Source organism: Desulfosarcina widdelii, assembly GCF_009688965.1.
GTDB classification, from domain to species: domain Bacteria; phylum Desulfobacterota; class Desulfobacteria; order Desulfobacterales; family Desulfosarcinaceae; genus Desulfosarcina; species Desulfosarcina widdelii.
Window position 1 is genome coordinate 2,707,718 of record NZ_AP021875.1, and the last position, 57,671, is coordinate 2,765,388.

Below are 57,671 nucleotides of genomic sequence, written 5' to 3' on the forward strand. Positions count from 1 at the left end.
GCCACATAGGTCACGGCGTAGCCGCTGTAGGCATCGGTCACCAGGGTCACGAAATCGGCGGGCAGCACATCGTCGATGGCACAATCGGTAACGTCTCCGCTGCCGGCATTTTCCACCAGCAGCAGGTATTCCAAAGTGTCTCCCGGAACACCGGTGACGCCGTCGGTGTAGTAATCGTTGGTGTCGCTGTTTACCGTAAATGAAGTTGCGCCAGTGGTGCCGTTGGGGTCGGTCACATTTCTCACGTATTTGGTCAGCGTGGCGCTTCCACTGGTATACGTGGCCTGTACTTCATCGGCGGTGCTCGAGCCGGCGGAGCTGGATGCCGTAGTTTGCGCGGTCACCACGATATCGGTGCCCGTGGTGACGACGGTACCGGAGCTTACGGTCAGGGTGACGGTCGCTTGTTCCAGGATCGAGACACCAGCGGTCGGTGCTGCAGACAGCGCGGCCGACAGGGTGATGGTGGCCGTACCCGTTGCCGGATCGCTGATGGCCGTGACCGTGCGCGTTTCACCATCGACCACCACGGTGTCTCCCACCGCGATGCCGTTCACGGAACTGTCCGTGTCATCACCGTCGGAAGGCACCTGTAGCACTGAATCCGTACTGCCGCTGACCGTGACGGTCGCGCCCAGGTCAACGGTGCTGCTTGCCAAGGTAGCGTTCGCACCGCTGGTGTTGGTCTGGCCAGTCACGCTGCTGGCAATCGTGTAGGTGTCCGGACCGTTGCCGTTGGCCGTGATGATGTAGGTGAAATCCAGCTCGGTACCGGCACCGGCATAGGCGATCGTGCCGTCGGCCGGGGAATCGATGGTGGGAATGCCGGGCACGTGGGACACGGTTACGGTGACCGAAGCGGTCACGGTCTGGGAACCCGAACCATCGTCAAAGGTAAGTGTGGCCTCGCTGACGATCTGCGAGTTGGCCGCTACATCGGCCAGGGCGCGTCCGATGTGGACGCATAAAGTAAACAGAAAAAAGAGGGCAATGATCGAAATAAATTTTCTCATGACGCACCTGTCCATAATGAGTGAACTGCAGGGGCGCCGGGAGGAATCCCGGCGCCGGTTACAGGTTCATTTCAGATGCATCAGTCGATGGTGACTCGAAAAATCCCCACAGTCGTCTGGTCTTCGGCCAGGGTGCCGCCAACGGTGTCGGTGCCGCCGCTTCCGGCACGAATCCGGACGGTGTCGCCATCCAGTTCGCCCGCGTCGTCGCTGGTTGCGTCGGTTAATGTATCGAGCGGGTCCGTTGAATCGTCAATGTCCGGGTCAAGGCTGATGGTGCCTGACAAGAAGGTAGTGAACTGAGGGATAGGATCCTCAATCACCACATTGGTGGCTTCGAGCGCGGCTCCGGTATCGTTGGTGACGACGACGATATACTCCAGCGTGGCTCCTGGTTCCGCGGAAACGCTGGTATAGTAAGTAATACCGTTATAGCTGTACGAGGGGGTCGTACCGCTGTCGTTGGCTATATCCCGAACGTATTTGGCCACGGTGAGCTGGGTCAGACGAACGGTAATCATGGTCACCGGATCCTGGGCCGCAGATGCGCTGCTGTCCGAGTCCGAGGTAATGGTTGCCGTGACTGCATATGTACCGACTGTTGCGCCGGTATCCAGGTAGTCAGTGGTCACCGTGACATTGATTTCCTGCTGTTCGCCGACGATTTCGCCAATAGACACATCAGAAGAAAGCGCCGTCGTTAGGGTGATGGTGGTCAGATTGGTGGAGGAGTTCTCCGAAACGGTATCGACGACATAGGCACTGCCACCGATGATGATCGTATCGTCGTGTTCGATTCCGTTGGTGGCAGCGCTGTCACCGTCCGCATTACTGTCGTAGGGCACAATGATCTGCGTCTCGGTTGCACTGGCGGCGGCTGCCAGGGTGGTGCCGCCGAGGGTGACAGGGACATCCGCAACGGTTACTGCGCCGATGTCCGTATTGACAAGCGCGAAGGTAATCGTATAGCTGTCATCGCCGTTGGCGTTGCCGGTAACCGTATAGATCAGGGTGCTAGCCGTATTCTCGTTGGTCGGGTCGATGTCGGCGGGAGAGGTAATGGTTGGTGCGGCCTCCACCAGGGCAACGGTCACGGTCGCCGTGGCGGTGATGGCCTCCATGGCCGCGCCTTGAGCGTCTTCGTATGTGACGGTCACCGTGTTGGTAATGGTCGTGTTTTCGGCGGTACTGGCCATTGCCTGCTGGGCATTGAGCATCATCAATGCTGCGGCAAACACCCAGGCGAGTTTTTTTATGGGGGAGTTCCAACTCTTCTGCTTGCGGGTCTTCATACTTTCTCCTTTTCCTTGATCAAAGTTAACTTACGTACTGGTTTCGGGGGAATACGTAAGGAGAAACTTGGGCAATTTGTTAACTCCTCTTCTTGGGTCCGGCACGGACCCACTCATTTCTTCTTTTTATTCTTGTTTTCATCTCTTCTCCTTTTGATTCATTGACAATATTTTTATGAGAAAAATGGTTGCAAACGCTGGTCAACACTTCGTGGGAGCCATCCTCACTTAACCGTCGCTCGATACCCCAGTTTCAGACTTTTTCCCGGCAGCACCTCTGCGACGGTCCAGCGGATGTGGGTATACTCTTCGGGGGAGGCGATTCGTTTTCCAACCGAACCGTCGTCTTTCTTCACCTTTACCGTCAGGCGGGGCGGAACGTCGTAGCTTTGGCCGCCGTCGGCCGAAAAGACGATTTTGGCCCCCTCGTCGTACGCGCTGTCGGCGACGTAAGCCGTGCCTTCAGGCACCGGATTGTTGAGCACCACGTTGGCGGCCTTTTCATCTCCCCGGTTGGTGACCGTCAGGGTGTAGAAAAGTGTCTGCCCGCTTTCCACCGTGTCGGCGGCCACCCGCTTGACAACGGTCTTGCCGTTTTCGACGACAGAGATCTCCTTTTCCACCGTCATGTTTACCTTGACCTCGGGTTTGGCCCACGCGTCAAATGGCAGTAACATCAAAACCAGTGCTGCCAGGATCAAAAACGTTCTTGTTCTCATTTCTCTTTCCTCCATGTTATTTGAAGTGCATTGCTCTCATTTCACGATCACCTGATATCGCATGATGAAACCTTCACCGCTTCCGGCGAGGCTGCCGTTGATCGGCAGCCGCCAGTGGGAAACGTTGGCGTCATACCCGGCCGGTGCCCCGCCGCCCTCCGAAACCAGCGGGCCGTAGCCGTAGGTGGCGCCGTCGTCCGAATAAACCGGCGTCCCCAGCGTCAGCCCGGTCGGTCCACTGACCAGGTCGAAGGGCAGCGTTCCGCTGCCGTCATAGGCGATGCGCAGGGCCGTGTACGGGCTCATGGCATCGTCCAGTTCGATGTTGACCGCCTCGCCCGTGCCGGTGTTGACCACCTGAACGGTGTAGGTGATCAGACTGCCGGGGGCGGCGGTGGCGCTGCCGGCGGATTTCAGCACGGTAAGCAGGGGCGCGCCCACGGTCAGGGATGCCGTTTGCTGGTGGGTGATGGTGCCCTCGGTGCCTTCAGCTGCTGTGACCACGGCCGTCCAGGTGCCGTCGCTGCCGATGGTCGGCAGGGTCAGGGCGTACTCGTAAATCTTGGTGGCATCTCCGCTGTCCTCCACCTCGGTCATGGCGTAGCTGCCGGTCGTCGAGGGACCGGTAATTTCGACACCGGCGCCGCTGATGTCGAAACTGCCGAAAGGATCGCTGACAGTGGCGCGAACGTAAACGGTGTCTCCGGGGGACGCCGATACAACCGTTTGGCCGTCGGGATAGGCGGCGTCATAGAACGCAATCATATCCACGTTGATGACAGTGTCCGTCGCAAGGGCCACCTGGGAAATATCGTCGCCGGACAGGGTGTAAACCCGGACGCGGCTGCTGCTCCACCCGCCCCCCGAGGAGGTATTGCTGACGATTAGCTGCAGCGCCGAACCGGCCGCCAGGTCGGTGACGCCCGACGCGGTGAAAGTGAAGGTATACGCCTGCACCGTGCCGTTCAGAAAAAGGGACTGACCATCAAGCGTGCCGATGGTTCCGGTAGTGGTTCCGGAAGACGACAGTTCCAGGTCCAGGGTGACGTTTCCCCAATAGCCGTCGCTTCGCAGCAAAAGGGTCACGGCGATATCCTCACCGTCGTCGATCTGGAAATCCGTTGCCAGGGCCGGCGTCAGGGTCCAGGTATTGTCGTTATTGCGGTTAATTCGTTGATATTCCTGGGTGGACGGTGGAGTCCGGGAAAGATCGGTGTTCGAGGCCAGGTATAGCTGTTTGGTTCCCGAACTGGGCGGGCTGGCCACCGTCATGGTGGCGGCTTGGGGACTGGCTGCGGTATCGCCGTCCAGAGAGACCGTGGCCGTGTTGTCGATGGAAATTCCTGAAGGCGCAGACGCGTCCACGGTAACATCGAAAACCACGGTTGTACTGCCGTAGGCCGATACATCGATGTCGATGACGTCCAGGTAGCCGCTGCCGTTGGCGCCGGTACCGTCGGGCGTGGAGGCATCGACGGCACCGGTGGGAATGCTTACCACCGTGAAGTCGGACAGGTTGGCGGGAATCGTGTCGGTAATGCGCACGCCGGTGGCCGCCACGCCGGCTGATTCGATCAGGGTAATGGTATAGCGCAGGACATCTCCGGGATAGAGGCTCCCGCCGTTTAGGTCCACGACGATTTTCGTCGATGTGGACAGCTCCGCGGCCGCTTCGACGATGGTAAAGGCCTGTTCGTCGATGTTGTAGTAATTGGCCTGGCTTTCTGCGCTTGCCTGCCCCGGAATGTGCACCAGTCCGTCGGTGGCGGAAACGAGGCTGCCCGATTCGTCCAAGGCGTAAAGTACGGTTTTCCACTGGACCCCGAGGGCCGTTGCAACAGGCACGGTCACGGTTGGGCTGGCCGTATCCGAGCCGTCGTTGGTCCACTGGCCGTCATCGGCGGCGGCATCTCCATGTGTGCCGTCATCGTAAAGGACGATACCGGCGGCCACCGCGGCATCGCTGTCGTCGAAAATGTCCGCCACCACCGCAGACGGCTGGGCATCCACCTCTGCGGAAAGAACCAGGGTCGCACCGGCAGCGGCAGCCGTCGGGGCGGTAATGTCGGTGCCGAACGCCTGAGGGCTGCCCAGCGTGGCTGCCGCCACCGACCATTGCACGTCGTCCACATGCACCCAGGAGCGATAATCCTGGTAGTGGCTGCTGGTGATCTCCAGCGTTACGGTCTGCCCGGTAAAAGCGGATAAATCGGCGCTGACCGTGAACCAGGGCTCGCTTCCCGCGGCCAACGTCATCGCCGGCGAATAATGGCGACCACCGCTGGTGTCCGTGTCCCAGCCATTGTATTGTCCGTAGCCGGATTGGCCGCTGGAAACCACGTTGGTCCCGTAATTGGGGGAATACGGCAGCAGGTTGTAATTGCCGGCATCCGGCCCCACCAGTTCCACAGTGCTGCTGCCGACCAGGCGGATACGGACATAATCGTACTGGCTGGCACCGTCGGCGCTGCTGTCCCACCCTTCCAAACGGTAGCGGAGGGTGAGTTCTCCCGGATCGGAGGACGGCACATCGATCTGCCTGGAAATCGTCACGGCCGGGCTGGCGCTGTTCGGTTCGTTCCGGCTGCGAGCCCCCATTAAAAATGCATATTGCCCGTTGTGGGGGGTGCCGTCGGTGGTAACGTAGGCCGTATTGGAACCGGTGGTGTCCGAGTTGACGCTCGGGTTTTCGCTGGGCCTCACCTCGGCATCGAAGCCGCTGTCGGCATCGACGCTCCATCCAGCGACATCCTGGTCCCCGGTTTCCGCGAACTCGAAATTGCCGTTGATGGTATCGGCCGCCGACCAGGCAGACTTGGTTCCGTTCTCGGTAATGTCGAAATAAAGATAGTAGGTCGTGGATCCGCTGTCCTGATGAATGAATCGGACCTCGCCCCGGCCGTTGTTCGTGGCATCGGTGGCATCCATGTAGACGGAATCGGTGAACTGCTGGACGTCTGCCGGTTCGCCGCCGCTGCGCACAACCCGGGGCGAATTCGCGTCGAAGGTGCCGGAAATGCCAAGATCGGACAACAGGGCGTCGAAGTCGACATCGACCACGATGGTGCTGCTGTTAGAAACAGCGGAGGAAACGACGATGGGGACCCGGTAGTGCCAGTCCGGCTGGCTTGCTGTTCCGTTGGAATCAAACCAATTCGGAGTCGTATGCAGATCGGCCAGGACGGGAACTGCAGTCAAAACGAACAGAATGGCCAGCAGGCCCCGGGGCCAGCAGACTTTCCTCGGGTATTTTCTTTGCTGGGGATACATTTTAAGGGTGGGCGGCTTCCAGCATCGATTGCCGGGAGGGGAGACGGTCGATCTGGCATCCCATCATCTTTTCTACCACCGACACCAAGGGGGCGACACCGGCATCGTCGAAGGTAATAAATCGCGGCGTCAGCGCGTGGGCCTTGGATAAGGTTCGAGGGTCCCTGTCGGCCAGAACGAGAACCAGCCGCATATCGGCGAGCAAATCCCGGACGGTCAGCAATCGATCCAACTCCGCTGCACTGCCGATGGAAAATACGGCGATCTTGATGTTCAGGCGCGGTTTGTGAAGCCGCTGGAAAAGCTCTTCCAGATTTGAGTAGTTTTCCAAACAGGCTCCCGACACCCTGCTGTCGATAATCTGGATGAGCTGTTGAAAAATGTCGCTCCGGGCCTTTGCGTATAGCAGCAGCATTCGTTGATCTCCTTTACGTTTCCTTGGCATGGGACAACGACAAGGAGATTGGCAACAACTGTGCCTGATTGGAAAATCAGAATTTTTATGCTTTTTTTACGGAGTCTTATAGAACTTTAAAGGCGGGATGGGACATAAAAACAATACGCCGACGGCCGCAGGAACGTCCGGTTTTTCGGACAAGATCCGGGAAATCGGATAGGGAAAGGAATCAGCCGGTCTGTTGGTTTTCGTCTTCTTCTTCGGATTCGCCGATCTGATGTTTGGTGAGCAGTTCGTACAGGCGGGAACGAGAAATCCCGGAGATCTTGCAGGCCTGGGCAATGTTGCGACCGGTGCCGTCCATAAGGTTTTCGAGGTAGCGTTTTTCAGCGTTCAGGCGATACTCCTTGAAGCTTATCAACGAATCGGCGTCCGAGGAAGATGTGCTGTCCTCGTGATCGTCGCTGGATTCCTTGGTCTGTGCCTTCTCCTTAAAGGCGTTGCAGACGATTTTCACCCGGATGTGAAGGGGAAGGTGTTTGGGAAAAAGGGTGGCATCCTGGCCGGCTACGGCAAGCATGCCGTCGATGGTATTGACCAGTTCGCGGACATTTCCCGGCCACTCGTATGCCATCAGGGCCTCGAGGAGATCCGGGTCGAACCCTTTGGAATCCATCTTGTAGCTGCGGCACAGCCTTGCGGTGTGATGGCGGACCAGTTCCTTGATGTCCTCCCGGCGTTCCCGCAGCGGCGGCAGATCGATGGTCAGCGCCCGCAGGCGGTAGAGCAGATCCTGACGAAACTTCCCGTCCTGCTGCAATTGTTCCAGGTTCCGGTGGGTGGCCGCCACCAGCCGGAAGTTGCTTTCTCTCTCCCGCTTGGAGCCCACGGGACGATAGCGCTTTTCCTGAAGCACGCGCAGAAAGTTTTTCTGGACCGCCAACGGCAATTCCCCGACCTCGTCCAGAAACAAGGTCCCTCCGTCGGCCTGGGCCACGAGCCCCTGCTGGGTTTGGTCCGCACCTGTGAAGGCCCCTTTCTCGTGGCCGAAAAGAACGCTTTCCACAAGGGTTTCCGGAAGGGCGGCACAGTCCACCACCACAAAATTCTTCTCTGCGCGGGGGTTGCGCTTCAAGGGCACCACCGATTCGGTGCCATGGGCGGCCCGGGGGCTGTTGCTGTGGATGGCCCGGGCAAAAAGCTCTTTCCCCGTTCCGGTCTCCCCGGTAATCAGCACATTGACTTCGCTGACCGCGGCCTGGGCCAGTAAATCGAAACAGGGTCGCATCTTGGGGCTGCTGCCGATGATCCGTTCCCGTTTGACCGGGGCCAGGGGCTGGCTGCCCTGCTTTTCTTTCTGATATTGCAGGGCGCGGTTGATGGAAAGGAGTAGGTCCTCCACCGAAGCTTTTTTCTCAAGGTAGTCCCAGGCACCGTTTTTCAGGGCGAATTCCGCACCGCTGGCCGTTCCGTATCCGGTGACGATGATCACCTCCGGATCGTTGGCCTGGGATTTCAGCTTCGGCAGCAGATCCAGGCCGTTGCCGTCGGGCATTTTTACGTCCAGCAGGATCACGTCGTAGGCGTTGGAAGAAGCTTTCTCCATGCCCGAATCGCGGCGCATGGCCGTATCCACCGCATGCCCCATGTGGGTGAGAAGTTCGGACAGCGCATCGCAAACCGCCGCATCGTCGTCGATGACCAGTACGTTCCCCATGAGATTTCCTTTTCCGTTCCGGAGCGCAACCCAGGATGTGTATTTACCCGCGAGAGGCCTGTCACCTGTTTATTAACCAGTTATTTTTACAAGAAAAGATATTGAGTGTCAACCTCTGTTGTGCCCCGGAAAGCTGAACCGCAAACCGGGGCTTGAACAGGCTGCTCAAGTCCCGGAACCAGATGCCGATATCTTCCTTCAAGAACGGATCACCCAATATTGGCACAACTGATTTTCAAGGAAAGGTTCCGCCGGATCGACACCGCCCATCGCTCTTTGCGGCTGAATATCCGTGCGACAGCCCCGCAAGCGGAAAAATAAGAGGAACCATGCAGGCAAATCGGATCATAACGGGATTGATGGTGGCCATTCTCCTGCTGGCCGGCGGCCGGCCGGTAGCGGCCGGCACACCCGATGCGCGCCCCTTTGTGGACGGCGAGGTGCTGGTGAAATACCGGGAGAGCACGGCGGCACAGCAGGCCCTGCACTACCGATCCATGTGGCGGATGAACCACGTGCGGACCTTAAAAAGAAGTGGTATCCGCAAGGTCCGGCTGCCCGAGGAGATGACGGTCGCCCAGGCCGTGGCCCTTTACCGCTCGGATCCGGATGTGGTTTTTGCCGAGCCCAATTACCGCTACCGGCTCCAGGCGGTCCCCAACGACAGCATGATGGACCAGCTATGGGGTTTGGTAAACATGGATGCCGATCTCGCCTGGGATCTGGAGACGGGCAGCTCCGACATCGTGGTGGCCGTAGTGGACAGCGGCATCGACCCGGCCCATCCCGATCTGGCGGCCAACATATGGACCAACCTGGGTGAAATCGCGGACAACGGCGTCGATGATGACAACAACGGGTATGTGGACGATGTCAACGGATGGGATTTTGCCGATGACGACAACCACCCCAACGATCCCACCGACAACTACGGCCACGGCACCCATGTGGCCGGCATCATCGGAGCCGTGGGAGACAACGCCACCGGCATTGTCGGGGTCAACTGGCAGGTCAGCATCATGCCCCTGCGCTTTATCTCCGCCGCCGACTACGGTACCACCGCCGATGCCATCGCGGCCATCGAATACGCCATGGATAACGGCGCCGACATCATCAACCTGAGCTGGGGCGGTCCCGGCGAAAGCGTGGGGCTGAAAAACATCATCGACGACGCCGGTGCAGCCGGAGCCCTGGTGGTGTGCGCCGCCGGCAACGCCGGCAGCGATCTCGACGATGTTCCCACATACCCGGCCAGCTTCACCAGCGCCAACATCCTTTCGGTTGCCGCCTCCAACGCCGGTGACGACCCGGCATGGTGGACCAATTACAGCGACAGCCAGGTTGACGTGGCCGCGCCGGGCACCAATGTCTACAGCACCGTTCCCGACCGCCAGATCCTGTCCTCGGAAAATTTCGATGACCTTGGTGCCTGGACCTTCGGCGGCGTCGGCAGCGCCTGGGGCCACGAAAGCATTCCCGGCGTCACGGTGATCACCGAAAGCCCCGGTGCAGACTACACCGACGACATGAACGCCTGGGCCCGGATGGAACCGTTCGACTTGACCGGACGCACCGGCGCCCGCCTGGATTTTACGATCACCGGCACCACCAGCGGCAGCGGTGACCGCCTCTATGTCGAGGTCTCCACCGACGGTTCCACCTGGGATACCCTCTGGATCGGGTTGGATGATGGCCCCGTGGCCGCCGTGACCGGCACCATCGGCAGCTCGCAGTTGGCCGTCATCGACCTGAAGGCCTATGACGGCAAAGGCTCGGTTTACATGCGCTTTCGTTTTGTCAGCGACGACTCCGGGACGGCCGACGGCTATCTCATCGATAACCTGGCCGTCACCTGTGCCGACACCACCCATGGAGCCGATGCCTATCAGTATTATTCGGGCACTTCCATGTCCGCCGCCTACGCTTCGGGTGCGGCCGCCCTGATCATGGCCCAGAAGCCCACCCTGACGCCGACGGAGGTTCGGCTGGTGATCGAATCCACGGTGGATCGAAAGGCGGCCCTGACCGGGTACGTAGCCACGGGCGGACGAATAAATCTATACAGCGCCCTGGTTTCCATGGCGAACGTGGACCTTGACTCCCGGTCGGCAGCCAACCGGATCGACCTGGATTGGACGGCCTCCGAACCCGTGGACACGGGATTCGAGATTCAGCGCAGGCCAAACTCGGGAAGCGAATACGAAACCATCGCCATTGTCGGCGCCGACGAAACGGCGTACAGCGACAGCGGCCTGGCTGACGGTGCAACCTATGTCTACCGGCTGCTCACCTTAAGTGGTGGGGAACGGACGGGCTACTCCAACGAAACGGCCGCCACCACCCCGAGGACGGTCTCTTCGACGGCCGGCAGCAGTTCTGGGGATGGCGGTGGAGGGGGGGGATGTTTCATCGCCGCGGATTTCGGCGGCTGGGATGTCGGACGCCTGGTCTGGATCCGGCCCATCGCTGCGGCAATGGCCATCCTGATGCTCGTTTTGATCGTTGCGATCTCCTTGCGGCGAAAAATCGAACGGCCGGTGATTGTCGGGCCGGCCGGCCGCCGGAATGGAGAACCTCGGTTCTATTCGCCAGGCGGCCGTTTTAAGAGTTAAACAGCCTCGTAATCTCATCCACCGCAAAAGCAGGCCACATCGCCGGCGAACCGTTTTCAAAAGCTTCGACGCAAGGAGGACCATCGGTCACCTCTCCGATATCGGCAACGGCGATCCCGCTTTGGGTGAGTTCGGCAACCAGCCGTTCCACATGGTCCGGCCGGCAGCAGATCAGCAGGCTGCCCGACCCGATCAATCCCAACGGATCGATTTCCAGCAGACTCCCCATCCGGCGGGTTTCGGCAAAGACCGGCACGGCCTCCTTGCGGATGCGCAGGCCCTTGCCGCCGGCCTGGCTCAACTCCACCGCGGCTGTGGCGATCCCGCCTTCGGTCACGTCGTGGAGGGCGGAAACGCCGCCGACACGCCAGGCAATGCGGGCCTCGGGAAGGATACTGATCATGGATGCCAGACGGCGGCAGCTTTCGATCTCCTCGACAGCCATGCCTCTTTCCAGCAGCAGATCCGAAAACTCGGCGGCAATGATGGCCGTGCCTTCCACGGCAATGCCTTTGGTCACCAGCAGCCGGTCGCCGGCGGCCATGCGGTTCTTGCGGATCAGGTCATCCCGGGCAATGGTTCCGGTCATCATACCGGTCACCACCGGCCGGCAGACCGCATCGGTGATCTCTGTGTGCCCGCCGCACAGGGTGATGTCCTCGTCGGTGCAGGCCGCGTTGAGATCGGCGAATATCTGCCGCACCTGGGACCGGGAAAAGCCGCAGGGCAGCAGCAGGGTGGCCAGCATCCAGCGGGCGTCGACGCCGGCGGTGGCCATATCGTTGGCATTGATCAGTACGGCATACCGTCCGATAGCTTCGGTGGCGAAGGTGATGGGATCGGATTTGAGCACCAGCACCTGTTGACCGTCGATGTCCACGGCGGCGGTGTCCTCTCCCACCGACGGCCCTACGATCACCGAGGGATCTTCGATGGGGTAACGGGCCAACAGCTCTTCGAGAAAGGCGTTGGGCAGTTTGCCGGCGGCAAGACAGGCGCCTTCTGCCAGGATGGGCTCCAGGTCCGGCAGGGCATCGATGACGAAATCGCAGACCAAGCCTTCGGGCAACGGATTGCCGTTGGCCAGATAGGCGGTCAAAGCACCGGCGTCGTGTCCGGCATCCATGTCGAACGAAAAATCGCCCACCACCAGTACGTAGGCCGGGTCCACCTTCATCTTGCGGGCCGCCAGCAGCACCCCTTGCCCGGAGGGCTTTATTTTCACCGGGTCTTCCCGGGTGACGATCACGTCGATGTCCGATGTGCTGACATCGTCAAAGTTCTCCAGCGCCCTGAGCGTCGAGGCTCGGCTGTTGCGGGTAAGAATTCCCACCGGCAGCCCGGCTTTCTTTATAGTCTTGATCAGCCGCTGGGCACCCACATTGGGTCGCGACGACAGGGCCCCCTGGATTTCGAATTCGTCCAGCCGGCGGGTGATCTCCCGCCGTCGGCCTTCGTCCTCCAACCCGGCCATGAACTCCAGGACGGGGGTTCCCTGCGGGCAGCCGATGTCCCGCTTGAGCGCCGGGAAGTCGAGCGCTCCAGGCTGCGTCAGGGTGCCGTCTAGGTCGAAAAGGACGGCGTCGATGCGGTAGGGTTTATTTTGCATTGGCTGCGGGAAAGAGATCGACAGACTGCTCCTGGAGCTTGTACTTCTGCACCTTGCCGCTGGCGGTCAGCGGGAAGCTGTCCACGAAGGCCACGTACTTGGGGATCTTGTAACGGGCGATCTGTCCGCGGCAGAAATCCTTGACGTCGCCTTCGTTGATGTCGGTACCTTCTTTGCGGATAATGAAGGCCCCCACCTCCTCGCCGTACTTCTTGCTGGGCACGCCCACCACCTGGACATCCATGATGCCCTCCATGCCGAAGAGAAATTCCTCGATTTCCCGGGGGTAGATATTCTCGCCGCCGCGGATGATCATGTCCTTGTGGCGTCCGGTGATGGCAAGGTAGCCGTCTTCGTCCAGCACACCCAGGTCCCCGGAGTGCAGCCATCCTTCGTCATCGATGGCTTTTTGTGTGGCCTCGGGCATCTTGTAATAGCCCTTCATAACGCTGTAACCCCGGCAGCAGACCTCGCCCTGCTGTCCTGCCGGCAACTTCTCACCGGTTTCGGGGTCCACGATCTTGACCTCGATCCGGGGCATGGCCCGACCCACGGTTTCCGTGCGGCGGCGCAGGTCGTCGTCGGGCAGGGTCTGGGTCATCACCGGAGAATTCTCGGTCAGGCCGTAGCAAATGGTGATTTCGTTCATGTGCATGCGTTCGATCACCTGGCGCATCACAGGCACTGGACAGGGCGATCCGGCCATGATCCCGGTGCGCAGCGAGGAGAAGTCGAACTTGTCGAAAAGGCGATGCTCCAGTACGGCGATGAACATGGTGGGGACCCCGTACAGCGCCGTGCAGCGCTCCTGCTCCACCGACGCCATCACCTGCACCGGGTCGAATTTTTCCAGGATCACCATGGCGGTGCCGTGGGTCACGGCGGCCAGCACCCCCAGCACGCACCCGAAGCAGTGGAACAGGGGCACCGGCAGGCACATGCGGTCCTTTTCGGAAAAGCGCTGATTTTCACCGATCCACCAGCCGTTGTTGCCGATGTTGTAATGGGTCAGCATGACCCCCTTGGGAAATCCGGTGGTGCCGGACGTATACTGCATGTTGACCACGTCGTGCACGTCCAGCTCGGCCTGCCGGGCGGCGTACTGGTCGTCGGTCGTCATCGGCGCCAGGGCCAGGATCTCCGGCATGCTGTACATGCCCCGGTGTTTTTCCTGCCCGAGGAAACAGACCCGCTTCAGATGCGGGAACCGCCCGCTGATCATTTTTCCCCGCTCTTCGGTTTTCAGTTCGGGAATCAGCTCATATACGGTCTGGATGTAGTCGGTATCCTGGTAGCCGTCGATGATGAAAAGCGTTTCGGTGTCGGACTGTTCCAGCAGATAAGCCAGTTCGGCGGTTTTGTAATTCGTATTGACCGTGAGTAGAACGGCCCCGATCTTGGCCGTGGCAAACTGCAGCGCCACCCAGTATGGGATATTGGTGGCCCACACGGCAACCTTTTCGCCCTTCTTCACACCCATGGCCATCAGACCCTTGGCCAGCCGGTCCACCACTTCGGCGAATTCACCGTAGGTCAGCCGGAAGTCCCGATCCACGTAAACCAGCGCATCCCGGTCTCCGTAGGCGGCCACGGTGCGGTCCAGAATCTGCCCCAGGGTCAGGGCCTGCAATGACTCGTTGCCCATGAAGACCTCCTAACGGGGAATGTACAACACGGCGTAGATGGCGGCCGGCTGCGCCCCCTTGCAGCTCACGTAGTGGGGGACGATGGAGTTGTAGTAAATGCTGTCGCCGGCATCGAGTTCGTAAACCTCGGTGCCGTAAGTGACTTCCACCCGGCCGGAGTAGACCACGATAAACTCCTCGCCTTCGTGGCTGGAAAGATCCTTGGATTTCTCCGATTCAGGCAGCAGTTCCACATAAAAGGGGTCCATATGCCGGTCGCTTTTGCCGCTGCCAAGGGAGTAGAATTTCAGGGCCACGGGCCGGTCCTTGCCGCGCAGCATGCTCAGCTCCTGTTTGCGGTCCTGTCGCCGGACCACCAGCGGGTCCTTGCCGATCTGATCGTCGAGGAAGGTGCCCAGCCGCACGTCCAGCGCCCGGGCAATTTTAAGCAGCGGCCCCAAAGAGGGGTAGACGTCATCTTCGACAATGGTTGTCAGAACACTGGATTCCAGGCCCGTCTGCTGTGCGAGCGCTTCCAGGGAAAGCTCCTTTTCAGCCATGAATTTGCGGATACGCTGACCTACTTTTTCCGTTTTCATAAAATCGATATTCTCCATTTTCCAACAGCTGTTTTTTTCACGGGGGATATGATAGCCTGCCCCTGATCGCCAACCGCAACCGGCCACGCACCGGGGCGGCAGCAAAATGGGTCTTATACCCCCAAAACCCTTTGGCAGGCAAAACATTTTTTTGAACAGGCAATGAATCCTAAACGGCATTCAACGACAGGTGTGGCGGAGCGCCTTGAGAAAATTTTTCATTGGCTGGCGGGAGCGATCTGCCGGCGGTGGCCCCGCCCGGCGCCCCCGGGTGCGCTTCTGGAGCGCTGCCGGATCGTTTCCCACCGCGGCGAGCAAGACAACCGCGGCCGTCTGGAAAACACCCTGGCGGCCTTTGACGCGGCGGCCGAAGCCGGTGTCTGGGGCCTTGAAATGGATATCCGCTGGACGGCAGACCGGATTCCGGTGGTGTTTCACGACCCGGACACCCACCGTCTGTACCCTTCGAAAATCACCCTTGCCAGCACCCCCCTCGATCAGTTAAAAGACCGCTTTCCCCTGATCCCCACCCTTTCCGAAGTGGTCGAACGGTTCGGGGGTAAACGACACCTGATGCTGGAAATCAAGGCCGAACCCTGGTCCGATTCGTCGGTGCGGGCCCGTCGATTCAAACGGGCGCTTTCGAATCTGGTCCCCGGAAAAGATTTCCACCTGATGGGCCTGCACCCGGAGCTGTTCGACCGGTTCGATTTTTTTCCGGCAAGGACCTTTGTGCCCATCGCCCGCGTCCGTATGGACCGCTTCAGCCGTCTTGCGGCGGCCAGGGGGTACGCCGGCGTGTCCGGGCACTACCTGCTGGCGGGCAGTAGTGTGGTGGACCGCCATCACCGCATCGGGCAAAAGGTCGGCACGGGCTTCGCCGATTCCCGGCGCTGCCTTTACCGGGAAGCGGCCCGCGGGGTGGATTGGATTTTTTCCAATCGAGCGGTCGACATGCAGGCCATCTGCACTGGAAAAAACACGGATCTTTTTTAGGGGCACGGCGCGCCGTGCCGACGAAACCCTGCCGGTATTACAAAAAAAGACAATCCAAATGAAACCCAGCCAAAGCCCCAACCTGAAAATCCTGTTCGCTCTGACCCTGATCCATTTCACCGGAGACTTTTACAGCGCCTTCACCACGCCCCTGTTCCCCGCGTTCATGGACACACTGAACCTGACCCTGGCCCAGGTGGGCCTCATCGCCGGCATCAACCGGTTCCTATCGTTCATCGTTCAACCGGTGGCCGGATACCTGGCCGACCGGCATCAGGGCAGGACCATTATTCTGGGCGGTATGGCCATGGCTGTCGTCTTCATCCCCCTTTCCGGCATTGCCGGCGGCTTCTGGCCGCTACTGCTGGTCATCTCCCTGGGATCGGTCGGATCGTCGCTTTTCCATCCCTCGGTGGCCGGGATGATCCCGCTGTATGCCGGCAATCGCAAAGGGTTTTCCATGTCCATATTCAACACGGGCGGAACCCTGGCCTTTGCCGTCGGCCCCTTTTTCATCACCACCTTTGTGGCGACATGGGGGCTTCGGGCCATGCCGGCCACCATGGTCATCGGTCTGACCGCGCTGGTCTACTTATGGTTCGTGGTTCCCTCTCCGCGCAGCGAAGGCATGGCGTCGTCCGGATTGGTGGGCACCTTGAAAAAACAGTTCGGTGCCGTGTGGAAATCGATTTTCCTCATCTGGCTGGTCATGGTTCTGAGGGCGGTGGTCGGCCAGTCCTTCATGACTTTCATGCCCGTCCTGCTGGTCAGCCGCGGATATTCCCTGGTCTCCGGCGGCGTCATGATCACCCTGTTTACCCTGGCCGGCACTGTCAGCGGCCTCTTGTCCGGGTACACGGCGGACCGGGCCGGTGCCCGTCCGGTCTTTCTGACCGCGCACCTGTTGATGACCCCGGCCCTGCTGATCATGCTGTCCCTGCCGGGCGCGTGGATCTATGCCGGGGTTGCCGCGGCCGGTTTTTTCGTGCTGGCCACGATGCCGCTGGGGGTTACCCTGGCCCAGGAACTTGCGCCGGGGGGCCGGTCCATGGTCTCCAGTTTGATGATGGGACTGGCCTACGGCCTGGGTGGTGCCGTGGCACCGCTGGTGGGAAAACTGGCCGACATCTACTCCGTTGCCGACGTCCTGTGGGGTGTAGCGTTCATTCCGTTGATCACGGTTCCTTTGATTTTGCTATTTCCGGGAAAAAAGACGATGGGCGAGGGATGAGGGCAGAGAACTGAGGGCAGAGGTCGGAAGACGGATGAGGGAGGATGGACGATGGACGATGGACGAGGTCGGAAATAGAATTCTGGGATTGAGGAATTCTGGGATTAGGGAATTGTCGGTACCGCTTTCAGCTGCGACCAATTCTTAGGAAGACAAAAACATCGGCTCCACGGTCAGCATGATTCCCCCAGTTTCACAACTTCTCGTCACCAATTCCTGAATCCCGTAATCCCCTAACCCCCTAATTTCATTTTTCATAATCAAAGGGACTGCATTTGCGTAGTAACGCGCCCGGCCGCCTTCTTGGGGCCGTCGAGGCGGTAGCCCAGCTCGTTGACCAGCTTGAGGCAGGCCGCGACCACATCGGCATCGTATAGGCGGCCGCTGTTCTCGGCCAGCTCGTTGATCGCTTTCTGGATGCCCAGGGAAGGCCGATAGGGACGATGGGAGCCGATGGTTTCGAAAACATCGGCCACGGAAAGGATTCGAGCCTCCAGGAGAATTTCGTCGCCGGACAGGCCCTGGGGATATCCGGAGCCGTCTATCCGCTCGTGATGCTGGATGACGATATCGGCCAGGGGCCAGGGGAAATCGATCTTCTTGAGGATGTCATATCCCGACTGCACGTGGGTTCTGATCATAGCGTATTCGGGGCCGCTGAGCCGGCCCGGCTTGCAGAGGATTTCTCCGGGAATGGTGAGTTTTCCCAGGTCGTGGATCACACTGGCCATTTTCAGGCCGTAAATCCGGTCTTCGGAAAGATCCATGCTGCGGGCAATGGCGCAGGCCAGGTCGGCCACCCGGCTCTGGTGGCCGGCGGTATAGGGATCGCGCATTTCCACGGCCAGGGCGATGGCCTGCACCGATCCTTCCATGGCCTTCTGGAAACGCTGTCCGTTCTGGCGCAGTTCCTCGGCGGTCCGTCTGAGTTTCTGGCGCGTCTGGCGCTCCATCAGCACCCGTTTCAGACGGGCCACGATTTCGGCCAGGCGAATGGGCTTCTCGATGAAATCGCTGGCGCCCCGCGCGATGATCTCCTCGTAGGCAAAATTGTTTACCAGGCCGGTGATGATGATCACGTCCGCATCGAAATCCTCCTTGACGTGACGGCACAACTCCAGGCCGCCCATGCCCTCCATCTGAACATCGGAGATGACCACTTCAACGGGCTGGGATGCCAGGACTTTCAATGCCGATTCCGCGCTGTCCGCCGTGAGGCAGCGACAGCCGGAAGAGGAAATGCCGCAGGAAAGGATCTCACGGATGTCGTCATCGTCATCCACGACCAGAACGGTGGAAAAGGCATCGTCATCGCTGGGTACGGGTTCCATGAACGCCTCCTTCGGCGTATGATTGGCTTGCGCTCCGCAAAAACGGGTTGCCGGGGGATGGTCTGCGGGTATCGGTCGGAAAAAAAATGAAGCGGAACACAGATGTCGGATATTTTATGAACCTAAATTAGGCGATTGTCGAGCTTGCTGCAGATTCAAGGCAGCCGCTGCGGCGCTATAGTCGGCTATGCGCCGCGGTGGCTAACGCCGAAGATGCAGTGAGATCGGCAATCCCATGGGGTTTCGTCTTTTGAGTTGTGAAACAGTTCGCAACCTAATGTGATCATAGTCTTTCTCTATTTCTCGAGAAAGGTGAAACGCCTATTTTAGGTTGAAGTCGTCAATCCTTAACAATGAGAAAAATCACATAGGCCACATAACAGCCTAGTAGGATCAGACCTTTTCCGCGGGTGATTGTCAAGTCCTGTTTCATCAGCAACAGGGGCAGGGCGCTGATGGCCATCATCACCAGGTAATCCACCACCAGGCCGCTGCCGATGAATCCGCCGTCAATAACGATGGGCCGCACCATGGCCGTGGCACCGACGACGCTGAGAAGATTGAACACATTGCTGCCCACCAGGTTGCCCAGGGAGATGTCCATCTCTTTTTTCATGGCGGCCACAACCGAGGTAGCCAGTTCGGGCACCGAGGTGCCGAAAGCCACAACGGTCAGGCCGACGAATTTTTCGTCGACCCCCAGGGCGGTCATGATGCTGACCGCCGCGTCCACCAACAGATCCGCGCCCAGCACCACCGCGCCGGTTCCGCCGGCAATCATCAGGCACTGACCCCAGCGCTTGTCCGCCAGCCCGATTTTTCCGGCCGGCAAGCGGGCCTCCAGGACGGCTTTTCCCGGCATGGTGCGGTCCACCCGCAGGGCCACTTTGTAATTGAACCAGGTGTAGGCCAGGATGCCGACGAAAAGGCTCAAGCCTTCGACCCGACCGATGGTGGAGTTGAAGGAGAGCAGCAGCAGGTAGGCGGAAACGACCAGCATCAGGGGGATGTCCCGAGTGATCACGACGCGTCCGGTGGTCACCGGATGAAACACGGCGGTGAGCCCCAGGACCAGGGCGATGTTGCAGATGTTGCTGCCCACCACATTGCCCAGGGCGATCATGCTCTTGCCTTTGAATGCGCTGACCATGCTGACCACCAGTTCGGGTGTCGAGGTGCCGAAGGCCACCACGGTCAGCCCGACCACCATGGGCGTCAGTCCCAGGCTGCGGGCCAGGGTGGAAGACCCCCGGACCAGCCAGCCGGCGCCGTAATAAAGCAGCAGAAGGCCTGCCGTAAATGCGATCAGATGGGCAAAACTCAAAAATCCGCCTTTCGTTGCCCGTTTGAGAGGGCGGGCGTTCCCTTTCCATTTAAAAAACCGGAATCACTATGCCATCCCTATCGGACGAATGCAACGCCACCTGAAGATACGTTTTCTGGGATCCATAGGGATCGTAGGGGCGAAAAATTTTTCGCCCCTACACGGCCCTGCATGGTGACGAAGCCAATGTGCCAGATTCGACTTATAGTTGATGAAACCTTAAAAAGTCGCATTTTGGACGGGCTTGTAAAAAGGACGAGATCAAGGCTTGCGAGTCCTGAAGAAGGATGCGTACCTATACGTACTCCGCACTGACGAGGGACGAAGCGTAACGAAGATATCTGCCTTTTTACGAGCCCGTCACAGTTAGGCATACCGAATCATCACCGACTTCCTCCCCGCCACCTGTTGATAAACTTCGTCGGGCCAGCCGACGGCCATCACGGTGCAGGGAATTTCACTGTCGGGAATGCCCAGAGAGCGGGTGATGGAATTGTCCCGCCGCATGGCCTCGATCACGAAACCGATCAGGCAGGTTCCCAGTCCCAGGCTGTGGGCGCCCAGCAGCATATTACCGGTGGCCAGCAGGGCGTCTTCGGCGGGACAGGAGGCATCCTTGTCCGCGGCGACCACAATCGCGGCAGGGGCTCCATGAAACAGCAGGTCGCGCTCCCCCTGCTCCCATTGTTCCAGTCCCCGTTCGACGGTGGCATAATGATCCCGGTAATAGGATTCCAGTTCCGGACGGCCCAGCCATTTCAGACCACGCCGCAGCCAGGTTTTTTCCGCCAGCCGATTGGTCTTCCGAAAAAAATTGCCGACCGATCGCGCCAGCGCGACCACCGCCTGGCGATTCGGCAGAATCGTGAAGGTCCACGGCTGACAGTTGGAGCCCGACGGGGCGGTGACCCCGATTTTCACCAGATCCTCCAGGAATGTCCCATCCACCGGCTGATCGGTAAAGTTGCGGCAGGAGCGACGTGATCCCATGAGATTGACCAGCGCGGCGGTGTCGAAGCGACCGTGGGGCAGCCAGCGATTGTCTGCGGAAAAGTTGGCAAATCTAACCAGCTCGGGATCCAGCGCCGCCACCTGGACGGCCTCGGTGGGGCACACCGCGGCACAGTGCCCGCAGTTCATGGACTCGCTGCCGGTCACGACCGCCTTGTCCGCTTCCATCGTGATGGTTTCCTTGGGACAGACCGCCACACACTGCCCGCAGCCGATGCAGAGGTCGGCATCGATTGTCGTGGTTACGGATCGGCTGGAGGATTGGATCGGTTTATCGCTCATTAATTTATCCTTGCAGCTTGCTTGACTTGAATTGAGTCCGTATTAAAATTGACGACTTCGTAAAAAGCCCGATATCGGCGTTACGCTTCATCCCTCGTCACTGCGGAGTACGCTAAGTACACCTCATTCCTCGGGATTCGCAAGCCTCGATCTCTGCCTTTTTACGAAGCCGTTTTAAAAAATTGACTTTTTATCGGTCCGTTAGAAGTCTATTGAGGAAACGATCCATGAAAGAACGCCCCCACTACAACCGGTTTATCTCTTCCGTAATGTGGAACCTGCTTTTGATTTCGGCGGGTTCCGCGGTTTTCGGCATCGGGTTGAAATCCATCGCCATCCCCCACGGCTTCATCACCGGAGGGATTTCGGGCCTGACCCTGCTCATTTACTATGTCAGCGGCCTGCTGTCACCGGGTTTGTGGTACCTGCTGCTCAACATCCCCATCTTTCTGATCGGCTGGATTCATATCAGCCGGCGGTTTTTCTTCTACAGCCTTTACGGCATGGCCGCGCTTTCGGCGGCCATCGATCTGATCGGTTTTCCCCTGCCCATCCATGAACCGATCCTGGCGGTTCTGGCCGGCGGCGTACTCATGGGCGCAGGTTCCGGCATCATCCTGCATTCGCTGGGATCGGCAGGCGGCCTGGACATTGTGGGGATCATCCTGCACCAGAAATTGAACGTACGCGTGGGGACGTTCTTCTTTACGTTCAACCTGGTCCTGTTTGCCTTCAGTTTCGGATTTCTGGAGGCCGATCTCGTCCTGTACTCCCTTTTCATGAGCTTCATCTCTTCGCAAACCATGGATTACGTGCTCACGATTTTCAACCAGCGCAAGATGGTTATCGTCATATCCGATCTCAACGACAAAATTGCGGGGGAAATCCACTCCCGGCTCAATCGGGGCGTCACCTTTCTCAACGGAAGCGGCGCCTACACAGGCAAAATCAAGAAGGTCATCCTCACCGTGATTCACAACTACCAGCTCAAACGGCTGGAAGAGGCGGTTTTATCCATCGATCCGGAAGCCTTCATTATTACGGAAAACACCTTCAATGTTTTGGGCAGGGGGTTTTCCAAACGCAAGGAGTATTGATGGCCCATGGTACGGAACGGTATCGGATCGATTTCGATAGCGATTTCGGCAGGAAATACCCTTCGTTAATGAAAGGATAGACTTTCTTCCGTATAAAGAAAACGCGCCGCGGATATCCGCAAAAATAGTGGATACCCGCAGCGCGATGTTTGAGTTGCTTAGGCCACTATTTCGGGCTGGGATCCTCCGTGGCCTCTTTCTCTTCAGTCTGTTTCGATGATTCCCCGTAAACGACAACACCGCCCCGATCACCAGAGAAAAGTCCAGGCCCCGGTTTCTCATCCCTGTCGTCGTGGTACTCGAAGGGCTGCGGCGATGCGGCACAGCCGGCAATCAGGGCTGCAATCGCCAACGCTGCGATCCATTGGCGGTCCATCAGAATTTCACCCGCATACCGGTCATGAACGCATTGATATTGTCGTAATCGGCGCCGTTCCTGTCCAGTTTGTGGAGCCGGTAGCCCAGATAGGCTTCGGTGCCCCACTCCTGGATATCCTGGACCATCTGAAAACCGATGGTGTCAGCATCGTCTCCATCGGCGGCGATGTCCGAATAGCGTCCGTAGTCGGCCGAAAGGGAAGTCACCCCCAACGGACACCAGCGACCCCGGTAGCCGAACTTGGTATAGAAAAACCCGCCGTCGTCCCGGCCGCTTTTGTGATCGCGCGTACCCATGGCGAAGGTGCCGTTGAAGCCGCTGTCATGGAGAACGGAAACCGACCCGGACATCTGGTCGTCTATCGTGTCCGAGGTGCTGCCGGGATTGGCGTAGGCCGCCCCGGCCGCCAGTTTGAAGGCGTCCACCCGTGCGCTGTAGCGCACGGCGAAGTCACCGCCGCCGTCGGACACATAGGAGGTCGATCCCGTAAACCCGTTGAACGAGGGGCTGTCATAGCGAATGCGTTCGTCGCGGCCCAGACCATCCATATTGCTGAAAGCATTGCCGATGGCGGTTGCGGACAGGCCGCCCGTACTCGAATCATAGAACCGCTGGCCGCCGGCCATGTCCCCAACGCTTGAGTACCCCACCACGCCGGTTCCGGAAAGATCCACCTCCGCGATACCATCCGAGGCCGTCGACCCCCAGCCCAGGGAGAACTTTCCGAGGGTATTGGCATCCACCCACAGATCCAGATGGCGCTTTTCGAATCTGTCATTCGGGGTGTAGCGTTTGTCTTCCTGCCAGACCGCATTGCTGGGATTGGTCTGATACTCCACCTCGATTTTGGTCCCGATCTCATAGCGCTCGTTGGGGTTGATGGATCCCAGCAGCCCGATACGGGTGGAGGAATTGTCGTTGTCCACCAGGTAGAGGTCCTCGTTGTGGCCATCGTCACTGTAGAGTACCGCCTTGTTCACCTGGCCGTATACCTTGATGCTGGCCTTGGGGTTGCCGGTCTTGACCGCTGCCGGGCTGTCCGTAGCTGCCTTGACCGTGGCCTTGGCCGTCTGGCCTTTGAGGGCCTCCACCTGCTGCTGCAAGTCGTTCAGGGCCTTTTGCTGGGCTTCGATCTGCGTTTGCTGCTGCCGGATGATCTTCTCAAGCCGGTCCAGGGTTTCCTGATCGGCCCCGAGGACCGGCGATGAGACCATGAAGCCGGAAACGAGTAGTACCGAAGCCGCACACAGAACAAGCCGCCATTTTCTCATTACCATATCCACCTCCTGCTTGGTTTGCGATTGAATGCTGTCAACACCCGCCCATAGCCGCTTACGGACGGGCACCATTTGAAAAAATCGTCTGGGGGTCGCCGGGCACCGGATTCACGCCGATGGTCGTGTCAAGGTAAATAGAGGATGCGAGATGTTTCAGTTCGGGGTCCGGTTGAAAGCTTTTCATAGCATTTTAAGCAAATATGTGCAAACAAAGTGTACGCATAAACGGGAAATCGGATTTAAACCCCATGCAAAGGTAGAGTGAATGAGAATTCTGGTTGTCAACTGCGGCTCCTCATCGTTGAAGTACCAATTGCTGGACATGGATGGCGAACGAATCATGGCTTCCGGACTGATGGAACGTATCGGCGAACCCATCGGCAGGGTGTCCCACCGGACACAAACGGCTTCGGGTCCGATTCACCAGGTTACATTCGAACGAACGATGACCAATCACCGCGCAGCTTTTCGTGAGGCGATCCGTCAACTCACCGCCTCCGCCACGGGGGCCATTGCCGGCCCGGAAGAAATTGACGCCGTGGGCCACCGGGTGGTTCACGGCGGCGAAGCATTTCGGGAACCCACCCTGGTGGACCCGGCTGTGCTGGACGCCATCGAAAAGACGATTCCCCTGGCCCCCCTGCACAATCCGGCCAACCTGATGGTGATCAACATCGCCCGGGAACTGTTTCCCTATATTCCCCAAGTTGTGGTTTTCGACACGGCCTTTCACCATACCATTCCACCGCATGCCCGCCATTACGCCCTGCCCTGGTCCTATTACGAAGAACTGGGCGTCCGCCGATACGGATTCCACGGCATCTCCCACCGGTATGTGGCCCGGGAGGCGGCCCGGCGCCTGGACCTTCCCCTGAAGAGCGTCAACCTGATCACCGCCCATCTGGGAAACGGTGCCAGCATCTGCGCCATCAGGGATGGTGCCAGTGTGGACACCTCCATGGGCATGACGCCGCTGCAAGGCCTGATCATGGGAACCCGGGCCGGCGATCTCGACCCCGGCGTGATGATGTATATTGCCAGGCGCCTGAACATGTCCGTGGACCAACTGGAGGAGGTGCTGCAGAATGAAAGCGGTTTGAAAGGCATCTGCGGAATGAACGACATGCGGGACATTCAGAAGGCGGCCGAATCCGGCAACGAGCGCGCCCGTCTGGCCCTGGACATGTTCGCCCATCGCTGCCGGCACTATATCGGCGCCTACGCATTTGAACTCGGCCGGGTGGACGCCCTGATTTTCACGGCCGGTATCGGTGAAAACGATGCGCATATCCGTGCGGCCTGCTGCGGGGGCTTGGCACCCCTCGGATTGGAGTTGGACCCGTTTAAAAACCAGGCGCCGGAGGACCACCATGGCGAGATATCGGCGGCCGGCAGCCGGATCAAGGCGTATGTCATCCCCACCAACGAGGAGTTGGAGATCGCCCGCCAGACGGTAAAGGTGGTTGGATCGTTGGGGTAAGGGAAACGGAGTTAGGAAACCGAGCCAGGACACCCATGAACGTCGAACATCGAACGTCCAACTTCGAACTTCGAATAAAAAAAGTAAAATTTCCGGCCCGGGCAAACGGTCATTGAAAGCCATTCCCAAGGAGCGTATATAATTCCAACATTGAGGACCGGTACCATGGGAACGAGCGGGTGCTGCTCGATCCCATGGCGCCCGGGATATTTGCAACGCATGGTTAGAACTAAATTAGGCGAAAAACAAAACGGAGAACCCCATGTCGGAAGATCGTATTCGCTATAAATCGCTCCTGGACAAAGTCACCGATCCGGACGCGGCGTGTCAGCATATTCAAAATGGTACCAATGTATTCATTTCCGGCTTCACCGCCGGCTACCCCAAACTGATTCCCCAGGCCCTTGTCCGCCGGGCCAAGGCCGGAGAACGGTTGAAGATCAATCTGTTCGCCGGCGCATCGACCGGCGATGCCGTGGACGGCGTGCTGGCCGAGGCCGATCTGGTCGATTGGCGGCGGCCCTACATGAGCAATCGCATCATGCGGCAGAAAATCAACCAGGGGAAGATTCACTTCAAGGACGATCACCTTTCGCGCCTCTCCGCCCAAGTCCGTGACGGGAACTGGGGCAAGGCCGATTTGGCTGTCGTGGAGGCCGTGGCCATCACGAAAAAAGGGCACCTGATCCCCACCATGTCCGTGGGCAACACGCCGACCTACGTTCGGGAAGCCGAGAAAATCATCATCGAAATATCCGCAGAGCCCCTGGACCTGGAAGGCGTCCATGACATCTTCATTCCCGAGGATCCCCCTTACCGCATGCCCATTCCCATCTACCGCGCGAGCGACCGTATCGGCAAGCCGTTCATCGACATGGACCCCAACAAGGTGGTGGCCATTCTTTACAGCCGGGAAGAAGACAGCTGCGCAGTGTTCAACGAGCCGGATACCGTATCGCAAAAAATCGCCGAACACATCCTGGACTTCGTGGCCCACGAAATCGACCATGACCGCATGCCCCCTTCCCTGCCCTGGCAGTCCGGTGTGGGCGACGTGGCCAACGCGGTCCTGAATGGATTCATCGAAAACAAGTTCTTCAAAACCATCGATCTCTATTCCGAGGTCCTGCAGGATGCCGTGCTGGATCTGATCGACCTGGGAAAAGTGCGCGCCGCCTCCGGTTCCGCCATGACGCTTTCCCACAAAGCCCGCGAACGGTTCTACAAAGAACTGTACCGCTACCGGGACAAAATTATCCTCAGGCCGGTGGAGATCTCCAACGCACCGGAAGTCATCCGGCGTCTGGGAGTAATCGCCATCAACACGGCCATCGAGGTCGATATTTACGGCCATGTCAACTCCACCCATGTCATGGGGTCCCAAATGATGAACGGCATCGGCGGCTCCGGCGATTTCATCCGCAACGGGGGCCTGTCCTTCATCGTCACACCCAGCACGGCCAAGGGCGGAAAAATTTCGGCCATCGTGCCCATGGTCTCCCACGTGGATCACAGCGAGCACTCGGTGGACGTGGTGGTTACCGAATACGGCCTGGTGGACACCCGCCCCCTGACCCCGCGCCAGGTGGCCGAACAGGTGATCAAAAAGTGCGCCCATCCCGATTTTCGCGATCTTTTGTGGGATTATTACCAGCAGGCCATCCGAACCACGGGCGGACACGAGCCGCATATCCTGAGCGATGCTTTCGCCTTTCACGAACGCTTCATGGCCACCGGCGACATGCACGAGGGATAATGACTGAAATTAAAAAATACGGTTCTCTGGTAAGCTCAAGCTCCCTTTTTTTAACGGGTCTCCAGTTTTGTCATTCCGGACGGAGCGAAGCGGAGATCCGGAATCCAGGAAGGTTCATGGGATTTCTGGATAGCGCATTAATGAAAAGCAAGGGCAATAGGAATCTTCAATGAAAGCATATCTGGAACTTTGCCAACGGGTCATCGACGAGGGGGTGTGGATCGAGAACGCCCGCACCGGAAAGCGTTGTCTGACGGTCATCAATGTGGATCTCGAATATGACGTCAGCGATGGCACCTTGCCGGTATTGACCACGAAGAAACTGTTCTGGAAACCGGCGATCGCCGAAATGCTGGGCTACCTGCGCGGCTACCAGAGCGCGAAGCAGTTTCGGGACCTGGGTTGCAACACGTGGAACGCCAATGCCAATGAGAATGCCGACTGGCTGGCCAATCCGTTTCGCGAAGGCGAGGACGACATGGGGCGCTGCTACGGCGTTCAGGGCCGGGGGTGGCGCAATCCCGAGGGCAGGGAAATCGACCAGCTGCGAAAAATCGTCGATGATCTGTCCAGGGGTTTCGACGACCGGCGGGAAATCATGACTTTTTACAATCCGGGAGAGCTGGACCGCGCCTGCCTGGCCCCCTGCATGCACACCCACACCTTCAGCCTGGTGGGTGAGCATTTGTATCTGACCAGCTATCAACGCTCGGACGATCTGCCCTTAGGGCACGGGTTCAACCAGGTTCAGGTGGGCTGGCTGTTGATGATTATGGCCCAAATCACCGGCAACAAGCCGGCCAAGGCCTTCCACAAAATCGTCAACGCACACATCTATGAGGACCAGTTGGAGCAGGTGAGAAATATTCAGCTCAAGCGGGAGCCGTATGCCCTGCCGAAGCTGAAAATCAATCCGGATATCCAGTCATTGGAAGATCTGGAAACGTGGGTCACCATAGACGATTTCGAACTGGAAGGGTACCGGCATCATCCCCCCATTCAATATGCCTTTTCGGTTTAAGGTGAAGCGCCTTGCCAAATAAGTCTTGAAATCCATTGTCTTACTGGATATCTCAAAGATATTAGGCAATAACCGCGCAACCCGGGAATTTTATCCATCCCGAATTCGGTTCTAAGTATCATTTTTTACGAACGGTAGCGGCAACCATGCCAATCACCACTTTCCAGGGGTTTCTGGCCACGGCAAACCTGCACCACGGTCTGCTGGTGGACCTGTGCGCCGAGGCCGGGGTAATCGGCCGGGCCAAGCTTTTAGCCTACATGGAGCGGCACGGCGTCGCCCCGATGGATAAGGAAGCCCTGATCCAACGGTATCGACGCGCGGCCATCCTTTATGAGGAAACAGAGGATACCTATACGGTCAACCCTGTGGTGGCGGGGCTGGTCAACTTCTATGAACGTCGCGGGCGGCTGACCCACGCCGAATTTCTCAAGGACCAGATCGTCGATATCGGCAACCTTACCGACGCGCTGCAACAGGCCCTGTTCGCCGACCCACCGGAACCGGAACGAATCGCAGACACCGTGGATAAGCTCTACCTGGTGGTGCGGCAGGTACGTGAAAGCGGGTATCAGCACTACCAGGCCTGCATGCGCGCATTCGGGGACATGAAGCGCAACAGCGAAGGCAAACGCATCGACCAGCGCATCGAGGATCTCAAGACCGTCAACCGCCGCTATATCGAGCCCTTGAGCGAGTTGATCGACCCCCATGCCGAGCCGGTGCGCAAAATGGCCCGCCTGAGAAGATGCATGGCCGACCTGGCCGACCGTACCGGCCTGTTGGCGGATTCCGTGGAACTCAGCGACCGGCGGCAGCGCCTGTTGATCGACATTCAATACATCGATTACACGCTCATCCACCATTTCGAAACCCTGATCGACACCAGCCGGTCCCTGCTCAACTCGCTGATCGAGGAAAAGACCATCAAGGAAGCCCTGGCCAAATGCCTGGGCGATCTGGATGCGGTTTGGCCCCTGCTCTCGGGCGAGACCGTCGTGGTTGCCGGGACATTGGCCAGCCAGGCACCGGGCATGGAGCGCCTGGGCCTGTTCTTCAACGATGTGGTCCACCGCCGGTATGTGGCACGGCCACGGCCGCTCTCCACAAGCCTCCCGCAGGAAGCCCGGGCCGAAAGTCTGCTGTTGTTCGAAGAGCAGTTGCTGAAACAAATCCGCGAGGCCCGTGAAATTGCGGACTGGCCGGCATTCGTAAACCGTGAATTCTCCACCTACCCGCCCGCCGAACGGCTCAAGGCCATTGCTCTGCCCTTGGTCATGGCCAGCCCGCCTTTCCGGGTCACCCCCACCGGAAGGACCTTTCACGGGGATCTCAACGAATTTACCATCGAGATGGAGGATTTCGGCATCGTCTGGGAGGAAAGCCATGCCGGTTAAATCGCCCGAGGAAACCCAGCGCATCATCCAGACCTTGCTGCGCGGATACCAGTTCAGCGACTCGGACCTCATGCGGCCCGATTACGAGCGCTGGTATGCGACCCTGGATCGCCATTTCGACTGGTTCCAGGACCACCTGTCTTTGAGCGGCTTTTCCCTGGTGCGCGACAAGCAGGTGATCTTTCTGGAAAAGGAGAACAAAATCCTCAGCCAGGAGGAAAAACAGGCCGTGGTGGTACTTTATCTTTTGACCGACTTGTGGCTGGAAAAGGGCAAAACCTATGGCGACCTGTTTCAGGCCAGCGTGGCCTGGACGGAACTGGATTGGTTTCGGGATGGCTACGGCCGTGAGTACCTGTCCCAGGTGGGCATCGAGGATGGCAACGACGCGGCCCTGGAGCAGCTTTTCCGCCGCCTTGCCGGCAAGGGACTCCTGGAGGTCAATTTAGAAGCGCGTACTTTGACCCTGCGCCGGCCGGCCGAACGGCTGATCAACCTGGCCCGGCGCATTCACCAGCAGCTTGACCGGCAAGAGATAACCGAGGCAGAGGAAGGCGATGCCGATGAGTGAGTACACCGCCAGCATCCGCAGAATCGGACTGATCAACAGCGGCATGTTCGATACCTTGGCCCTGAACTTCGATGTGCGCGCCGTGCACCTGGTGGGCGCCAACAACGTGGGCAAAACCAGCCTGATCGCCCTGATCCAGTTTCTTTTTTTTCCAAAAATGCGTGAAATGACCTTTGTCAAATCCGCTGCCGAATCTCTGGGCTTCTACTTTCGCCCAGAGGGCTCCTACCTGCTCTTCGAGGTGCGCACCCTCACCGGCAGTATTCGCACGGTGGGTATTTTCGGCACCGGCGAAGCCGATTCGCGGGTCAATTTCGTTTTCAACGGCTCCTTCGACGTAAACACCTTTCTCACTGAAGAGCGGACACCACTACCTTTCAAGGACCTCCAGGCAAATCTGTTCGACCGGGACTTCGCCCGTTTCGACCGATTCGAACGCTATGAAGAAGCCCTCTTGGGCCTGCACACCCGCGGCGAGTACAACGTGCCGCTATTCGATCTGTCCAAAACCAATTTTCGACTGCTGCGCCGCCTCATGCAGGGGTTACTGCGCCTGGACCGTATCGACGCCACCGATGTGCAACAATTTCTCATCCGCATCGTGGAGAAAGGCGCCGTGCGCACCCGTTTCAACCTGCTCCAGGATTTCGAGCAAAAGTACCGCCATATCAACAGCCTGCGTATCGAACTGCGCGAACTGGAAGCCCTCAAGCCGGTGGTGGCCCGCTACCATGACCTGCTGGCCAAAATCGAAGAGACTGCCGAAAAACGCGACCAGCATGCCGCCTATTTCTTTCACCTCTCCGCGGCGGTAAGTATGCTTCTCTCCGAGAAAAAGAAGCAGCTGGCCCGGGTTTACGACGACGAGGAAGCGCGCCTTGAAAAACTGGGAGGATCCGTCAAGCGCCTTTCCGAGCAGGCCAGCGATGCCCGAACGCGCCTTGGCGAGGTTCGCCGGCAAAAAGAGCGCTTCGAGGCGCTTACCAAAACCGCCCAATCCCATAGCGAAGCCCTGGTGCGCCAGGAACGCGACCGGCTTACCCACGCCAGGGTGGAACTGGCAACGGCCCTTGCCGCGACCCAGCCCCAGGACGCCGAAAGGCTGAAACGGCAGCTTGCAGCCCTGACCCGCGAGATCGACAACGTCACGCGTCAATTGACGCATAAAACCTTGCAAACAGTCTGGGACCAGGCCGGATTCGACGAGAACCGGCGCGCCTTGCTGCGCTTTCTGGTGTCCGGCGACCTTGCCAGCCGGGAAGCCGAGGCGGTGTTGGCCGATGAGAAATCATTTCTTCAAGCCTCGTCCAAGGCTGCGGAATATCTGGATGACGAGGGGCGCTTTCGCGGCTTTGGCCTGGATCTGCCCAGGGAGGTGTGGTTCGTTCCCGAAACCGACCGGGAGCCCCTCGATGAACGACAAAAGCGCCTGGAGCGGGAAATGCAATCGGTTCGCACCGCCATCGAAATCGCGGAAAACACCAAGCGCAAACAAGCGGAACTGGCCGAAATGGACGCGGCCATTGCCGCCAAGGAGGCCATCCTGGCCGAATTGGCCGAACTGCGCCAGCTTACCGTAACCTGGAAGGATCTGGAATCCATAACCAGGGAGGAGAGCCGCCTGGACCGGGAGTTAGCCCGCCTTAGCCGTGTAATTCGTGAGCGCGAGGAGGAGAGCCGCTTGCTGCGCCGCCAGCAGCAGGTCACCTACACGGCCCTTAAAACGGCCGAGGAAAAATGGGAACAGGTACATCAGGTCCACGCGAGCCTTTCCCCCGACGACGGTGAGCCTCCCGAGGGGTTAATGGCACGCCGCCTGGAGACCTTGCAAGCCGAGTACACCCAGATGAGGCAATCGATTGCCACCCTGGAGAGCCAATTAAAGCAACTGGACAGTCAATTGGCCGAACCCAAGTCCGAGCTGGAGGCCCGTTACGAACGCTCTGCATCGGATGTCTCCTTCGAGCGCTGGCTGGAGAACAAGGCCGATCTGGCCGGCGCTATCCACGACCTCGAAGCCCAATTACAGCGTGAGTACGACGGTATTTTCACCGTGGTGCGGGCCAAGCTTTCCAAGATCACCCAGGCCTTCGGATTCGTGGAATCCCAGGTGGCGGCGCTAAACAAGGCCATCCACAACGTACGCATTTCCAACATCACCCACATCGGCATCGCCCTTGAGAAAACCGCCCTGCTGGATGCCATCGATCAAAGCATCCCCGGCCAGTTGGATCTCTTCGCCGCCCCGGACACCTCCGCCAGCCTGGAAGACGCCCACGCCCAGGTGGAGGAGTACTTCAACCAGATCCGCAACTACGGCACGGAAATCAATCTCAAGGACATGTTCCGTCTCAAATTCTCGGTTCAGTTCAGCCACCAGCCCGATCCGGTGGAACGCTACGAGATTCACCGCTTCGAATCCAACGGCACCGAAACCGGGGTCAAAATCGTGATTTACCTGGGGCTGATCGGCCTGTTGCAGGAACGCAAGAATGTGACCGGTACGCGCATCCCCTTTTTCCTGGACGAGGTGGGCAGCATCGACGCCGACAACCTGAACCAGTTGATCGCCTACTGCACCGAGAACAACTTCCTGCCAATTTTCGCCAGCCCCGAGATCCGAAAGGATATCTCCCACAACTACCTGTTCCGGCGCGACGGCAACCGCAGCTATCTGGCCTCGGTTGTAAAGATCACGCCCAAACCCATGGAGATCGCGCAAGATGACGCCTCCGATTTGGCTGGCCACCCTGCTTGAAAAGGGAACGGTGGGCCATTCCGCCGTCAACCGCAAAATACTTGACGAACTGCTCACCCTTGAACTGGTCGGCATCCAGAGCCATGGCACCCGACGCACGGTGGTTGCTATCGATCCTGTACCACTGGCCCGCTGGGCGGCGGCCCGATATCCGGATCACGGCCTGGACCCGGAGCGAATGGCCACCCGTCAGGGCAATATCGTGCGCGGCGGTCACAGCAAGGCCGGACGCTCGGGCCATTCTGTGCTTTCCTTATCTTTCAAATGGTTTGGCGCGCCGAATGACCCGTTATCGCAATTGACGCAAAAATTCGGCTTGGCCGCCGCAATGAGCGACCGGCTTATAAATCTCTCCCTGCCAGCCTGTTGGCACCTGCTCACCATCGAAAACTGGGAGCCCTTCTACCGCGCCGATTACTCGGGCCAGACGGAGCCTGTCATGGTGGCCTACCTCGGCGGCAACGCACCGGAAATCGTCATCGAGGCGTTGAAGACCTTAACGCCCTCGCCTTCACGGGTGCTGCATTTCGGGGATTACGATTGGGACGGGCTGTATATTTTTCAACGCCTGCAATCCGCTCTGCCGACAGCCAGACTCTATGTGCCGGAGGATATCGCCCTGCTGTTCAAACGCTTCGGCGACCGTCAACTGCTCGCCCGGCAAACCCCAAAGACCGCTTTTGATCGTCGCAGCCGGGACTGCCGGCCGATCATTCAACTCATGGCGCAGCACAATGCCGGGTTGGAACAGGAAATTGTGGAATTGCCGGTTTCGGTTTGAAAGGCAATTCGTATTCAAATAAGGCGGAAAGATACCCTGCGCCCGGCGATATCGGCCTGCCCCCATTGTTTCCTGATTCTGCGGAAAGCTCGGCAATCGCCCGCTTTAGGTTGCTATTATTCGTCAAAAATTACGATTTAATTGCTATAAGCGATTTAATTCGCCGTATTTTACGACTTGAAAACTTATGATCGATAAGAAAAGAAGTATTCGTCAACTCACCGTATTAATTGGACCTTTGTAAGCGGGCACCTATTTTGTCATATTTGGTCACCTGGTTTGTCATATTTCTTGTGGTGCCAAAATCGTAATAATTAGGAATTTTCCGGAATATTGGCAAATTTTGAGGGGGATTTAAAGCTTTTTTTGCCACTTGGATGGAGCTGCCCCTCTATTAGGTCAAGCCTTTTTCTGATGGCTTTCAGTTCGTTTAAGACCGCATATCGGGTTTTGGGAACGTATGTGTTTGCAAGCCTGGATATGGTACTTTTCGGGATGCCTGTTATCTCGTTTATGGTGGATAGTTTTACGCCATTATCACGCATTCTCTTTAGTATTTTTGCCTGCTTTGTTTTAAACGGATAATCCCTTTTTAATATCTTTTTTTCTTCATCTGAAAGGGCTTTTAAAACGTCTTCAGCGGATTTTGAATAGCCATTCATAACTCTAAACTATTGTGTAATTTTTCTAATAGAAATGACAGAGAGGTTATGTTTTCGAGCAAGTTCTTTATATCCAACGCCGCTATCATGCTCTGAACGGATCAACCTGTCCCTGGCCGCCTTCTGAACCGTTTTTACCGAAGGGATATAGAGCTGTTCGCCGCCACGCTTATCTACTATATCAAGCGCTAATTCAAGGCCTATATCTTCGGCCAATTCACGAAATTCAGGCGTCAGGTCCTCTATTTGCACATTGTATTTCTCGCCCATATGATATCTCCAAAAAACTTTATTTTAAGCTTTTTCTATCTGTTTCAGATGCGTTAAATTGTCGAAACATACATTCAGAGCAGCTGAAATAATCCCAATCTTGGTACGCCGCCTTGTTCAAGCAGTGAGAATAAAAAGGACAGCTAAAATTCCTGTAACCTGTTTGATTGACAGGCGTTTTTATTTCGTTTCGCTTAAGACCTTTGGACAATTTTTCTAATCCACACAGTCGTTGCCCCAAATTTGCGGGCAAGCTCTCCATGGTTAGAACCGCTAAATTCTTGCCTGATTTTTTGATCCCTGTGCATACGAAAAACCGTTTTTTTTGAAGGAATGTAAATGCTCTCTCCACCCCTCTCGTTTACTAATTTCAGGAGGTTTTTCAGGCCAATAATATCTGCAATCTCTCTGAGTCCCGGAGAAAGTTCATCCATCCTGATTTCACATTCCATCAAAACCGCTCCAATTCACTTTTTCCTGAATAGACCGCTTTCTATTTTTTCAACCTCGTAATATTCGCGGTCCCAAATTTTGTTTCCGGCCCTTTTAGGGTTGAGTTTAAAATAGTTATTGCGGTCCCTGAAGTGTTGGCTAATAGCCGATTTCATCTCGTACACACATCCATAGTCACTGTTATGAATAACGGCCCTTTTAAGGCCGCTAAAGACGGATTCGACGATATTTAAATACTGAGATCGAGGAGGCAACGGATAGATGGTAATCGATGGGCCTGCGGTCATGCCATTCAGAAGCTGAACACAGGTTTGAACGCCGGATGAGTTGTGCCAGGACGCACAATCCCAAGTAAAATAGAGGCCAGAATGGTCATGATACCGATAATACAGGGTTTTAATCAAGCAGACGACAGCAGCGGTATCCTTGGTATCTGTGAAAGCCCATATTACTTGGTTCTCAACAGCATCCAAGGCCCCAATAAATGTTACTCGGCCTTTTGATTTTTGAAACTGAGGATATTTCTTCGTTTTCCCTTTGGCGGTATAGCTCTTTCCTCCATATTTTTTAACTCTCCATGGACCGGCTTCATCTATGAAGAAAAAGGCTTCATCTTCTTTCAGGCTTCTCAAAGCATCGAGTACCCGCTTCGTTTTTTCGATATACTTTGGATCATTGCTGGTAAGGACACGTTTAGCGCGCCTCCAGGTATAATTGGTTTTTTTCAGCGCTCTACGAATTGTACTGGCAGATAGAACGAAATTATAATCATTTTTATAAGCATGCGAGATTGCCTGCAGCGTCCAGGCTGAACGGTTGATCCCATAGTCTTTAGGGGATCGATGCAAGATTTTAACGATATTATCCAGTCTTTTAGCACGTTCGGCATTGCCTTTAGTGTAGTCGTAGGTGGTTTCAACAAAGCCAATCCCTTCCTCATTAAACCGCCGAATCCATCTCAGCACAGTGCCGGGAGATCTGTGAGCTTCAAGTGCGATTTCAATCAAAGAAGAATTCCGGTTCGCCAGAAGGAGAGCCCGGGCTCTGGCTCTATGGTTTTTATGGCTTCCTTCTAAATAGCGATGTAGCAAGCCGATCTCTTTTTGGTTCAGCCGCCGACAGAGCGCTACCGGTCGGTATTTAAAAGGATTTCCCCTAAAATATTTCAAGATGTAATTTAGCGCTGTAATAGAGGTTTGTTTGGTGGTCGCATCGATTATAGAAGCGCTCTTTATGATAGTTACGAAATTGCTAAGGAATGATAACGGGTCCTTCGGATCTATTTCGATGCGCCTGCTGATTTTTCTGCCGGTTTTTTTTACAGGTCGCGTGTGCCACCCAAGGAGCGGAACCAGCGCTTTAATGCCGCCCTGCCTATATGCCATTAGACTACGATAATAGGTTGAAATGCTGATCCCTTGGCTACGGCAGAATTGTTGGAGAGCTGCCTTTTTGCGGAACTTCGCACCAAGGCGGACTGATTCCCTTTTGAGGAATTTTTCGGACTCCTTAATGAAGAAAAAGCGCATTTCGGCTCGAATACGTAATTTGTAAGGAAGGTGGGCAATCAACTTCAAATCGTTTTCGTAGCGCAAGCGTTCCGCCTTTATTAAAGGTAAAAACTCTTGCTGTTTCGATTCAGTTGATTTTTTCATGGAACCATTTGCCCAATATTGATTTTTAGCGCCGCCGGGAAGTTTAAAATGAGAGGACGCCACCGCCACCCTCATCCGGCCAGGCCCGGCGGCGCCCAGGACAATACCTGTTCAAGAGGCCCTGGCCAAATCGTTTAATCGATTATGGGTTCAGTGCTGATTCCACAAAATTAAGGATATTGGCCCGAATAGTCCCGATTGGGAAAATGCGTGTTTGAACCGGTATCGTGCCGCCGGTATACTCGAAGACATCGACCGCCTTCGCGCCGGCCTCTACGATCAGATTATTGCAGATCGCAGTTATGGATGCATAGTATTGATTGTCGGTCGCTATCATTTCATCCAGCGCTTTTGCCATCGTTTTTTTGCCGTTGGCGGAATAGGCGTCTACTGCAGTTGTAAGGGTATCGGCAAAAGTTTTGCGCAATTCTTCGAGTTGGATTTCTTTGGCCTTTATAGCGGCATTCGTTCTTTCGATAAGCTCGGAGATCGACCTTTCTTTCCGTTCAACCCTTTCCCTTTCATGGACAATTTCTGTGTGAGCGTTGATATCGACATTGATAAGGTCTTTTTCGTTCATCCATTTCTCTTTAGGTTTGCATTTACTGAGTTCCGTATCAAGCTCTGTCCGTTTCATTTTAAGCTGATCAAGCTCTTTCAGGCTGGATTGGATATGTTTAAGGAATGGCTCGACAGCGCTTTTCACAAAAGGCTCTGCGCCATCTACGGTGAAGTCTTCAACCGAGATCGGAAATTCAAGCTCAGCCAACTGCAGTTTCAAGTCCGAAAGCTCTTTTTTCAGATTGTTGTTTTTCTTTGTCTCAACGATAGCATCTTTTTGTTTCGCTTCATAATCGTTTACGAGTTGAGCGTACTCGCGTTTTTCGTTTTCAGAAAGCCGGAATTCATCTCCTCTATGCCGCTGCAAATAATTTTCCTTACGTGTCCTGGCAGCAGTAGCCTGAAGCCTTTTTTGGTTATGGGCGTTTGTAATTTGGCAAGCCAACAACTGAATTTTTTCCTCAAGTTTGCTTTTTTTCTGCATCCAATCTGTAACCGATTGTGTTTTACTCATCTTCTTTCCTTTCAATGCTTTCTTGATGGTTTAACGCTGACCAGTCATGATATTGCCGGTGTCCACGTCGATATCCATGCCCTGTGCGGACATTCTATCAACAGCTACCGGCGCATCGCTTTTTATTGAAATTTTCAGTTCGCCAGTATTCCAATTCCGTTGTCCGGAAAACACTTCAATTATTTTGCCGACAGCTATGTCAAAATCTTTGAAGCTTTGCTTAATTTGACCTACATCCATGCCGAGCGGTTTCATTCCTTCATTGATGAAATAGGTCATCAATCCGGCCTGGCCCCATTTCCACGCACCGGAAAGCAAGCCAAGGTTTTTGACGTTGGTAGACCTTGGAAGTTTATTGTTTTTCGAATTGTTAAAGCCGGTTCCATCGTTGAGAAGGGAAAGGTGCTTGTTCACCACGTATACCGGTACCACGCCGCCGAATCCACCAACGCCGGGAACTCCGCCCATGGCACCACCTCCCTTTGCTCCCTTGCCGAACATTCTCATTATACCGCGTCCACCCTGGTACAGCTTGCGCCCCACAAAGGCCCCGCCGCCGACGATGCCGATCCACTTGGCAATCTCCATCCAGCGCTGCACCGTGCCCGGCTCCAGGCTGTTGAGATATTCGGCCATCTGCTTAATGGGTTTGCTTAGCTCACGGTCGGAGAACTGCCGGAAGGCCGTGTTGAACAATTGAAGGGCCGCGTTGAAGTCCCGGGCCGCCCGGGCGCTGTCGGCCAGCACGGTGCTGCCGTCGGCCTGGACGTTGTAGAACTTCTCCAAACTTTCAATGACGCCCAACCTGTTGAATTCTGTAATTGCGGTATTAAACGCTTTAACCGCATCGCCATCGCCAAGGACTCTTTGAATGATAGTTCGGTTCCCTTTAGCTCGCTTGACGATGTCCTCCATTATTTTGTTAATCGGTCGCCACACGTTGGCGCTCTCTTTAACTTTTATCCCGCCTCTTTCGAGGATTTTTATTTTTTTATCGTCGCTTAACGCTCGCAATAGAGCCTCATATGACGTGACCGCTTGTTCCGGTCCACCCGTTCCCTGGCGGATCATTTGAATTACAGCGCCCATTTCCCGGATGGCCGGCAGGCCGGTGCGCCCCAGGGCCGTGTAGGCCGTGAACAAACGTGGCCCCAAACCGGCGAGATTCTGGAATGTAAAAGCCCCCTGTTTGCCCTGGACGGTCAAAATGTCCAACGCCTGGAGCACGTCGCCAGGTTTGGTAAGGCCCATCTTTTGGAATTCGGCCGTGATACCTCCAATATACAAGCCGCCGGCGCCGGCAGCCTGAATGGCCGTAGCCATATTTTTTAAATTCTCCACGGCGTATGGCAGGTCGCCGGTCTTTTCCACGAGTTCGGCAACAGCATTGGTAAGCTGGGACGGATCGATGCGGATTTCCGGCAGGTTGGAGATCTCGAAGATCTGCTTTTTCAGCCGTTCCATGTAGTCTGCGCTTTTGTTGGCATTGATGCCCAGCCGGGTGAAGCGGGCCTCCAGGTTGGCCACCATGCGGATGGTGCCGATGCCGCCGGCGCCGAAGAGAAAACCGGTGTAGCGGTTGCCCAGGCGGTCCAGCCCGCGGCCCATGGCGGCCAGGCCGCGGTTCATCATGGCCACGGCCCGGCTGCCCCGGTTGCCCATGCGCTCCAGGCTGCGGCCGTACTGCCGGCTTTTGGCGTCCAGGTTGCCGGTCAGATCGAGAATGATGGATGTGCGGATGTCGTCGCTCACGATTCCTCCGAGTAAAGCAAATTATAGATTTGGAGTAGTTGGCGGCAGCTCAGGGAGGCGACCTCCATGCGGGTCCATCCGACGCGCACGGAAACGGCCACCAGCATGGTTTCAGTCGGTTTCCTGGCTGCCTGCCACTCGCCCCCGCTGGTCGGCCGCCTGGTCCGCACCGGAATCGAGAGCCTCGGCAGCTCCCTGCAGCGCGGCCAGATCGCGGCCGGAGAGATTGCGCATCTCGGCAAGGGCAAGCGGCCCCTTGTGGTCGCCGATGCGGACGATCTGGCGGCAGAGCAGCTCCATGTCGGTCATCGTGGGGCTGGCCACCAGGGCCGGCCCGGCCGGGGTAGCCACCACCTTCTCGGCCGCCGCGCAGGCGTCGATCATGTCGCCGGCGGTGTATTCGCGCAGCTCGGCGTCTTTGTGGACCGCGTTGCCGATCTTCAGGCCGTCTTTTAGGGGAACAGAGATGGTTGCCATCAGCGCACCTCCTGTGCCAAAGGTCCCTCCGGAGATCGGGAATTCACACCCTCCATGCCATACCGCCGGATGTCCTCAGCGCTTTTGCCGAACATATCGGCAATGTTCCGTTGTTCGGCGTTTAAACCTGTGTTCAGATCCGTATCGCCGCCGCCGTACTTTCTAATATCCTCGGCCGTCACGCCCAGCATATCCGCGATCTTCTGCTGTTCCGAATTCAAGTCATTGTTTAGATCCATTTTCTTCTCCTTTAAAAAAAGAGGGGGCAACCGGCCACACGGCCAAGCAACCCCCTCAAGATTATCCTCATATGTTAAGCCCTGGCAGGGCGGTGAGGCGCCGCCTTTTCGGTGATCAGCCTATCCAGGGCAGTTGCGTTCTTTCTATGTCAATCCTTGCAGAAGCCTGTTGAGTTCCAACATCGCGTCAACAACAATCCTGAGTCTGAACGCGGAATCGGCGGCCTCTTTGCAGGTCGATTTTGACAACAATTCCTCTATATTTTTAAGTTCGTCTCTGATATTCCAAAATTTCCCACAAGTTGAGTGGATAACAGCCTGTTTATCCTTACCCTCAATTGATAATTGTTCTGGAAACAATGTTGTGCTATATCCTCGCCAGTAAGAGCGTCTTTCACGCTCACTCCCTGAAGCCTCTGCATGGTTTGCCGCCGCCGCAGGGGCTTCATCAATTAGAGATGCAATCTCATTAATACACTCTCTCTGCGCATCAAATAAACGGCTAAGGAGTGTTCCAAGTCCGCAAAGAATACTATTTGGTAGCGGGCCGACGGGTTGATCATTAATCATCAATTCCGCTACCGCTGCCATTTCATTTTGCAACTCAATAGTTGATCCAAGAGTGTCAGCGACCTTAATTTCATCAATGCATTTCATTTAGCATTTTTCCTTTTTGAATTTTGAATCTTCACTTTCTTCTGTCTGGCCAGCAGTGCAGCAATCACGCCTTGCAACTGATACGGGTAACAAAACCGGACGAAATCAACCCCGTACATTCTTTTGGCAATGGCGTCCGCGTATCGCCAGGGATAGCACAGGTCCGCCAGTATGGCCCCAATCTTGGAAAGTTGAGGCCCGCGCTCCCAAGACGGCGGCTTGTGCATCCCGGACGCCATGGCCGACTTGTGAACCGGACGAAAGCCCATCTTTTTAAAAATACGGATCAGGGCTTGACGGCCTGCCGCGTCCAGATCGGCGGCGCTGTCACAATCATCTTTGCTGGCATAGAGCACCAGCCCTCGATAGACATTCTCTTTGATGTTGAGCTGCTTTGCGGCGATATGGATCAGCGCCAATTCGCGCCGCCGTCGCTCTTTCCTTGCCTGTGCATTCATCATCGGGCATCTCCTTTCGTTAAAAGTTCAATAATCGCTGAGAGCCTCATAACCGAACGATCTCAGCCTGACGCATATCTATGGTCGTTTGAAAAACCGTTAAACAAATCTGAAACGATTTAAATGATGTTTTAATACGGTTCCATGAAACGCCATGGCCCATTTTGGTCTTTAAAGAAAAAATCACCCGGTAGCCTCCCCGGAAAGATCGAGCCACGCCGCCTTGATGAACGTTTCATCAATATCCTTCCCTGCACCTGCCGCCAGCACCCCGGCAATGCGCAAGGTTTTGACGACACCTCGCAACCCGCCCGGCTTCCTGCCGATCTCCCATGCCGCTTGTTGCGCCTTGCTACCCTCTACGCCGAAAGCCTTGGCAACGCCCAACACATCGGCTTTCAATGGCCGGACGATTCGCAACCGCTTGCCGATTCGCGAGAAAAGCTGTGCAAACGTTGCGGTGCGGGCTCCACCGGTTAATCGGGCATAGACGCTTTCGTTTCCAACAAGAACAACCCCAATCCCGCCGGCATCATGGATGGAGCGGATCACCTCAAGCGCGGCAGGGAAAAGATGCTGTGCTTCATCGACAACCAGAAGTCCAGCGGTATCCCGCACCCGGCTATAGATGTCTCGAAGCAGCCGGGCGGATCTGCCTGGAGCGCCTCGCATGTCAAGGGCCAGCGCGATCTCTTCAAGGCAGGCGGAAACTCCGGCATGGGCGGCGGTCATGGTGGCCAGCCAGACATTGGGATTGCTGTCCGCGTAATGCCGGATGGTGTATGTTTTACCGGTACCGGCGGCACCGTAGACCACCCCGATGTCCACGGCATATTGCGCATATTCGCAAGTCTGCTCTATCTTTTTAGACGTGGAGAGGGCTATATATGATGGCACGGCGGAAATGGATCTGAATTTTTCGGACCTCCGCTGTTCGGCCGTGAGCCACTTTTCAATCTTGATCTCGACGGCCTTCACGTCTCCCGTGTAAGTGCCCTTGAGATAACCGGACAATGCGGCAGCAGATATGCCGATCAGGTTGGCCGCCTGACTTTGCGAAATGCCTTGTTCCTCCAGTAGAGACTTTACTCTATTTTTGATTGACATCGATTCCGCCATATGATAGCCTCCTTTTCCGTTGAGATATTCCAATTTTGCCCCGCTTCGGCAGTAGAAGGTTGACGGCCCCTCTACTGCCGAAGTGCATTTTTGAGCGTCTTATCCCAGCCTCTTTCCCAAAGTTCGTCACGTTCCTCCGGTGAAATATCCGACCCAACAGCCTGCTTGAACATCGGTTCAATGACCGTTGAAACGGGTGTCTCGGGTGGATCGATATCCGGCAGCAGGTTGGCGGCTTCGATGGCGTTCATTGAACGCTGCGCCTCAAGCTGCTTTTTCACGGCCTTCTTGTACTGGTTGCGCTTTCGGTTGTATTCTCTGGCCGCTTGGGTGTCATTGAATCCAGCCGCCTGAATGCAATCGGCTTCCCCGATGAAGCGACCATCAAGGGTTTCTACGTGGATCGGATCATGAAGGTTGTCGGGATCGAACCGGGCCACCAGTTTAGCGCCCATATGTTCTGAGAGTGCGTCACAGTGATAGCGATTATTCAAAAAGGTGATACTCCCATCCGTTCGAGAAGCGGTCACACCTTCGGCAGCCAGCAGCCACAAACGACGCTGTTGGGTCGTAGCCTTCCTTATAGGTGACTGTGAATAGGATTCGGCAAAGACTTCATCGAAACTACCGCCATCGCATACCTTTGAACGGCGGCCTCTCCTTGCGTTGTGTTCAATAATCCCTTGGTGGAGAACTTTCATAAACACATCCAAGGGCACAGCCTTTGAACCGTAATTCTCAGGCTTCGCGTGTGGGGAATTGCCGGTATAGGCTCCGGAACATATCGGATGCTTGGCAATATCGTTGCGCCCATCCAGAAAATATCGTTCAATCGGTTTTGATTGGCCGTGTCCTGGGATACACCAATGAACAACGGTGCCGACCTGGGGCATAATTCCGGCAGGATCTTCCGATTTTATCTTGAATCGGTATCGGTTTGGAAGTCCGCCAGTCATCCATTTTGAAGCGAATCCCCGGCCATTGTCCAAATAGGCATGCTCAGGAATGCCATAGCGTTCCAGGATATCGCCGAAAGCCAAACGAATGGTATCTGCGTTTTCTGTTTTGGCCACGCGATAGCTCAAAATTTTGCCGGAATACAGATCCTGAAAAGCCACTATTACCGGGCGGCAAACCTCACCATCCGGGAACCTGACAAACACATCGAATTTATGACCATCAGCGTTCACGGCTTCGAGGGCATGAAAAACGCCTCTGTCACGCTCCTGAGCGGGATAAGACCGGCTGAGAGCTTCTACACCTTCCCTGGCCAAGATCAAAACCCGCCGGGGGATTTCTCGCCTAAGCTTGCGTTTGAACGTAGAAAGTGACGGCAGGGTATCCTTTTCCGGCTTTCGCTCGTATTGGCTCCATAGCGCGTCTATCTCTGCCTGCTTTCGATTTTCAGATTCGGCAACAGCCTTCTCAACGGGATTGATAACGCGGCCTTCAACGGGTGTTGAACGCGCTTTCAAGAAAATATAATTTTGGGTTTTTTCTGGAAGAGAACTGAAATGGACTTCACGACCACCGCCACGGCCACAGTGAGGCCGAGTTGTCCAATTTTCTCTGTTGCACCTCAGTCTTACCGCCCTGGACGTTTTCGGCATTCCCGGCTTGCCGGCGAGTTCAGAGGGTTTAAAATACTCTCTCGCCAATTCCATAACAAACGGCCTTGTTGAAATATTCCGTTGACAGCCCGCAAAAACTTTTATTATTTACAATCAGCCCTCATGCTCTGGCCAAAGGTGACAAACATCCTTGTCAAGAACCAATGAAATCCGCTCTCTGAGCTTTGGGCTCTTGAATCTACCACCCAACACATTGCTTACATGAGGTTCCGTCCTGTCTAATATTTTGCTTAGCTTACGAACGGTTAAATCCTTCTCAGCCATTGCGATGCGTTGGTTTTTGTTCACAACAACCTCCTATTGACGTAAATTACGACAACAATATGTCGTAATTTACGTCATGAGTCAAGGAAAAATGGTCAATATAAGGGAAAAGCTCGTTGGCATCCGATCTGAAGCTGGCCTGACACAGGAAAAATTTGCTGAATCTCTGGGCTATTCAAGGGGATATTTGGCAGACATCGAAAAGGGCCGGACAAAACCGTCAAGAAAGTTCCTTGAAAAGGTTCGCCAGCAATATGGAGTCTCTATTGATTGGCTGGTTTCAGATGGAGTTATTCTTGATATTATTGAATGGAATAAAAAAAATATCGGGCCAACAATTATATATATTTTTGCATTCACTAAAGAGGGAATTGATAGAGCAGAAAAAGATTTATACGAATACCTGTCAAATTTTAATATTCTTAAGATTGATGCCGCTGGAATAAAAACTGCAAATATGTTTTTTAAACAGCTTGTTAAATGCGAAGGAACCTCATTAAAGCTAAAGGAAAAATTAATCAATTTATTGTTCAAGAAAGAAACTCTTTTAGTGATAAAAAATTTGTCACTTTCAAAAATATCACATAGCAGTGAAATAGCTCTTGGTATACATAAAAGCCTATTCGTAGAAAAATTGATAAATAAAAACGGAAAACCATTTATACAACGTGCGCCTTCACCATCATCTATAATCCTGATAGACTACCCAAGTTATCTTGAAAAAAACATGGAAAGGATTGGTTATTATTGCACACCTATACAAGCTTCCTATGGTAGCAATGAGGCTTTCTATAGTGGTGAATATTTCGTAAGGGGACCTGATTAAAAACAAGCAATTCAAAGAAAACAAGAGTAAATCTTAGAAAAATTGAGATACATGGTATATAGTTGTTGCATTGACTTCCGAGTTAGCCGGTTAAAATATTAGATACTGAAAAATTATATTTCATCAACATCTCAGACATATACGCCTAACTCGGAAATGGATATATTAAAGGTGGAAATGAGTTCCGGGTTTGGTCGCCGAACTCGGAACTCAAATTTAACACTGAGACGAGGCAAACTGTAAGAATTGTCAATGTTGAACAGGGATTGAATGGTTCTTGAACGGTTTGGAACGAAAAATCGAAATTGACAAATCAGCTGCACGAAAAGCCCGATTTCCGGATTTTGTGACATTTTAGCTGCCGCACCCAACCGACAATCGATGACGATCAGACAGCAAAAGAGGCGACCAGATGGACCGCCCCTTTTAAAAACGTTTCAAGCACTGTATATCGTGTTTTTATCGCATCTTAACACCTCTATTAACGATCAACGAATACCCCACGATCTCGCAACCCTCCCACCATTTCCCACCATTCCCCGCCAATTCCCGCCTATTCCCGCCTTGTGACAAACCAGGTGCTCGCGCACAACCTTTAAATTCCATTCCGATTTTCACGGAAAATTCAAGTGAAAAGATCCCCTTTATAATAGAACGACCCAGCAAAAAGCAGCACCCCTGCCAGAAACGCAAAACCGGGCAGGAATGTCAGGGCCTTGTCCAGCCCGTAGGCATCCGAAAGCCTGCCGATCACCACCGGTGCCAGGCTGGAACCCAACAGATGCTGAATGATGATATTCAGGCTCAAGGAAATTGCGCGAAGCCCCGGATGCACAACGTCCTGGGTCACAGCCACACAGGAGGGGACAAACGCCACGGCACTGATTCCGATGAGAAACAGGACGCCATATTGGGCGTTCCCACGCAGGAAGGTAAAGGCCACCCAAAGCAGAATGCCGGTAACCACGGAGGACACGGCCGGGAACAACAGGCGGGCATTTTCTCTCTTTTTCATCCAGGCATCGGACAGGTACCCTCCCAGGGGAGCCCCGATAATGGCAAGAATCATGATGGAACTGGCCTTCATGCCGGCTGCATCCATGGCCAGACCGTCAAAGCGGTGAAAATAGGTGGGCAGCCAGGTCAGAAGGGAGGTTGTGACAAACACATTCAGGGCGAAGGCCAGATTGTTGCAAACCAGGGTTCTGTTATGGGTGAACTGCCTTGTCAGGTCGCTGAACCGCAGTTTTGTCTCTTCGCCGGACAGCGCTTTCTTCGTGAGTCGCACGGTTGGGTAATCGCGGACGAAATAAAACAGGATAGCCAGGACCAGACCAGGAAGGGCCACCAACCCGAATGCGTGGCGCCAGCCAAAGTGGTGGGCGACAAAGCCGCCCAAGCCAATGCCGAGTGCGCTGCCAAGGGGGATGGACGCATTCCAGAGGCCAAGAATCCGGGCCCTTTTCTCCTGTGGGAAGTAGTTGGAAAGCATGGCCGTCCCGCCCGGGGCATATCCGGCTTCACCCACACCGATAACCGCCCTGGCGGTAAAGAGATGGGAAAATGTCCGGGTGAATGCACAGGCCAGCGTCGCCATGCTCCAGATAGCGGCCATAATGGAAATGCTCCTGGTCCGGCTCCAGCGGTCAACAAGGACGGACGCGGGAAAAGAGACAATCAGAATCGACCAGTAAACGGCGGACACCAGGAGGCCGCACTGGGCATCGGTTATGCCCATATCCTGTTTTAAAAAGGGAAAGAGGGACACCACAACCATCCGATCCATGTAGTCGAACATATAGAGCAGAAACAGCAGCCAGAATACTTTCCAGGATTGGGATTGGGTCATCTTTGGTAACGCCCGTGTTTTCGTGCAGCCTTGAACATGGCCATGCAGTTCTCGGGGTTCACGCCCGGATGCAATGAATTCGAAGAGCAGAGAATCAACCCGCCGCCTTCGGCGCCGTCTTCGATGGTTTGGATGACCGCCTGCTCGACCTGCTCCGGGGTGCCCGAGGGCAGCAGATCGACACAGTCGATATTGCCCAGCAGACACAGTTTGTCCCCGCAGTAGTCTTTCACCTTTTTCATGTGCATGCCTGCCTGGGGCTCCAGGGGATTGATGCCGTCATATCCGGTTTCAATCAGGATGTCCATGATGGGCCAAAGGTTGCCGTCGGAGTGGCGGACCACTTTGAGGCCCTTTGCATGCGCTTTCTCCACGATCTGCCGGTTGTACTGATTGACAAAAGATTTAAAATGCTCCGGGGATATCAGCGGCATATTCGTCGTGGCGATATCGTCTTCAACCACCAGCACATCGAGGCCCGCCTCCACCAGCAGATCAAGCTGGGCAAGATTGAAATCCAGGGTCATTCGGGCAACGGCGTGAACGAAATCCGGATTGCTGATCATGTTCATCATCAGATTGGTCAGGCCCGTCAAGCGCCACGAACGGACAAAGGTCCCTCGCATCAGCCAGAAGGTCGCTTTCTGTTCTTTGAATCTCTCTTTGGCCAGGTAGAGAAGTCCAAGATCCTCTATTTTGGGTTCAGGCGGCTCGAACGCTTCCAGTTGTTCCGGGGTGGTTACCGGGTGCCCGACGGGTACGGGAATGCCATGGCTCGACAGTTTATAGACCACACCGAATCCATCTTTGACGTGAAGGTCATCGACCCGGCTTTCATGGCCGATCTCAAACGTCGTTATGCCGTCGATGTCAAAGGTCTCATGGATCATGAAAAGGGTATCGACCAACTTGAGTTTTTCCTCGTCATCCATGAGCCTGAAATCCCGGGGTTCGGGAAGGCCGTCGGTGAGATGTTTGCCGATTCCGATAATGGGCGCCTCGTTGATGCCGTGGATATAGAGGGGGACGCAGTCAGGTTCTTTGATTTCAAGGGCCGTCAGGATTCTCTGTTTTCCATTCACCGGTTTTGGCTCCCATGCGACTGAGATTATCGACTTTTTCTTGATGTTCTATTGGTACAATTTCCCGCCATGATTCAACCAGCCGCCTTCATGTTGGCCGTTGGGATCATGATGGGTCCAGTGGACAACACCGCCTTTTGAATTCCACTCGTATACACCGTAAAAATTAACATGATCACCGTTCTTCAGGTTGTTGACTCTTTGAGCGAGATCGATGTTGTGAGCGATCAGAAGAGTCTGACCAGAACTCAGCTTTATAATGAACCTTTGATGTCTGCGGCCTTCATTATCGTCTGATAGAATTTTGATGACCTTGCCGGAGCCGCCAACTTGAAAATTGCTAATTTTATTGTCAAATGCATTTTTTAAAGCTGTATCACTTGTCGAAAGCTCATGATTAAGAAACGGAACAAGGGATTTTATTGAGCTTATCGTCAGGTTGCCGGGATAATGGTATAAAGCGGCATATGCACCGAGGCAAATTACAATGATGATGAGAAATTTTTTCATTTCAAATTCCGACTCGTATTGTCTAACATTGAGTCTCCGCATGCCAAGTTAAAAACTCATCTATGTACTCGTTGTTCTTGTGATCCTTGTCCGTTAACTCAAGATCTAGTAAGGGAGCATAACCTATTCTTCGGCCTTCTTTACATTTGAGGATTAAACCGTATGTATCATCCAGATCCTCAACTGAGACTGCTTTAAAAACATGACCTATTCCAAAAGGTTCATTTTTAGTTGATTTCCCATATAAAGCATACTCGTCATCATCATCCACTCTTTCCACCTCAAAGGGAAATTCAAGCTTTTCCGATAACCATTGAACCCAATCTCTGTCTTTCCACTCTTTTTTCATGACGACGCGAATTGAAGTTTTTCCCTCTAACAAACCTTGTTCAGGGCACCTTGGGTGTTATTTCCAAACATTTTCAAATGTCTGAAACACTTTCATGGCCGAATAATTAATAATTAAGATCTGACCCTATGGTCCCCAATAACGAGGGCTTCAATTTGCCCCGAGATTAGGAAAACCGACAAATACGGATCAATACGAACAGAAAAAAAGAGGGCAGGACTTTTTGAGAGTTTACCCTAAACGATTTCATCTACGAAATCAAGGGGATAAATGACGTGTCGGGGGCTATGCGGGGATAAAGGTATTGCGCCGGCTGGATCCCAAGCTCCGCGGCGTGATGACTGCTGACGATATTTCTCATGAATTTACCGGTACTGGGATCTTTGTCCTGCAGCTCGACGGTTTTACCGGAAACGAAACCGCCGCTGCCGTCGGGCTTCAGCAAAAGGGCGCAGGGGCGGCGGGCATCTCCCTGGGAGTTGCCTTTTGCGACCAGGGCGATTTCCCCCGTGTCGATTTTCAACAGCGTGCCTACCGGGTAAACGCCCACCATGTTAACAAACCACTTCAGAAGGGTGGGATCGAAATCCTTGCCCGAATTTTCCATCATGATCCCCAGGGCGCGGTCCGGACTGATGGCAACCGGCCGATAGACACGCGGGGCGGTCAGGGCATCGTAAACATCGCAGATGGCGATGATCCGCCCGAACAGGCTGATCGGCCGGGACCATTTTACACTCGGATAACCGGAAAGGTCATATTTCAAATGGTGTTCGAAGGGCGGGAGAATCAGCCTGCTGATCAGATCCCGAAAGGCATCCAGATGAATAATCCTGCGGACGCTGTTCAGCGAATGTTTTTGAATATGTTTGAATTCCGTTTCGGTCAGTTTTCCGGGCTTGTTCAGAATATCTACATTGACGTCGATCTTCCCCAAATCGTGGAACAACGCACACATCCCGAGCAGCATCAGTGAAACACGGGACAGCCCGATGGCATTTCCCAGGCTCATGGCCAGGATGCTCACATTCACGGAGTGCGTGTAGGTATAATCGTCGAAATCCTTGATGGTGCTGAGACCCAGCACGATGCTCACGTCCTCGCGGATGATATCCACCAGGCTCTGGAGGGACCGCATGGCCTTGCGCGTCCCGAAACTCCTCTCTTCGGCCAGCTGTTTTCCAACCTCAATGATGGAGTTGTACGCATACGAGTATACACGAATCGCTTCATTTTTATTGGATTTGCCGTCGTTTTCTCCCTCGAGCTGTGTTTCGAACAGGGTTTGGATCCAGGAAAACCGGCCGGCCTCCATAACCGTCAGCAGCTCTTTTTTCGGATCGGAAGCGGAAAGGGCCTCGTTGACCGCGTGCGCAAACCGGTAAAGTTCTTTTTCCTCGGCAGCCAGAAGCTTTGTATTTATCGAGAAGCCGTAGACACCCAATGTTTCGAAAAGCTCGAGGAGGCTGAATGTCACCGCTGACGTTTCCGGCCGGTGCAGCAATTTCTCGCCCTGGATAAACAGCCGGCTGTGCTTGGCCTCGATGCTGAGCTCCCCGTATTCACGCAACAGGGGTTCGGCTTCTTTTTTGAACTGGCGGCACACGCTTACGCACAGGGCGTTGGTTTCCTCGTGGATTTTGGCCGTGTGGAGAAGCTTGTTGAACAAGACCAGGATGCTTTCCCCAAGAAGCCTCTTTTTGCGGATTTCCTCGTCGTTTGTGGAGTTATCGGGCTGAAGGGGCAATGCTCATCTCCCTTGCCTGGTTGTACGCTTTTCTTACACGGAAACGAAGGCTTTTCGACGCCTTGGCCAGAAGCTTGCGCGACGGTTGGTTGTTCAGCCGAAACAGCGCGACGGCCGCGCCGATCCGATGTTTCCATTCGCTCGAACTCGGAATCAGCTTTACCCTGAACAGTCGTTTCTTTAGCAAAGTGACGGATTGCTCCGATCCGCAGCAGCCAAGGGCATCATACAGGTCAAGCAGCAAGTCGCCGCACTGTTTGCAATATTTGCGGGATAGCAGCCGGTCCGAGATCAGCCGCTCAGCCTCGTTGTTTTTCTGCCCGCCGAGGTGTTTCAGACCCAGTTTGACAATGTCCGGATTCGGATCGTCCAGGATGTCCCTCAAGTCCGCCATTTTTACAAGCGGGTGGCGAACCATTGCCTTTGCAGCGGCAATGCGGCTTCTCTCCTTTTCCGATCGGGTCAGGCGCTTTAAGAGCTTTAAGGCTTCCGGTTTCCGGATGTAGACCAGCAATCCAATCACGGGCACCGCGATGGCCGGGTCTTCGTTTCCGGCAAGCGATGCCAGCGGACCGAAGTTTTTCGTTGCCTGCATGCCGATGGCCTTCAGGATGCTTTTGCGAAAATGGGGCTGATCGATTTCGGGAAGCAGCCTGCCCAGCGAGTGGATGCATTGCGGCGGCAAAAGGGAAACCAGTTGCAGGATGGTGCGCAGCTGCTCCTGAGTCGCCTTTTTGTTTTTGTGCATAAATTCCTGCAGCCCGGCATAAAGATGCTGACCGGCGATGAGGATATAAAAATCGTCGAGATGGGCCTGGGCCCAGAATTTGTCCACCTCATATTTCTGGTAGATAATGTTCAGTTTTTTTAAAAAGACCAGCGCCTCTTTGAATTCGCCCCGGGCAAGGGTGTGTTCAAAACAATCGCGAACCAGATCCAATACGGCTGCGTAATCTTCTTTCTCATTCTGTTCCAGCAGGATGACCAGCAGAATGTCGAATACATCCTGGTTTTCGTTGCGATGCTCCTGCTCAGAAATCATATCACGGGTCAGCTCTTTTTCCCGTTGCGTCAATTTCCACAGGATTTCGGATTTATCTGCCGCTGCCAGGCTCTCTGCCTGCTGCTGTTCATCGGTTACAGGAATGGATGCGGATGAATCGGTGCTGGACACCTTCAGGGCGGCGATGTCCAGAATGGGTTCGTCGTTCCAAAGCCGGCCATCGGTTCCGTGTTTGATATGAGAAAAATTGGCCTGCCACAATGCGGTGACCATATCTCCGCCGTCGTACTCTTCCTGGACACGGTAACGGTTGAAAACGTCCAGCAATTGGTTGAGCTCATCCTCAGCCAGGCCTTCTTCGAAGGATATCCATTGGACACCGTCGCGGTGCAGCAGAAAAGCGATGTTTTCCTTGTTTTTGGCGCCTTCATGAAGAATTTTTCCGTCGGAAACCAGGCGATTTTTCTCAACGCCGATTACCAGACGGCTGCATTGCTCCAGATAGGCCTGAAGTTCCTGGTATAAATCCGCGACACAGGTGGTCAGGATGTTGTGTCCCCGGGGATAGAGGTTGCTGTTTTTTATCGCCAGCAACAGTTTTCGGATGATGCGGGAAGTGTCCAACGAGGGTTTGAGGTCCGCCATTGTCTGTCAGCTCTTGGTTCTTTGTTCCTTCTCCCAAATAGAAAGCCTCTCCTCCCGGCACATGTCTCCATCTTGCCGGTGCAGGGCTTAAGTACCGTATATAAGTATCGGCGTATTCAGAGAGTACTGAAGCGTTTAAGCATGAGGCGTTTCGTTTTTCAAGTGTTGCCGTTTTTTTTCTGTCGAACCGGATCTCTCGGCGTTCCTATCGGGTGCAGCATCCCTTTTCCCCAACAACCAGAAAATGTTTTGCCATACCATTGTCGTCACGGACATTATCGAATCCGGCCTGTATCAGTTGCGCCTTTACATCCCGGGAAAGCCACCGGATCTTCACGGGCGGCCCCTCGGCCATCTCCTTTTTCAACCAGTCGACGATGAATATTTTTCCGCCGGACTTCAACAGCCGATGCGCTTCTTCGAGCATACGTGCGGGATCTTCCAACTCATGGTGCAGGTTGATCATAAACACCAGGTCTGCCAGGCTGTCGTCCAGGGGTATGAAAGATTCGGTGCTCTTTACAGGAACGATATCGGGATGTTTCGGCACTACATGCGCCTCCATCCAACGGATCATGATTTCGGACATATCGCAGGCATAAACGGTTCCCGCCGCGAACGTCTCGAGAAAAACCTTGCTGAAAAAGGCCGTTCCCGCGCCAATTTCGACCAGCACTTCCGCTTTGTCCAGGTTCAGCTTGCCATGGATGATGTCAGGCGGAATATCCTTGAGCCTGTCCGGGTCGTTCAGGCGCTGTAATTTTTTGGGATCGAATTTGTTGCCGTGCATGATGATCTCCTTGACTAAAATCATACCGTGCAGTATGTTTTTTGCAAGATAGGGATGTCGGGAAATTTTGTCAACCAAAAAGCCGCCCTATTATGTTTGATTCAAATATTGATGGTTTCGTAAAAAGTACCAGATTCGTCATGCCGGACTTGCTCCGGCATCCAGACCCATTGAGATTACTGGATTCCGACCTACGCCGGAATGACGATAAGGTGAAAATTTCGATTTTTTACGTTGGACTGGAAAATTGACATCGCGGATGAAAAAAATAGAGCAGAAAAAAAAGCAGAAGCGGGACAGCATCCTCGAAGCCGCGCAGGCACTGTTTCAATCCAGCGGCTTCATCGGCACCAGCATGGATAAAATCGCAGCGAAAGCCGGCGTCACCAAACAAACAGTGTACCGATATTTCGATTCAAAAGAGACGCTCTTCAAGGCGACCCTGGAAACACAGCGGCTGCAGGCAAGCAGCGACTTCCTGGAGGCACTGAATCTGGAAAACCCGGCAGAAGCCCTGGAAGGCTTCGCGATCGGATTCCTCGCAAGGCATTTGTCCAAGGCACATCTGGCCAATATCCGCTTGCTGGTGTCCGAAGGCCCCAGGGTACCGGAGATCACGCGCACCTTTTACGCGATGGGCCCCAGCCGGACGAAAAGCCGCCTGAACCGTTTTTTCAAGGAACGGTTCAGGATCGATGACGCCGAATTCGAAATCGATGTCTTTCTTGCCGTTCTGCTTTCCCTGCGCATGCCCGTGCTGACCGGCTTGAATGCGCCTCCGTCGCCGGAAAGGATCCGCCGGCATGCCGCAAAGGCCGTCAAGACCCTGTTGAAATTACTGGAACGCTAAAAAAGATGAGGTGAACCATGAAATGCGACCGATGTGAAGCGGTCATCCCCGAAAACGACGAACGGGAATTCAATGGCCAAACGATATGTGAGGATTGCTACATGACCGTGCTTTCGCCGGCCAAGGCCTGCGATCCCTGGGCGGCGTACTGCGCCAAATCCTTCTCGGAAAAAACGGATTCCGGTACGAATTTAACCGAGGTTCAGGCCAGAATCCTGCAAATCCTGGAGCAGACCGGCGGCGTCGATCAACAGGAGCTTGCAAAGCGGCTTGCGCTTCCCGTGGAGGATTTCGAACGCGACCTCGCTGCCCTTCGCCATATGGAGAAATTGCGGGCTGAAATGAGGGATGGACGGAAGGTAATCTGCCTGTGGTAAATGGCGCTGCCGCTATCGGATGAAGCCCAATGGTGCTCCCACGCGGAGCATGGGAGCAAAGTGCGCGGTTCAATTGGGATTAATGAACAAGCCTTTTTTAAAATATCCGGAAACTGGCAACGAATGGCAAATGGTCCGATACGTCATCTTTGAACGCCTCGCGTCCAAGGTTCATCGTCCAATGCATCGGGAAAAGCCGCAGGCTGCCGCGCACATAGTCGGTCGAGTAGGTGCGCGATACCGCAAACCCATCCAGGAGATTCGCGCGCCCCTGGTCGAGAATATGTGAATACCGGTCCTGCAGATCCCAACACGAGACAAAATCCATCAGGTCGTCTCCGCCCAGATGGTGGAAGTTGCTTACATCCTGTCCGGGGATCATGTTGAAGTCACCCATCAGCAGAATCGTGCGCTGAGTCAGCCCCGGCGTCTTCCGCAACTGTTCGATATGGTGGCCGATCCACAAGCACTGGCTGTCGCGTAGTTTTTGTTGGGGGCCTTCCCTCCCCGATTTCAGATGCACGCCGATCAGGATTGCCCTGAATTTCCCGATCTGGATATCTGCCTGTATCGCCTGTCGCCCATTCCCATAGTCTCCTTCCGAGCCGGGAAGCAGTTGGACGTTGCTGACCTCGACCCCTTCCTTGTGCAGAAAGCCGATGTGGATATGGCCCTTCGGCTGCTGCAGGATCGTGTAATTATACGCAACGTCATATTCGTCGGCTAAAAGCGTGGCCAGTCGTTCAATATGGCTGAGCGGGCTGACCTCGACAAGCGTCACCAGTTCTGCGTCCAATAACGCTAATCCCTCGGCCTGTTTCTTCCCACGATCGCTGTCAGGGTCAATGCCTGCAGCCTGGTCAGACGGATTAAAACCCGCAAGATTCCAGACGGCAATACGGGCGAGACTGTGCTTGAATTCACTCATGGCCACCTCCTGTCATTCGTTTTCGGAAGACAGTGAAAAACCACTGCTGATTAAAAATTGGCATTCTTACCAGACGATCCGTCTGACAATTGGAAAATGGCCTCCGCAGCCCATTTTCCACTCTCTGCCGCCCCTTCTGTGCAGGGCAACCCCATATAATCGCCTGCAAGGAAAACCTGCGTAGACTCATTAACGTTCTTTCTGTAGCGGGCAACATTTTTGCTTCTTCCCAAAGGTGACATGGCCGCTGCTTCTTTCCACCGATATATTTTCGTAAAGAGCAGATTTGTAGAAATGCCACAAAGATACTCTTCCATGTCTTTCAGAACAACGGAGAGGATATCCTTGTCGTTCCAATCGATCATCTCTGACCCCGCCTTGCCCGACAAGAAAGCCATAAACAACTTGCCGTTAGCGACTCGGCTCTTGTCTTTTTTTCCCAGATCTCCATTGGCTATTGCGTTAACAACACTTCTTTCCTTTTTCGGTATAAGGACGCCATAGAGTTCAGCTATTTCAGGTGCAACGCCAAATGAGTCTTTGACTGCAAGGGCAACAACAATCGCGGAGCTGTATGGCGTGTTTAAGAGCTCTCGTTCAATGGCCGACGGCTCTTTATATAAATTTCTCGAAACCGATCCCGTGGTTGCGAGTATGACCCTGTCAGCAAAGATTCGCTCATTGTCCGTGCTCAGTTCTATGCCGGTTTTATCAATTGACATCGATTGTACCGGTGTATTCAGTCTCACGTCCAATTCGGAAGCCATACGTTGAGGCAGAACATTGATGCCGCCGGTTAACGTCATGTATTTCGCTCTTTTCAAGAACAGCAAAGAAGTTGTAAACATAGGCACCACTCTGGATGTATCTCTGAGCGATTGATAGTAGTAAAATACATCATTGGGCGGTTCTATGACGTAATCGGTAATTTCCTCTCCAAAGTATCGGTTGCTCCAGGTATCCGCGTCTATGTCATCGTAGTCTGACCATGCGGAGAATTGTGTCAGGGGAATTGATTTAGTCCTGGCCAAAAGCCTGCAGCCACGATAAACAAAGCGAAGACACCCGGAGAGACTCAGCAACCCTGTTTTCAAAGCGGTCAACGCATGCGCTGCGCAGAATATTCGGATTTTACCTTCCCTTACTATCCCAATATGCTGACTCGTCCTGATAAATTTCCGTTTCAGACCAAGCCTTTCAATCAGCTCGGGCTGCAATGTAAATTTATCCATGAGGAATTGGGCGCCGTAATCAATGGTAAAGCCGTTGACAATGTCAGTGCCCATCCTGCCGCCGACCCGGTCCGATTTCTCCAAGACAACTGGATTTTTCCCCATTTGCTTAAGAAAATAGGCTGCCGTGAGACCGGCAATACCTGCTCCCACCACGGCAATGCGTTGCTTTGTCATGCTGCCTCATTTCTTTTAGCAACAACCATTGATTATCAGGTCAATTTCCCCTGACAAGTTAATATTGAGGGATTTTCGGGCAAATTTGCCCTTTTTCAATATCAACGATTCTGTGTATTACTCGAAACCAACATGCGTTTGTCCGTGTCACGCGGACAGAATTTACACGTTTAACGTGCGCCCGAAAACACGATAACGTGAGCGGCGAATTGGCACCAGAATTACTGAAATTGACAAATACAGATCAACAGGAACAGAAATATAAAAGATTGGGGATTTTCAAAAATTGATTTTAAGCGATTTCGTATGCGAAATCAAGGGGATAAATGACATGGTCGGGATTGCAATCAGTTCTTTTATATTTGCGAATCTCTTAGCATGTATCGATTTTCAACATCGAATATGGTCGACTCGGAAATCAGTTTAAATCCGAATTTTTGATAAAAACGGACATTCGCATCCAGATCCGTTTCCAGGTATGCCTTGGCCGAACAGTTGTCCACTTCTTTGCAGAAACGCTGCATCAGTTCGGTACCCACCCCCATTCCCTGGTGAGATGGCAGAACGCCGATGGGACCAAGATGCCAGTGTTGTTCAACCGGGTCATGCGCCGCCCATTCCTTAAACCACACGGATTTTCTCCAATTGATATCCTTTTCATCTCTGCACATATCCGGATCGTCACTTGATTTGCCGGTGCATGAATTCATCCTCATGACACCGATGATTTTTTCATTTTCCTTTGCCAGAAAGACAATACCGGGCAGGTCATTGAAAAGTTCAAAAAAAATTTTTTCGATTTGCAGGCGTTCATTTTCGCCATTGCCCATAAAGATGCCAATGTGGTGTGGATTGTTGAGCATAGCGATGCTGAGTACCTTCGCCGATTCCTGAAGGTCATTTTGTTCCATGAAACAAATATGAAAGCTGCTCATCGTCCCTCCTTGGTGGTTTCGCAAAAGCTGGGGCCGAAAAATATTGACAACCCGATCCTGACATGTACAATATGCTGTACAGGAGGTGCCAGAATGAAAGCCATAACCTATACC

General features: G+C 54.9%; 51 protein-coding genes (2 of these 51 running past the window's edge). 15 read left to right on the forward strand and 36 right to left on the reverse strand.

Annotated features, from left to right (window positions below; genetic code table 11):
• The 6 genes from GN111_RS12735 to GN111_RS12760 all read right to left on the reverse strand — a co-directional run.
• Positions 1-1,013, reverse strand: partial view of a hypothetical protein gene (locus GN111_RS12735; RefSeq protein ID WP_155304107.1) — the 5' portion only. Its footprint begins 172 nt before the window's first position; 1,013 of the gene's 1,185 nt are visible here — the first part of the coding sequence; its start codon is at positions 1,011-1,013; the stop codon falls past the left edge of the window.
• 80 nt (positions 1,014-1,093) lie between these two features.
• Entirely contained in the window at positions 1,094-2,305 is a 1,212-nt protein-coding gene (locus tag GN111_RS12740; protein WP_155304108.1) for a DUF11 domain-containing protein, read from the reverse strand.
• A gap of 224 nt (positions 2,306-2,529) precedes the next feature.
• Positions 2,530-3,024 (reverse strand): DUF11 domain-containing protein, encoded by a 495-nt coding sequence (locus tag GN111_RS12745; protein ID WP_170302255.1) that lies wholly within the window; start codon positions 3,022-3,024, stop codon positions 2,530-2,532.
• Between the two features lie 36 nt (positions 3,025-3,060).
• Positions 3,061-6,294 (reverse strand): isopeptide-forming domain-containing fimbrial protein, encoded by a 3,234-nt coding sequence (locus GN111_RS12750; RefSeq protein WP_155304110.1) that lies wholly within the window; start codon positions 6,292-6,294, stop codon positions 3,061-3,063.
• Position 6,295: 1 nt separating this feature from the next.
• Positions 6,296-6,709, reverse strand: a complete 414-nt coding sequence (locus tag GN111_RS12755) for a hypothetical protein (protein WP_155304111.1) — start codon at positions 6,707-6,709, stop codon at positions 6,296-6,298.
• A 211-nt stretch (positions 6,710-6,920) separates the two neighbouring features.
• Entirely contained in the window at positions 6,921-8,408 is a 1,488-nt protein-coding gene (locus tag GN111_RS12760) for a sigma-54-dependent transcriptional regulator (RefSeq protein WP_155304112.1), read from the reverse strand.
• 329 nt (positions 8,409-8,737) lie between these two features.
• On the opposite strand from GN111_RS12760, the gene GN111_RS12765 reads away from it, so the two are divergent.
• Complete coding sequence (locus GN111_RS12765; RefSeq protein ID WP_170302256.1) at positions 8,738-11,020, forward strand: S8 family serine peptidase; 2,283 nt, start codon at positions 8,738-8,740, stop codon at positions 11,018-11,020.
• Here GN111_RS12765 and GN111_RS12770 read toward each other — a convergent pair.
• The 3 genes from GN111_RS12770 to GN111_RS12780 are packed head-to-tail and all read right to left on the reverse strand — an operon-like array spanning position 11,010 to position 14,853.
• Positions 11,010-12,629, reverse strand: a complete 1,620-nt coding sequence (locus tag GN111_RS12770; protein WP_155304114.1) for an HAD-IA family hydrolase — start codon at positions 12,627-12,629, stop codon at positions 11,010-11,012. The two genes, GN111_RS12765 and GN111_RS12770, sit on opposite strands and share 11 nt — an antisense overlap.
• On the reverse strand, positions 12,619-14,274 hold the full coding sequence (locus GN111_RS12775) for an AMP-binding protein (RefSeq protein WP_155304115.1): 1,656 nt from the start codon (positions 14,272-14,274) through the stop codon (positions 12,619-12,621). Before GN111_RS12775 ends, GN111_RS12770 begins: the two co-directional genes overlap by 11 nt.
• 9 nt (positions 14,275-14,283) lie before the next feature.
• On the reverse strand, positions 14,284-14,853 hold the full coding sequence (locus GN111_RS12780) for a cupin domain-containing protein (protein ID WP_155304116.1): 570 nt from the start codon (positions 14,851-14,853) through the stop codon (positions 14,284-14,286).
• A gap of 162 nt (positions 14,854-15,015) precedes the next feature.
• Here GN111_RS12780 and GN111_RS12785 point away from each other — a divergent pair, with 162 nt between their 5' ends.
• Entirely contained in the window at positions 15,016-15,849 is an 834-nt protein-coding gene (locus GN111_RS12785) for a glycerophosphodiester phosphodiesterase (protein ID WP_155304117.1), read from the forward strand.
• A gap of 58 nt (positions 15,850-15,907) precedes the next feature.
• Positions 15,908-17,080, forward strand: a complete 1,173-nt coding sequence (locus GN111_RS12790; protein WP_155304118.1) for an MFS transporter — start codon at positions 15,908-15,910, stop codon at positions 17,078-17,080.
• Positions 17,081-17,340: 260 nt separating this feature from the next.
• Here GN111_RS12790 and GN111_RS12795 read toward each other — a convergent pair whose 3' ends face one another.
• The 3 genes from GN111_RS12795 to GN111_RS12805 all read right to left on the reverse strand — a co-directional run bounded on the left by GN111_RS12795 (position 17,341) and on the right by GN111_RS12805 (position 21,028).
• Positions 17,341-18,411: an HD domain-containing phosphohydrolase gene (locus GN111_RS12795; protein ID WP_155304119.1), complete on the reverse strand. Its 1,071-nt coding sequence runs from the start codon at positions 18,409-18,411 to the stop codon at positions 17,341-17,343.
• Between the two features lie 340 nt (positions 18,412-18,751).
• Positions 18,752-19,735, reverse strand: a complete 984-nt coding sequence (locus tag GN111_RS12800) for a calcium/sodium antiporter (protein ID WP_155304120.1) — start codon at positions 19,733-19,735, stop codon at positions 18,752-18,754.
• Positions 19,736-20,101: 366 nt separating this feature from the next.
• Entirely contained in the window at positions 20,102-21,028 is a 927-nt protein-coding gene (locus tag GN111_RS12805) for a nitroreductase family protein (RefSeq protein ID WP_155304121.1), read from the reverse strand.
• A 227-nt stretch (positions 21,029-21,255) separates the two neighbouring features.
• Between GN111_RS12805 and GN111_RS12810 the strand changes: the two genes are divergently transcribed.
• Positions 21,256-22,125, forward strand: a complete 870-nt coding sequence (locus GN111_RS12810) for a YitT family protein (protein ID WP_155304122.1) — start codon at positions 21,256-21,258, stop codon at positions 22,123-22,125.
• 166 nt (positions 22,126-22,291) lie between these two features.
• On the opposite strand, the gene GN111_RS12815 is transcribed toward GN111_RS12810, so the two are convergent.
• On the reverse strand, positions 22,292-22,501 hold the full coding sequence (locus GN111_RS12815) for a hypothetical protein (protein ID WP_155304123.1): 210 nt from the start codon (positions 22,499-22,501) through the stop codon (positions 22,292-22,294).
• The gene (locus GN111_RS12820) at positions 22,501-23,781 is read right to left on the reverse strand and encodes a porin (RefSeq protein ID WP_170302257.1); all 1,281 of its coding nucleotides are present in this window, start codon (positions 23,779-23,781) and stop codon (positions 22,501-22,503) included. Before GN111_RS12820 ends, GN111_RS12815 begins: the two co-directional genes overlap by 1 nt.
• A gap of 265 nt (positions 23,782-24,046) precedes the next feature.
• On the opposite strand from GN111_RS12820, the gene GN111_RS12825 reads away from it, so the two are divergent.
• The 7 genes from GN111_RS12825 to GN111_RS12855 all read left to right on the forward strand — a co-directional run bounded on the left by GN111_RS12825 (position 24,047) and on the right by GN111_RS12855 (position 33,545).
• Positions 24,047-25,261 (forward strand): acetate/propionate family kinase, encoded by a 1,215-nt coding sequence (locus GN111_RS12825; RefSeq protein ID WP_155304125.1) that lies wholly within the window; start codon positions 24,047-24,049, stop codon positions 25,259-25,261.
• A 262-nt stretch (positions 25,262-25,523) separates the two neighbouring features.
• Positions 25,524-27,017, forward strand: coding sequence for a succinyl-CoA:acetate CoA-transferase ScpC (gene scpC, locus GN111_RS12830; RefSeq protein ID WP_155304126.1), 1,494 nt, complete (start codon positions 25,524-25,526; stop codon positions 27,015-27,017).
• Between the two features lie 169 nt (positions 27,018-27,186).
• Positions 27,187-28,038: a thymidylate synthase gene (locus tag GN111_RS12835; RefSeq protein WP_155304127.1), complete on the forward strand. Its 852-nt coding sequence runs from the start codon at positions 27,187-27,189 to the stop codon at positions 28,036-28,038.
• Between the two features lie 146 nt (positions 28,039-28,184).
• On the forward strand, positions 28,185-29,435 hold the full coding sequence (locus GN111_RS12840; protein WP_155304128.1) for a hypothetical protein: 1,251 nt from the start codon (positions 28,185-28,187) through the stop codon (positions 29,433-29,435).
• Positions 29,425-30,006 carry a condensin complex protein MksE gene (locus GN111_RS12845; RefSeq protein ID WP_155304129.1) on the forward strand — a complete coding sequence of 194 codons (582 nt, stop codon included), beginning with the start codon at positions 29,425-29,427 and terminating at the stop codon, positions 30,004-30,006. Before GN111_RS12840 ends, GN111_RS12845 begins: the two co-directional genes overlap by 11 nt.
• Complete coding sequence (locus GN111_RS12850) at positions 29,999-32,764, forward strand: hypothetical protein (RefSeq protein ID WP_155304130.1); 2,766 nt, start codon at positions 29,999-30,001, stop codon at positions 32,762-32,764. The genes GN111_RS12845 and GN111_RS12850 overlap by 8 nt, the downstream gene beginning before the upstream one ends.
• Positions 32,730-33,545 carry a Wadjet anti-phage system protein JetD domain-containing protein gene (locus GN111_RS12855; RefSeq protein ID WP_155304131.1) on the forward strand — a complete coding sequence of 272 codons (816 nt, stop codon included), beginning with the start codon at positions 32,730-32,732 and terminating at the stop codon, positions 33,543-33,545. The genes GN111_RS12850 and GN111_RS12855 overlap by 35 nt, the downstream gene beginning before the upstream one ends.
• Before the next feature lie 314 nt (positions 33,546-33,859).
• Here the strand turns inward: GN111_RS12855 and GN111_RS12860 are convergent, their stop codons facing one another.
• The 12 genes from GN111_RS12860 to GN111_RS12915 all read right to left on the reverse strand — a co-directional run bounded on the left by GN111_RS12860 (position 33,860) and on the right by GN111_RS12915 (position 44,026).
• Positions 33,860-34,207: a hypothetical protein gene (locus tag GN111_RS12860; protein ID WP_155304132.1), complete on the reverse strand. Its 348-nt coding sequence runs from the start codon at positions 34,205-34,207 to the stop codon at positions 33,860-33,862.
• A 9-nt stretch (positions 34,208-34,216) separates the two neighbouring features.
• Positions 34,217-34,477 (reverse strand): Mor transcription activator family protein, encoded by a 261-nt coding sequence (locus tag GN111_RS12865; RefSeq protein ID WP_155304133.1) that lies wholly within the window; start codon positions 34,475-34,477, stop codon positions 34,217-34,219.
• Positions 34,478-34,671: 194 nt separating this feature from the next.
• Positions 34,672-34,929 carry a Mor transcription activator family protein gene (locus GN111_RS12870; RefSeq protein WP_155304134.1) on the reverse strand — a complete coding sequence of 86 codons (258 nt, stop codon included), beginning with the start codon at positions 34,927-34,929 and terminating at the stop codon, positions 34,672-34,674.
• A gap of 15 nt (positions 34,930-34,944) precedes the next feature.
• Positions 34,945-36,654, reverse strand: coding sequence for an IS630 family transposase (locus tag GN111_RS12875; protein ID WP_170302258.1), 1,710 nt, complete (start codon positions 36,652-36,654; stop codon positions 34,945-34,947).
• A 73-nt stretch (positions 36,655-36,727) separates the two neighbouring features.
• On the reverse strand, positions 36,728-37,660 hold the full coding sequence (locus GN111_RS12880; RefSeq protein WP_155304136.1) for a hypothetical protein: 933 nt from the start codon (positions 37,658-37,660) through the stop codon (positions 36,728-36,730).
• A 30-nt stretch (positions 37,661-37,690) separates the two neighbouring features.
• Complete coding sequence (locus GN111_RS12885) at positions 37,691-39,412, reverse strand: phage tail tape measure protein (protein ID WP_155304137.1); 1,722 nt, start codon at positions 39,410-39,412, stop codon at positions 37,691-37,693.
• A gap of 111 nt (positions 39,413-39,523) precedes the next feature.
• On the reverse strand, positions 39,524-39,889 hold the full coding sequence (locus GN111_RS12890; RefSeq protein ID WP_155304138.1) for a phage tail assembly protein: 366 nt from the start codon (positions 39,887-39,889) through the stop codon (positions 39,524-39,526).
• Positions 39,889-40,128, reverse strand: a complete 240-nt coding sequence (locus GN111_RS12895; RefSeq protein ID WP_155304139.1) for a hypothetical protein — start codon at positions 40,126-40,128, stop codon at positions 39,889-39,891. Before GN111_RS12895 ends, GN111_RS12890 begins: the two co-directional genes overlap by 1 nt.
• A 144-nt stretch (positions 40,129-40,272) precedes the next feature.
• Positions 40,273-40,785 carry a hypothetical protein gene (locus GN111_RS12900; RefSeq protein WP_155304140.1) on the reverse strand — a complete coding sequence of 171 codons (513 nt, stop codon included), beginning with the start codon at positions 40,783-40,785 and terminating at the stop codon, positions 40,273-40,275.
• Positions 40,782-41,246 (reverse strand): regulatory protein GemA, encoded by a 465-nt coding sequence (locus tag GN111_RS12905; protein ID WP_155304141.1) that lies wholly within the window; start codon positions 41,244-41,246, stop codon positions 40,782-40,784. The genes GN111_RS12900 and GN111_RS12905 overlap by 4 nt, the downstream gene beginning before the upstream one ends.
• Positions 41,247-41,426: 180 nt before the next feature.
• Positions 41,427-42,362, reverse strand: a complete 936-nt coding sequence (locus GN111_RS12910; protein ID WP_155304142.1) for an AAA family ATPase — start codon at positions 42,360-42,362, stop codon at positions 41,427-41,429.
• Positions 42,363-42,433: 71 nt separating this feature from the next.
• Positions 42,434-44,026: a transposase domain-containing protein gene (locus GN111_RS12915; protein ID WP_155304143.1), complete on the reverse strand. Its 1,593-nt coding sequence runs from the start codon at positions 44,024-44,026 to the stop codon at positions 42,434-42,436.
• Between the two features lie 307 nt (positions 44,027-44,333).
• On the opposite strand from GN111_RS12915, the gene GN111_RS12920 reads away from it, so the two are divergent.
• Positions 44,334-45,083 (forward strand): helix-turn-helix domain-containing protein, encoded by a 750-nt coding sequence (locus GN111_RS12920; protein WP_155304144.1) that lies wholly within the window; start codon positions 44,334-44,336, stop codon positions 45,081-45,083.
• A gap of 625 nt (positions 45,084-45,708) precedes the next feature.
• On the opposite strand, the gene GN111_RS12925 is transcribed toward GN111_RS12920, so the two are convergent.
• The 7 genes from GN111_RS12925 to GN111_RS12955 all read right to left on the reverse strand — a co-directional run bounded on the left by GN111_RS12925 (position 45,709) and on the right by GN111_RS12955 (position 53,058).
• Positions 45,709-46,932, reverse strand: a complete 1,224-nt coding sequence (locus GN111_RS12925) for a spinster family MFS transporter (protein ID WP_155304145.1) — start codon at positions 46,930-46,932, stop codon at positions 45,709-45,711.
• The gene (locus GN111_RS12930; protein WP_155304146.1) at positions 46,929-48,014 is read right to left on the reverse strand and encodes a uroporphyrinogen decarboxylase family protein; all 1,086 of its coding nucleotides are present in this window, start codon (positions 48,012-48,014) and stop codon (positions 46,929-46,931) included. Before GN111_RS12930 ends, GN111_RS12925 begins: the two co-directional genes overlap by 4 nt.
• 48 nt (positions 48,015-48,062) lie before the next feature.
• Positions 48,063-48,524, reverse strand: coding sequence for a DUF3465 domain-containing protein (locus tag GN111_RS12935; RefSeq protein WP_155304147.1), 462 nt, complete (start codon positions 48,522-48,524; stop codon positions 48,063-48,065).
• Positions 48,525-48,546: 22 nt separating this feature from the next.
• Positions 48,547-48,873 (reverse strand): calcium-binding protein, encoded by a 327-nt coding sequence (locus GN111_RS12940; RefSeq protein WP_155304148.1) that lies wholly within the window; start codon positions 48,871-48,873, stop codon positions 48,547-48,549.
• 250 nt (positions 48,874-49,123) lie between these two features.
• Positions 49,124-50,620, reverse strand: a complete 1,497-nt coding sequence (locus GN111_RS12945) for an HD-GYP domain-containing protein (protein WP_155304149.1) — start codon at positions 50,618-50,620, stop codon at positions 49,124-49,126.
• Positions 50,601-52,268 (reverse strand): HEAT repeat domain-containing protein, encoded by a 1,668-nt coding sequence (locus GN111_RS12950; RefSeq protein ID WP_155304150.1) that lies wholly within the window; start codon positions 52,266-52,268, stop codon positions 50,601-50,603. The genes GN111_RS12945 and GN111_RS12950 overlap by 20 nt, the downstream gene beginning before the upstream one ends.
• Before the next feature lie 205 nt (positions 52,269-52,473).
• Positions 52,474-53,058, reverse strand: a complete 585-nt coding sequence (locus GN111_RS12955; protein ID WP_155304151.1) for a class I SAM-dependent methyltransferase — start codon at positions 53,056-53,058, stop codon at positions 52,474-52,476.
• Between the two features lie 259 nt (positions 53,059-53,317).
• Between GN111_RS12955 and GN111_RS12960 the strand changes: the two genes are divergently transcribed.
• Together GN111_RS12960 and GN111_RS12965 are read left to right on the forward strand one after the other, a co-directional pair.
• Entirely contained in the window at positions 53,318-53,908 is a 591-nt protein-coding gene (locus GN111_RS12960; protein ID WP_155304152.1) for a TetR/AcrR family transcriptional regulator, read from the forward strand.
• 17 nt (positions 53,909-53,925) lie between these two features.
• Positions 53,926-54,285, forward strand: coding sequence for a hypothetical protein (locus tag GN111_RS12965; protein ID WP_155304153.1), 360 nt, complete (start codon positions 53,926-53,928; stop codon positions 54,283-54,285).
• 97 nt (positions 54,286-54,382) lie between these two features.
• Here GN111_RS12965 and GN111_RS12970 read toward each other — a convergent pair whose 3' ends face one another.
• The 3 genes from GN111_RS12970 to GN111_RS12980 all read right to left on the reverse strand — a co-directional run bounded on the left by GN111_RS12970 (position 54,383) and on the right by GN111_RS12980 (position 57,557).
• Positions 54,383-55,213 (reverse strand): exonuclease/endonuclease/phosphatase family protein, encoded by an 831-nt coding sequence (locus GN111_RS12970; protein WP_155304154.1) that lies wholly within the window; start codon positions 55,211-55,213, stop codon positions 54,383-54,385.
• A 50-nt stretch (positions 55,214-55,263) separates the two neighbouring features.
• Positions 55,264-56,622, reverse strand: a complete 1,359-nt coding sequence (locus GN111_RS12975; RefSeq protein ID WP_155304155.1) for a protoporphyrinogen/coproporphyrinogen oxidase — start codon at positions 56,620-56,622, stop codon at positions 55,264-55,266.
• A 356-nt stretch (positions 56,623-56,978) separates the two neighbouring features.
• The gene (locus GN111_RS12980; RefSeq protein WP_155304156.1) at positions 56,979-57,557 is read right to left on the reverse strand and encodes a GNAT family N-acetyltransferase; all 579 of its coding nucleotides are present in this window, start codon (positions 57,555-57,557) and stop codon (positions 56,979-56,981) included.
• Between the two features lie 93 nt (positions 57,558-57,650).
• On the opposite strand from GN111_RS12980, the gene GN111_RS12985 reads away from it, so the two are divergent.
• Positions 57,651-57,671, forward strand: the 5' end (the start) of a protein-coding gene (locus tag GN111_RS12985) for a type II toxin-antitoxin system Phd/YefM family antitoxin (RefSeq protein ID WP_155304157.1). The gene runs 231 nt beyond the window's last position; the window shows 21 of its 252 coding nt (coding positions 1-21); its start codon is at positions 57,651-57,653; its stop codon lies off the right edge, out of view.

What these genes read in the sequence shown, in the direction of transcription:
- GN111_RS12740 (WP_155304108.1), bottom strand. Translation starts at nt 2,305, where the DNA reads ATGAAGACCCGCAAGCAGAAGAGTTGGAACTCCCCCATAAAAAAACTC.
- GN111_RS12745 (WP_170302255.1), bottom strand. Translation starts at nt 3,024, where the DNA reads ATGAGAACAAGAACGTTTTTGATCCTGGCAGCACTGGTTTTGATGTTA.
- GN111_RS12750 (WP_155304110.1), bottom strand. Translation starts at nt 6,294, where the DNA reads ATGTATCCCCAGCAAAGAAAATACCCGAGGAAAGTCTGCTGGCCCCGG.
- GN111_RS12755 (WP_155304111.1), bottom strand. Translation starts at nt 6,709, where the DNA reads ATGCTGCTGCTATACGCAAAGGCCCGGAGCGACATTTTTCAACAGCTC.
- GN111_RS12760 (WP_155304112.1), bottom strand. Translation starts at nt 8,408, where the DNA reads ATGGGGAACGTACTGGTCATCGACGACGATGCGGCGGTTTGCGATGCG.
- GN111_RS12765 (WP_170302256.1), top strand. Translation starts at nt 8,738, where the DNA reads ATGCAGGCAAATCGGATCATAACGGGATTGATGGTGGCCATTCTCCTG.
- GN111_RS12770 (WP_155304114.1), bottom strand. Translation starts at nt 12,629, where the DNA reads ATGCAAAATAAACCCTACCGCATCGACGCCGTCCTTTTCGACCTAGAC.
- GN111_RS12775 (WP_155304115.1), bottom strand. Translation starts at nt 14,274, where the DNA reads ATGGGCAACGAGTCATTGCAGGCCCTGACCCTGGGGCAGATTCTGGAC.
- GN111_RS12780 (WP_155304116.1), bottom strand. Translation starts at nt 14,853, where the DNA reads ATGAAAACGGAAAAAGTAGGTCAGCGTATCCGCAAATTCATGGCTGAA.
- GN111_RS12785 (WP_155304117.1), top strand. Translation starts at nt 15,016, where the DNA reads ATGAATCCTAAACGGCATTCAACGACAGGTGTGGCGGAGCGCCTTGAG.
- GN111_RS12790 (WP_155304118.1), top strand. Translation starts at nt 15,908, where the DNA reads ATGAAACCCAGCCAAAGCCCCAACCTGAAAATCCTGTTCGCTCTGACC.
- GN111_RS12795 (WP_155304119.1), bottom strand. Translation starts at nt 18,411, where the DNA reads ATGGAACCCGTACCCAGCGATGACGATGCCTTTTCCACCGTTCTGGTC.
- GN111_RS12805 (WP_155304121.1), bottom strand. Translation starts at nt 21,028, where the DNA reads ATGAGCGATAAACCGATCCAATCCTCCAGCCGATCCGTAACCACGACA.
- GN111_RS12810 (WP_155304122.1), top strand. Translation starts at nt 21,256, where the DNA reads ATGAAAGAACGCCCCCACTACAACCGGTTTATCTCTTCCGTAATGTGG.
- GN111_RS12815 (WP_155304123.1), bottom strand. Translation starts at nt 22,501, where the DNA reads ATGGACCGCCAATGGATCGCAGCGTTGGCGATTGCAGCCCTGATTGCC.
- GN111_RS12820 (WP_170302257.1), bottom strand. Translation starts at nt 23,781, where the DNA reads ATGGTAATGAGAAAATGGCGGCTTGTTCTGTGTGCGGCTTCGGTACTA.
- GN111_RS12825 (WP_155304125.1), top strand. Translation starts at nt 24,047, where the DNA reads ATGAGAATTCTGGTTGTCAACTGCGGCTCCTCATCGTTGAAGTACCAA.
- scpC (WP_155304126.1), top strand. Translation starts at nt 25,524, where the DNA reads ATGTCGGAAGATCGTATTCGCTATAAATCGCTCCTGGACAAAGTCACC.
- GN111_RS12835 (WP_155304127.1), top strand. Translation starts at nt 27,187, where the DNA reads ATGAAAGCATATCTGGAACTTTGCCAACGGGTCATCGACGAGGGGGTG.
- GN111_RS12840 (WP_155304128.1), top strand. Translation starts at nt 28,185, where the DNA reads ATGCCAATCACCACTTTCCAGGGGTTTCTGGCCACGGCAAACCTGCAC.
- GN111_RS12845 (WP_155304129.1), top strand. Translation starts at nt 29,425, where the DNA reads ATGCCGGTTAAATCGCCCGAGGAAACCCAGCGCATCATCCAGACCTTG.
- GN111_RS12850 (WP_155304130.1), top strand. Translation starts at nt 29,999, where the DNA reads ATGAGTGAGTACACCGCCAGCATCCGCAGAATCGGACTGATCAACAGC.
- GN111_RS12855 (WP_155304131.1), top strand. Translation starts at nt 32,730, where the DNA reads ATGACGCCTCCGATTTGGCTGGCCACCCTGCTTGAAAAGGGAACGGTG.
- GN111_RS12860 (WP_155304132.1), bottom strand. Translation starts at nt 34,207, where the DNA reads ATGAATGGCTATTCAAAATCCGCTGAAGACGTTTTAAAAGCCCTTTCA.
- GN111_RS12865 (WP_155304133.1), bottom strand. Translation starts at nt 34,477, where the DNA reads ATGGGCGAGAAATACAATGTGCAAATAGAGGACCTGACGCCTGAATTT.
- GN111_RS12870 (WP_155304134.1), bottom strand. Translation starts at nt 34,929, where the DNA reads ATGGAATGTGAAATCAGGATGGATGAACTTTCTCCGGGACTCAGAGAG.
- GN111_RS12880 (WP_155304136.1), bottom strand. Translation starts at nt 37,660, where the DNA reads ATGAGTAAAACACAATCGGTTACAGATTGGATGCAGAAAAAAAGCAAA.
- GN111_RS12890 (WP_155304138.1), bottom strand. Translation starts at nt 39,889, where the DNA reads ATGGCAACCATCTCTGTTCCCCTAAAAGACGGCCTGAAGATCGGCAAC.
- GN111_RS12895 (WP_155304139.1), bottom strand. Translation starts at nt 40,128, where the DNA reads ATGGATCTAAACAATGACTTGAATTCGGAACAGCAGAAGATCGCGGAT.
- GN111_RS12900 (WP_155304140.1), bottom strand. Translation starts at nt 40,785, where the DNA reads ATGAAATGCATTGATGAAATTAAGGTCGCTGACACTCTTGGATCAACT.
- GN111_RS12905 (WP_155304141.1), bottom strand. Translation starts at nt 41,246, where the DNA reads ATGATGAATGCACAGGCAAGGAAAGAGCGACGGCGGCGCGAATTGGCG.
- GN111_RS12910 (WP_155304142.1), bottom strand. Translation starts at nt 42,362, where the DNA reads ATGGCGGAATCGATGTCAATCAAAAATAGAGTAAAGTCTCTACTGGAG.
- GN111_RS12915 (WP_155304143.1), bottom strand. Translation starts at nt 44,026, where the DNA reads ATGGAATTGGCGAGAGAGTATTTTAAACCCTCTGAACTCGCCGGCAAG.
- GN111_RS12920 (WP_155304144.1), top strand. Translation starts at nt 44,334, where the DNA reads ATGAGTCAAGGAAAAATGGTCAATATAAGGGAAAAGCTCGTTGGCATC.
- GN111_RS12925 (WP_155304145.1), bottom strand. Translation starts at nt 46,932, where the DNA reads ATGACCCAATCCCAATCCTGGAAAGTATTCTGGCTGCTGTTTCTGCTC.
- GN111_RS12935 (WP_155304147.1), bottom strand. Translation starts at nt 48,524, where the DNA reads ATGAAAAAATTTCTCATCATCATTGTAATTTGCCTCGGTGCATATGCC.
- GN111_RS12940 (WP_155304148.1), bottom strand. Translation starts at nt 48,873, where the DNA reads ATGAAAAAAGAGTGGAAAGACAGAGATTGGGTTCAATGGTTATCGGAA.
- GN111_RS12950 (WP_155304150.1), bottom strand. Translation starts at nt 52,268, where the DNA reads ATGGCGGACCTCAAACCCTCGTTGGACACTTCCCGCATCATCCGAAAA.
- GN111_RS12955 (WP_155304151.1), bottom strand. Translation starts at nt 53,058, where the DNA reads ATGCACGGCAACAAATTCGATCCCAAAAAATTACAGCGCCTGAACGAC.
- GN111_RS12960 (WP_155304152.1), top strand. Translation starts at nt 53,318, where the DNA reads ATGAAAAAAATAGAGCAGAAAAAAAAGCAGAAGCGGGACAGCATCCTC.
- GN111_RS12965 (WP_155304153.1), top strand. Translation starts at nt 53,926, where the DNA reads ATGAAATGCGACCGATGTGAAGCGGTCATCCCCGAAAACGACGAACGG.
- GN111_RS12970 (WP_155304154.1), bottom strand. Translation starts at nt 55,213, where the DNA reads ATGAGTGAATTCAAGCACAGTCTCGCCCGTATTGCCGTCTGGAATCTT.
- GN111_RS12975 (WP_155304155.1), bottom strand. Translation starts at nt 56,622, where the DNA reads ATGACAAAGCAACGCATTGCCGTGGTGGGAGCAGGTATTGCCGGTCTC.
- GN111_RS12980 (WP_155304156.1), bottom strand. Translation starts at nt 57,557, where the DNA reads ATGAGCAGCTTTCATATTTGTTTCATGGAACAAAATGACCTTCAGGAA.